48 protein-coding genes and 2 riboswitches (1 of these 50 only partly in view) are annotated in these 57,671 nt (G+C 54.5%); of the genes, 19 read left to right on the plus strand and 29 right to left on the minus strand.

Features of this window, described 5'->3' with window-relative positions; genetic code table 11:
- The 3 genes from ispD to MLD66_RS09850 all read right to left on the minus strand — a co-directional run.
- On the minus strand, nt 1-475 hold the 5' portion of the coding sequence (gene ispD / locus MLD66_RS09840) for a 2-C-methyl-D-erythritol 4-phosphate cytidylyltransferase (RefSeq protein WP_247217413.1). Its footprint begins 203 nt before the window's first position; the window shows 475 of its 678 coding nt (coding positions 1-475); it begins with the start codon at nt 473-475; its stop codon lies off the left edge, out of view.
- A gap of 22 nt (nt 476-497) precedes the next feature.
- Nucleotides 498-968 (minus strand): hypothetical protein, encoded by a 471-nt coding sequence (locus MLD66_RS09845; protein WP_247217416.1) that lies wholly within the window; start codon nt 966-968, stop codon nt 498-500.
- A gap of 144 nt (nt 969-1,112) precedes the next feature.
- The gene (locus MLD66_RS09850; RefSeq protein WP_247217418.1) at nt 1,113-2,087 is read right to left on the minus strand and encodes an ABC transporter permease; all 975 of its coding nucleotides are present in this window, start codon (nt 2,085-2,087) and stop codon (nt 1,113-1,115) included.
- 127 nt (nt 2,088-2,214) lie between these two features.
- A riboswitch (adenosylcobalamin (AdoCbl) riboswitch) is annotated at nt 2,215-2,357 on the plus strand.
- Nucleotides 2,358-2,360: 3 nt separating this feature from the next.
- On the opposite strand from MLD66_RS09850, the gene MLD66_RS09855 reads away from it, so the two are divergent.
- Nucleotides 2,361-3,335, plus strand: a complete 975-nt coding sequence (locus MLD66_RS09855) for a sirohydrochlorin chelatase (protein ID WP_247217419.1) — start codon at nt 2,361-2,363, stop codon at nt 3,333-3,335.
- Nucleotides 3,332-4,468, plus strand: a complete 1,137-nt coding sequence (locus MLD66_RS09860) for a geranylgeranyl reductase family protein (protein ID WP_339397035.1) — start codon at nt 3,332-3,334, stop codon at nt 4,466-4,468. Before MLD66_RS09855 ends, MLD66_RS09860 begins: the two co-directional genes overlap by 4 nt.
- Nucleotides 4,469-4,822: 354 nt before the next feature.
- On the opposite strand, the gene fumC is transcribed toward MLD66_RS09860, so the two are convergent.
- The 4 genes from fumC to MLD66_RS09880 form a co-directional block, all read right to left on the minus strand.
- The gene (gene fumC / locus MLD66_RS09865; protein WP_247217422.1) at nt 4,823-6,241 is read right to left on the minus strand and encodes a class II fumarate hydratase; all 1,419 of its coding nucleotides are present in this window, start codon (nt 6,239-6,241) and stop codon (nt 4,823-4,825) included.
- A 115-nt stretch (nt 6,242-6,356) separates the two neighbouring features.
- Nucleotides 6,357-7,700, minus strand: coding sequence for a heterodisulfide reductase-related iron-sulfur binding cluster (locus tag MLD66_RS09870; protein ID WP_247217424.1), 1,344 nt, complete (start codon nt 7,698-7,700; stop codon nt 6,357-6,359).
- A 56-nt stretch (nt 7,701-7,756) separates the two neighbouring features.
- Entirely contained in the window at nt 7,757-7,963 is a 207-nt protein-coding gene (locus MLD66_RS09875; RefSeq protein WP_247217426.1) for an RNA-binding protein hfq, read from the minus strand.
- Nucleotides 7,964-8,006: 43 nt separating this feature from the next.
- Entirely contained in the window at nt 8,007-8,777 is a 771-nt protein-coding gene (locus tag MLD66_RS09880; RefSeq protein ID WP_247217428.1) for a hypothetical protein, read from the minus strand.
- Nucleotides 8,778-9,032: 255 nt separating this feature from the next.
- On the opposite strand from MLD66_RS09880, the gene lnt reads away from it, so the two are divergent.
- Nucleotides 9,033-10,526 carry an apolipoprotein N-acyltransferase gene (gene lnt, locus MLD66_RS09885; RefSeq protein WP_247217430.1) on the plus strand — a complete coding sequence of 498 codons (1,494 nt, stop codon included), beginning with the start codon at nt 9,033-9,035 and terminating at the stop codon, nt 10,524-10,526.
- Between the two features lie 179 nt (nt 10,527-10,705).
- Here lnt and MLD66_RS09890 read toward each other — a convergent pair whose 3' ends face one another.
- Nucleotides 10,706-11,887 carry a bifunctional sterol desaturase/short chain dehydrogenase gene (locus MLD66_RS09890; protein WP_247217432.1) on the minus strand — a complete coding sequence of 394 codons (1,182 nt, stop codon included), beginning with the start codon at nt 11,885-11,887 and terminating at the stop codon, nt 10,706-10,708.
- 117 nt (nt 11,888-12,004) lie between these two features.
- On the opposite strand from MLD66_RS09890, the gene MLD66_RS09895 reads away from it, so the two are divergent.
- Nucleotides 12,005-12,871, plus strand: coding sequence for a 6-carboxytetrahydropterin synthase (locus tag MLD66_RS09895; RefSeq protein ID WP_247217434.1), 867 nt, complete (start codon nt 12,005-12,007; stop codon nt 12,869-12,871).
- Complete coding sequence (locus MLD66_RS09900) at nt 12,868-13,560, plus strand: GUN4 domain-containing protein (protein WP_247217436.1); 693 nt, start codon at nt 12,868-12,870, stop codon at nt 13,558-13,560. The genes MLD66_RS09895 and MLD66_RS09900 overlap by 4 nt, the downstream gene beginning before the upstream one ends.
- A 272-nt stretch (nt 13,561-13,832) precedes the next feature.
- On the opposite strand, the gene accC is transcribed toward MLD66_RS09900, so the two are convergent.
- The 8 genes from accC to MLD66_RS09940 form a co-directional block, all read right to left on the minus strand.
- Complete coding sequence (gene accC, locus MLD66_RS09905; protein ID WP_247217438.1) at nt 13,833-15,206, minus strand: acetyl-CoA carboxylase biotin carboxylase subunit; 1,374 nt, start codon at nt 15,204-15,206, stop codon at nt 13,833-13,835.
- Nucleotides 15,207-15,425: 219 nt separating this feature from the next.
- Complete coding sequence (locus MLD66_RS09910; protein ID WP_247217440.1) at nt 15,426-16,850, minus strand: FAD-binding domain-containing protein; 1,425 nt, start codon at nt 16,848-16,850, stop codon at nt 15,426-15,428.
- A complete protein-coding gene (fabZ, locus tag MLD66_RS09915; protein ID WP_247217442.1) occupies nt 16,850-17,287 on the minus strand; it encodes a 3-hydroxyacyl-ACP dehydratase FabZ in 438 nt (145 codons plus the stop codon). The genes MLD66_RS09910 and fabZ overlap by 1 nt, the downstream gene beginning before the upstream one ends.
- A gap of 29 nt (nt 17,288-17,316) precedes the next feature.
- Entirely contained in the window at nt 17,317-17,604 is a 288-nt protein-coding gene (locus MLD66_RS09920) for a hypothetical protein (RefSeq protein ID WP_247217444.1), read from the minus strand.
- A 296-nt stretch (nt 17,605-17,900) separates the two neighbouring features.
- Complete coding sequence (gene fldA / locus MLD66_RS09925; RefSeq protein WP_247217446.1) at nt 17,901-18,413, minus strand: flavodoxin FldA; 513 nt, start codon at nt 18,411-18,413, stop codon at nt 17,901-17,903.
- Between the two features lie 88 nt (nt 18,414-18,501).
- On the minus strand, nt 18,502-19,530 hold the full coding sequence (locus MLD66_RS09930; RefSeq protein WP_247217448.1) for a chlorophyll a/b binding light-harvesting protein: 1,029 nt from the start codon (nt 19,528-19,530) through the stop codon (nt 18,502-18,504).
- A gap of 223 nt (nt 19,531-19,753) precedes the next feature.
- Nucleotides 19,754-21,124: an argininosuccinate lyase gene (gene argH / locus MLD66_RS09935; protein ID WP_247217450.1), complete on the minus strand. Its 1,371-nt coding sequence runs from the start codon at nt 21,122-21,124 to the stop codon at nt 19,754-19,756.
- Nucleotides 21,121-21,450, minus strand: a complete 330-nt coding sequence (locus MLD66_RS09940) for a carbon dioxide-concentrating mechanism protein CcmK (protein ID WP_247217451.1) — start codon at nt 21,448-21,450, stop codon at nt 21,121-21,123. The genes argH and MLD66_RS09940 overlap by 4 nt, the downstream gene beginning before the upstream one ends.
- A 204-nt stretch (nt 21,451-21,654) precedes the next feature.
- On the opposite strand from MLD66_RS09940, the gene MLD66_RS09945 reads away from it, so the two are divergent.
- On the plus strand, nt 21,655-22,179 hold the full coding sequence (locus MLD66_RS09945) for a transcriptional repressor (RefSeq protein ID WP_247217453.1): 525 nt from the start codon (nt 21,655-21,657) through the stop codon (nt 22,177-22,179).
- Here the strand turns inward: MLD66_RS09945 and MLD66_RS09950 are convergent.
- From MLD66_RS09950 to MLD66_RS09965, 4 genes are read right to left on the minus strand one after another with little or no spacing between them, the layout of a single operon-like run.
- The gene (locus tag MLD66_RS09950; protein ID WP_247217455.1) at nt 22,176-22,763 is read right to left on the minus strand and encodes a VTT domain-containing protein; all 588 of its coding nucleotides are present in this window, start codon (nt 22,761-22,763) and stop codon (nt 22,176-22,178) included. The two genes, MLD66_RS09945 and MLD66_RS09950, sit on opposite strands and share 4 nt — an antisense overlap.
- A complete protein-coding gene (locus tag MLD66_RS09955; protein ID WP_247217457.1) occupies nt 22,753-24,195 on the minus strand; it encodes a type II CAAX endopeptidase family protein in 1,443 nt (480 codons plus the stop codon). Before MLD66_RS09955 ends, MLD66_RS09950 begins: the two co-directional genes overlap by 11 nt.
- Nucleotides 24,192-25,379, minus strand: coding sequence for a DegT/DnrJ/EryC1/StrS family aminotransferase (locus MLD66_RS09960; RefSeq protein ID WP_339396964.1), 1,188 nt, complete (start codon nt 25,377-25,379; stop codon nt 24,192-24,194). Before MLD66_RS09960 ends, MLD66_RS09955 begins: the two co-directional genes overlap by 4 nt.
- Nucleotides 25,316-26,053, minus strand: a complete 738-nt coding sequence (locus MLD66_RS09965) for a DUF561 domain-containing protein (protein ID WP_247217459.1) — start codon at nt 26,051-26,053, stop codon at nt 25,316-25,318. Before MLD66_RS09965 ends, MLD66_RS09960 begins: the two co-directional genes overlap by 64 nt.
- 61 nt (nt 26,054-26,114) lie before the next feature.
- On the opposite strand from MLD66_RS09965, the gene MLD66_RS09970 reads away from it, so the two are divergent.
- Nucleotides 26,115-27,869 carry an ABC transporter ATP-binding protein gene (locus tag MLD66_RS09970; protein WP_247217461.1) on the plus strand — a complete coding sequence of 585 codons (1,755 nt, stop codon included), beginning with the start codon at nt 26,115-26,117 and terminating at the stop codon, nt 27,867-27,869.
- A 140-nt stretch (nt 27,870-28,009) separates the two neighbouring features.
- Here MLD66_RS09970 and MLD66_RS09975 read toward each other — a convergent pair whose 3' ends face one another.
- The 3 genes from MLD66_RS09975 to MLD66_RS09985 are packed head-to-tail and all read right to left on the minus strand — an operon-like array spanning nt 28,010 to nt 32,709.
- Nucleotides 28,010-29,323 carry a CO2 hydration protein gene (locus tag MLD66_RS09975; RefSeq protein ID WP_247217463.1) on the minus strand — a complete coding sequence of 438 codons (1,314 nt, stop codon included), beginning with the start codon at nt 29,321-29,323 and terminating at the stop codon, nt 28,010-28,012.
- An 18-nt stretch (nt 29,324-29,341) separates the two neighbouring features.
- Entirely contained in the window at nt 29,342-30,835 is a 1,494-nt protein-coding gene (locus MLD66_RS09980; RefSeq protein WP_247217465.1) for an NADH-quinone oxidoreductase subunit M, read from the minus strand.
- A gap of 26 nt (nt 30,836-30,861) precedes the next feature.
- Complete coding sequence (locus MLD66_RS09985) at nt 30,862-32,709, minus strand: NAD(P)H-quinone oxidoreductase subunit F (RefSeq protein ID WP_247217467.1); 1,848 nt, start codon at nt 32,707-32,709, stop codon at nt 30,862-30,864.
- 216 nt (nt 32,710-32,925) lie between these two features.
- Between MLD66_RS09985 and MLD66_RS09990 the strand changes: the two genes are divergently transcribed.
- From MLD66_RS09990 to MLD66_RS10005, 4 genes are all read left to right on the plus strand, one after another.
- On the plus strand, nt 32,926-33,714 hold the full coding sequence (locus MLD66_RS09990; RefSeq protein WP_247217469.1) for a pentapeptide repeat-containing protein: 789 nt from the start codon (nt 32,926-32,928) through the stop codon (nt 33,712-33,714).
- A complete protein-coding gene (locus tag MLD66_RS09995; RefSeq protein WP_247217471.1) occupies nt 33,711-34,508 on the plus strand; it encodes a methyltransferase domain-containing protein in 798 nt (265 codons plus the stop codon). Before MLD66_RS09990 ends, MLD66_RS09995 begins: the two co-directional genes overlap by 4 nt.
- A gap of 84 nt (nt 34,509-34,592) precedes the next feature.
- Nucleotides 34,593-36,635 (plus strand): NAD-binding protein, encoded by a 2,043-nt coding sequence (locus MLD66_RS10000; RefSeq protein WP_247217472.1) that lies wholly within the window; start codon nt 34,593-34,595, stop codon nt 36,633-36,635.
- 125 nt (nt 36,636-36,760) lie between these two features.
- Nucleotides 36,761-37,243 (plus strand): transposase, encoded by a 483-nt coding sequence (locus MLD66_RS10005; protein WP_247217474.1) that lies wholly within the window; start codon nt 36,761-36,763, stop codon nt 37,241-37,243.
- 285 nt (nt 37,244-37,528) lie between these two features.
- Here MLD66_RS10005 and MLD66_RS10010 read toward each other — a convergent pair whose 3' ends face one another.
- Nucleotides 37,529-39,532, minus strand: a complete 2,004-nt coding sequence (locus MLD66_RS10010; protein ID WP_247217476.1) for an ABC transporter ATP-binding protein/permease — start codon at nt 39,530-39,532, stop codon at nt 37,529-37,531.
- A 142-nt stretch (nt 39,533-39,674) separates the two neighbouring features.
- On the opposite strand from MLD66_RS10010, the gene MLD66_RS10015 reads away from it, so the two are divergent.
- From MLD66_RS10015 to alr, 3 genes are read left to right on the plus strand one after another with little or no spacing between them, the layout of a single operon-like run.
- On the plus strand, nt 39,675-41,609 hold the full coding sequence (locus MLD66_RS10015; RefSeq protein ID WP_247217478.1) for a serine/threonine-protein kinase: 1,935 nt from the start codon (nt 39,675-39,677) through the stop codon (nt 41,607-41,609).
- Nucleotides 41,606-42,733, plus strand: coding sequence for a 7,8-didemethyl-8-hydroxy-5-deazariboflavin synthase subunit CofH (gene cofH / locus MLD66_RS10020; RefSeq protein WP_247217479.1), 1,128 nt, complete (start codon nt 41,606-41,608; stop codon nt 42,731-42,733). The genes MLD66_RS10015 and cofH overlap by 4 nt, the downstream gene beginning before the upstream one ends.
- A gap of 34 nt (nt 42,734-42,767) precedes the next feature.
- Nucleotides 42,768-43,937 carry an alanine racemase gene (gene alr, locus MLD66_RS10025; RefSeq protein ID WP_247217481.1) on the plus strand — a complete coding sequence of 390 codons (1,170 nt, stop codon included), beginning with the start codon at nt 42,768-42,770 and terminating at the stop codon, nt 43,935-43,937.
- 478 nt (nt 43,938-44,415) lie between these two features.
- Here the strand turns inward: alr and MLD66_RS10030 are convergent, their stop codons facing one another.
- Both MLD66_RS10030 and MLD66_RS10035 read right to left on the minus strand, forming a co-directional pair.
- Nucleotides 44,416-45,690, minus strand: a complete 1,275-nt coding sequence (locus MLD66_RS10030; protein WP_247217483.1) for a glycosyltransferase family 4 protein — start codon at nt 45,688-45,690, stop codon at nt 44,416-44,418.
- Nucleotides 45,691-45,771: 81 nt separating this feature from the next.
- Nucleotides 45,772-46,389 carry a methyltransferase domain-containing protein gene (locus MLD66_RS10035; protein WP_247217485.1) on the minus strand — a complete coding sequence of 206 codons (618 nt, stop codon included), beginning with the start codon at nt 46,387-46,389 and terminating at the stop codon, nt 45,772-45,774.
- 404 nt (nt 46,390-46,793) lie between these two features.
- Here MLD66_RS10035 and MLD66_RS10040 point away from each other — a divergent pair, with 404 nt between their 5' ends.
- Together MLD66_RS10040 and MLD66_RS10045 are read left to right on the plus strand one after the other, a co-directional pair.
- The gene (locus tag MLD66_RS10040; RefSeq protein WP_247217487.1) at nt 46,794-48,389 is read left to right on the plus strand and encodes a B12-binding domain-containing radical SAM protein; all 1,596 of its coding nucleotides are present in this window, start codon (nt 46,794-46,796) and stop codon (nt 48,387-48,389) included.
- A 133-nt stretch (nt 48,390-48,522) separates the two neighbouring features.
- Nucleotides 48,523-49,290, plus strand: a complete 768-nt coding sequence (locus MLD66_RS10045) for a biotin--[acetyl-CoA-carboxylase] ligase (RefSeq protein ID WP_247219059.1) — start codon at nt 48,523-48,525, stop codon at nt 49,288-49,290.
- Here MLD66_RS10045 and uca read toward each other — a convergent pair.
- The 3 genes from uca to MLD66_RS10060 are packed head-to-tail and all read right to left on the minus strand — an operon-like array spanning nt 49,270 to nt 54,349.
- Complete coding sequence (gene uca, locus MLD66_RS10050) at nt 49,270-52,860, minus strand: urea carboxylase (protein ID WP_247217489.1); 3,591 nt, start codon at nt 52,858-52,860, stop codon at nt 49,270-49,272. The genes MLD66_RS10045 and uca overlap by 21 nt on opposite strands.
- Complete coding sequence (locus MLD66_RS10055) at nt 52,860-53,519, minus strand: urea amidolyase associated protein UAAP2 (protein WP_247217491.1); 660 nt, start codon at nt 53,517-53,519, stop codon at nt 52,860-52,862. Before MLD66_RS10055 ends, uca begins: the two co-directional genes overlap by 1 nt.
- Nucleotides 53,520-53,569: 50 nt before the next feature.
- Nucleotides 53,570-54,349, minus strand: coding sequence for an urea amidolyase associated protein UAAP1 (locus MLD66_RS10060; protein WP_247217493.1), 780 nt, complete (start codon nt 54,347-54,349; stop codon nt 53,570-53,572).
- Nucleotides 54,350-54,433: 84 nt separating this feature from the next.
- Nucleotides 54,434-54,546: riboswitch (guanidine-I (ykkC/yxkD leader) on the minus strand.
- Between the two features lie 288 nt (nt 54,547-54,834).
- Between MLD66_RS10060 and MLD66_RS10065 the strand changes: the two genes are divergently transcribed.
- The 3 genes from MLD66_RS10065 to MLD66_RS10075 are packed head-to-tail and all read left to right on the plus strand — an operon-like array spanning nt 54,835 to nt 57,546.
- A complete protein-coding gene (locus MLD66_RS10065; protein WP_247217494.1) occupies nt 54,835-55,905 on the plus strand; it encodes an ABC transporter substrate-binding protein in 1,071 nt (356 codons plus the stop codon).
- The gene (locus MLD66_RS10070) at nt 55,871-56,719 is read left to right on the plus strand and encodes an ABC transporter permease (protein ID WP_247217496.1); all 849 of its coding nucleotides are present in this window, start codon (nt 55,871-55,873) and stop codon (nt 56,717-56,719) included. Before MLD66_RS10065 ends, MLD66_RS10070 begins: the two co-directional genes overlap by 35 nt.
- Before the next feature lie 32 nt (nt 56,720-56,751).
- Nucleotides 56,752-57,546 (plus strand): ABC transporter ATP-binding protein, encoded by a 795-nt coding sequence (locus tag MLD66_RS10075; protein WP_247217497.1) that lies wholly within the window; start codon nt 56,752-56,754, stop codon nt 57,544-57,546.
- The last annotated feature ends 125 nt before the right edge of the window (nt 57,547-57,671 follow it).

Below are 57,671 nucleotides of genomic sequence, written 5' to 3' on the forward strand. Positions count from 1 at the left end.
TTTGGGCCGCCCATAGATGCGCCCGCTCCGGGGTTTCGGCAATCAGGGGCGGTTCCCGCACGACCTTAATCGTATCCCGCACGGGAATGGCGGTAATCACCCCACTGGCGGTGCTGAGGGCGGCTTGACACCGATGGAACAGGGCGGGACTGGCCAGACAACGGGCCCCATCGTGGATGAGTACCGTTTCCGCCCCAGGGGGGAGGGCGCAGAGACCTTGCCAGACCGAGGCTTGCCGGGTGTCCCCCCCCGGAATGATCTGCACTGGCACGGGGGGAGCCAATTCCGTGAGCATGGCTTCGATCGCCGGCCAGTCCGCCGGTTGCGCCATCACCCCCACCCAGGTAGGCTGAGCCTGGAACACCCGGAGCAACGTCCACGCCAAAATCGGTCGCCCCTGGAGGGTCAACAGGAGTTTATTCCGGTCATGCCCCATCCGTTTGCCCTGACCGGCGGCGGCAATCAGTACATACATAGGCGCATTATCCCACACTCCCCTAATTCACAGCGGGGGCGGCAGGCACGGCAATCATCTGGTAATCCCCCTTTTGGTCAATGTAGCTGTAGAAGAGGTCGCACCACACCGCCGCCGCCACGGGTTCCCGGGGCACCCAAAATACCCAATGGCGTTGGATGTCCAGAGCCGAGCGCACTGTGGCAAAAGGTTCCCGTTTCACCTGCTCCAAAGTCCCGTAGGCTTTTGACTCTACGGTTTCCAGCCAAACCGCCACCCGTTCCGGGGTACCCCCACTGGTTTCCAATTCCAAAACCCCATGCACCCGCAACTGTTCCCACCACACCAGCGGGTCATTCATATCCAAACCCCGATGGCTCATCCGGCGGTAGGCATCCCCCATCCTGGTTTTCACCAAGTCTTGCACCTGGGGTAAGCAATCCAGTTCAAATTTTGTCCCTAAAACCTGTAGTTGGCGGGCAGTCCGACGGAACCATAACACGTGTGCAGACATGGTAACCTCCACTTTTTGGACAGCAGAATTAGCCCCGTTGGGGTTCATTCTGGTTCCAGGTAGAGGCGTTTTTCCGCCCAGCCCTAATGTAACCCAGGTGCGGTTGCCCCGTCAATTAATTGCTGGGTGCAATCAGTCCTGCCGTCAGGGTTCCGAGTGTAAACGAATACGGGGGTCTGCCCACTGCAATAAAATATCCGCCAACAAATTGCCCAGAATTAACATCACCGAACCGAGCATCAAACTCGCCATCACCAGATACAAATCCTGCGCCGTCACCGCCTGTAAAATTAAGCGACCAAGACCCGGCCAATTGAAAAAATATTCGGAAATAAAAGCACCGCTCAAGAGGGTGGCAAATTCAAATCCCAGCAGGGTAATTAAGGGGTTAATCGCATTGCGGAGGGCGTGGACATAAATCACCCGGGATTCCGGTAAACCCTTGGCACGGGCGGTACGGATATAATCTTGCCCCAGCACATCCAGTAAATTACCCCGCATCAACCGTTGCAAACCCGCAAAGCTAATAATCGTCAACGTCAAAGCCGGTAACATCAGATGCCAAAGGATGTCCAAAACCTTACCCAGGGGCGTTAAATCCACAAAATCAATGCGGGTCATGTCCCCCACCGGAAACCAACCGGTACGTTGGGCGATAAATAATAAAATTAACCCGGCGATAAAACTGGGAAACCCCTGGGCTAAATAGCTAACCCCTTGCAAAAGGTAATCCGGGCGGCGGTTTTGATAAACAGCGGCGACAATGCCCAAGGGAATCGCCAAACCCCAGGTGAGAATCAACGAAGCCACGGCTAATAATAACGTCGCTGGCACCCGTTCCCAGAGGAGTAGGGCGACGGGACGACGATAGACAAAACTTTCCCCAAAATTGCCCCGAATGGCTTGGGATAGCCACAGAAAATACTGCTCAACGGGAGATTTATCCAGCCCAAATTGTTGCCGTAGGGCTTCTATCGTTTCGGCGGAAATGGTGGGGTTTTGTTGCAGGCTATTCAAATAGTCGCCGGGTGCCAATTGAATGATGGCAAAGGACAAAGCTGATGCTAAAAATAAGGTTAAAACTGCTTGCAGAATGCGCTTGATCCAGTAACGTGCCATCGGTACCCTGGTTGCGTGGATTGCTTTTTAGAATACCTATAAGTTTACTGGAAGTTTACCAGGTAACACCACCGCTACCAAATCGGCAGGAAAAGTAACGTCTTCAGCCGGTCGGGGACATCTGCCCCTATGATATTAAAACTGACCTTTCGGGAAAATCCGGTGCGAATCCGGTGCTGTGCCGCAGCAGTGATGGGAGTTCCCTCAGCCTGAATGCCGTTGGTCGGTTTGTCCCTACATTGACCTGCGTTGCACGGGTCTAAGGAGTTGAACATGGTTGCATTTGTTTCGCATCGGGAGCCTCGGCTGGCGCCCTTGCCCCAACCCCGTCCCCTGCTGTTGATTGGTCACGGTACCCGGGATGCCCAAGGTCGGGCGGATTTTTTGAATTTTGCCCAGCAGTACGGTGCCCTCGACCCCAGTCGCCCGGTGATCCCCTGTTTTTTGGAGTTGACCGAACCCCTGATTGAGGAGGGGATTGCTCGCTGTGTGCAGGCGGGCTGGTGGGAACTGTCGGCGGTGCCCCTGTTACTCCTGGCGGCACGGCATCTGAAGTTGGACATTACCCGGGAGTTGGATCGGGCACGGGGGCAATATCCGGGGTTGACCATTCACTACGGGCGGCATTTGGGGCTGGCACCGGAAATTCTCCGCCTCTGGCAGGAACGGTTAGCCCGGGTGGATCATCCCACCATTCCCCGCAGTGAAACCGTCGTACTGCTGGTGGGGCGGGGGGCGAGTGACCCGGATGCCAATAGCGATGCGCTGAAATTGTCCCGTCTGTTGTGGGAGGGCAGTGGCTATCTGACGGTGGAAACCTGTTTTGTGGGCATTACCCATCCCCGGCTGGAGGAGGGGTGGCGGCGGGTGTGGCTCTATCAACCCAAACGGGTGATCGTCCTGCCCCATTTCCTGTTTACCGGGGTGTTGGTGCAAAAAATTCAGGCGATGGCACGGCAGATGCAGGCGGCACACCCGGAGGTGGAGGTGACGTGTCTGCCGGAATTAGGAATTACTCCGGAGCTATTTGCCCTGGTGCGCCAGCGGGAATGGGAAACCTTCGGTGCAACGATGCCCATGAACTGCGATATGTGTAAATTCCGCCAGCAGGTTCTATATGGGAATTCCCACAGCCATTCACACGACCATTCCCATCACCACCACGACCATTCCCACCATGCTCACAGTCACGGCTACGATGACCCCTACCGGGACTTGAGCCAATACCACCAGCGGATTTGGCAGTGAAGTACGATGTGATTATCGTAGGGGCGGGTCCAGGGGGGGGCAGTGCCGCCTACCATTTGGCGAAGCGGGGTCGGTCGGTGCTGTTGCTGGAGCAGGCTAGCTTACCCCGTTACAAGCCCTGTGGGGGTGGGGTGTCGCCCCAGGTGCAAGAATGGTTTGATTTTGACTTTGCTCCGGCGATTTCCTGTGTGAGTCAAGAGATTCATTACACCTGGAAGCTGGGGGAGCCGGTGGCGGTGGCGTTGACGGGTTTGGAGCCGATTTGGCTGGTGCGCCGGGATGTGTTTGACCATTTCTTGGTACAACAGGCGCAAAACCAGGGGGCGACCCTGCGGGATAGTACGGCGGTCACGGGGATTACCTGGCAGGGGGAGGCTTGGCAGGTGCAGACGGCGGGGGAATCCTACCAGGGACGGTATTTGGTGGCGGCGGACGGGGCAAAGGGGAAACTGCCCGGTTGGTTGGGGTTTCGGGAGCGTAAACGCCGGTTGGCGGGGGCATTGGAAGCGGAGGCTCCCTTGCGGGATATTCCCCCAGCCCATATTTATTTTGAATTTGGTTTGGTGAAAAATGGCTACCTCTGGAATTTCCCCAAGCGGGATGGGTTTTCCTTGGGGGTGGGGACATTTTGCGGCGGCGGCGAGACCCAGGATTTTCGCCAAATTCTCACAAACTATGCGGGACATTTTGGCGTGGATTTAGCCAGCACCAAGCAGTACGGTCACCCCCTGTGCCTCTGGGATGCGCCCCAAGCCCTGCACACCCAAAACGCCCTGTTGGTGGGGGAAGCGGCCTGTGTGGTGGACCCATTTACCGCCGAGGGGATTCGGCCTTCCCTCTGGACGGGTTGGCAGGCGGCCTTAGCCTTAGACCGGGCTTTGGCGGGGGAACTGGATGCCCTAGCTAACTATACAAAAACAGTACAAGAGACCTGGGGCAACGATATGATTTGGGCGAAGCGGTTGGCGCAGGTATTTTATCGTCTGCCGGGGTTGGCGTACCGGGTGGGGGTCAAACGTCCGGCGGCTACCCGTAAATTTGCCGAATTATTCACGGGTAAAACCCATTATCAAGCGGTTGCCCAGTTGGCTCTGCGGCGGTTGGGGCAGGTGAATCCCCTGGCGAAAATTTGACGACGCTCAATCCTGGTGCAAAACTTTTTTACAGTTTCAATGTTAGGGAAATGACCACAGCAATCCTACATTAATTAACGCCCAGAAATTCCCCAGAACCAAAGACGGGGGCGGTGCCCCTGCGACTACTTTTGTAAACTCAATGAGGATGGCTATGGGAATAGTCAGGTTACTATAGTCATTCTGTTTTAGAATGCGACACTTTTTAGGTATTAGCAATCGCTCTATTCCCTTCTAGGACAGGGTTTTCAGGTAAAAGCGGATGTTGCAAACTTGTTTGAAATGACTATAAGAACCAAAGACGGGGGCGGTGCCCCTGCGACCCCTGTTCCACGCTCATTTAGGATTGCTATATTAGCTCTGATTGGCTGATTGCGCCACATAGGGCTGAACCATTTTGGCTGGATCAACCACCCGGTCAAAGACCTCCTCGGTGACAAAGCCAAGCTGTAAGGCGGCTTCCTTTAAGGTCAGGTCATGCTCCATAGCATAATGAGCAATTTGGGAGGCTTTGTCATAGCCAATCACCGGTACCAACGCTGTCACCAGCATGAGGGAACGTTGCACATATTCCGCAATTTTCTGGCGATGGGGTTGGGTGCCTTCAATGAGAAACCTCCGAAAGTTGGTGCAACCATCGGTCAGGATCGTAATCGAATGCATGAGATTAAAAATCATCAGCGGTTTGTAAACATTCATCTCCAGATGCCCACCCGCACCCCCAAAGCTCACCGCCACATCGTTAGCCATTACCTGTACAGCGATCATGGTCAACGCTTCCGCCTGGGTCGGATTGACCTTGCCCGGCATGATGGAAGAACCAGGCTCATTGGCAGGAATGATTAGCTCGGCGAACCCCGCCCGGGGACCACAGGACAACAAACGAATGTCATTGGCAATTTTGTACAAGGACACCGCCAGGGTGCGTAACGTCCCCGAGAGTTGCACCAGGGCATCGTGGGAACCCTGAACCGTGAACTTATTGGGGGCACTGACAAAGGGCAACCCGGTGAGCCTGGCAATCTCAGCGGCGGTAGCCTCAGCAAAACCCGGTGCCGCATTGATCCCCGTCCCCACTGCTGTCCCCCCCAGAGCGAGGCGATACACCCCACCCAACGCCGACTCGATGCGTTCCAGGTCATCCGCCAACAGCCCCGCATACCCCGACCATTCCTGCCCCAGGGTCAACGGCGTGGCATCCTGCAGATGGGTGCGCCCGATTTTAACAATATCCTGCCATGCTTCGGCTTTAGCAGTAATGGCATCGTGCAGAGCTTGTACCGCTGGAATTAACCGTTGCTTGACCCCGACTGCCGCCGCAATGTACATCGCCGTGGGAAATGAATCATTGGTGGACTGCCCCATATTCACATGGTCGTTGGGGTGAACCGGCGTTTTGCTCCCCAGGGGCTTACCGGCAATCTGGCAACAACGGTTGGCGATCACCTCATTCACATTCATGTTAAATTGTGTGCCACTGCCCGACATCCACACATGGAGCGGAAACATATCCTGGTGCTGACCAGCCAGGATTTCATCACAGGCTTGAAGGATGAGACGAAAAGGTTGATCCGCCAAGCGACCACTGGTGTGATTAGCGATTGCCGCCGCTTTTTTAAGCATAGCGTAGGCAGTAATCATTTCTGGGGGAATCAGGTCTTTGCCGATACTAAAATATGCAAGCGAACGCTGGGTTTGCGCACCCCACAATTTATCCGCTGGAACCTCAACTTCGCCAAGACTATCCGTTTCTTTGCGAAAATTCGTTGCCATTGACAGCCCCCGAAACTAGGTGACTAGGGTACAGTGCCCAGAGAATTTTTGCAATACAGCCGATGCAGTGCTGAGGGGATACAGTCGCAAACCCGTTGACTGGTTGAATGGAACCTCAAACCCAATCCCTTTGCCCCGGGGGGTGGACATCCTGGAGCGGTAGGCGGCGCATGGCATGGTCGAGCAATTGCACCGGATGATACACGGGTATTTGGGAACCCTGCTGGCGTAGGTAATGTTGGATTTGCACCGTACAGCCGATGTTCGCCGAAGCAATCACCTGCGCCCCCGTGTTGAGCAAATTCCGCACCTTTTGGCGACCCAATTCCTGGGCGGTTTCCGGTTGAAGCAGGTTATACACCCCCGCACTGCCGCAACATAGCGCCGCATCCAGGGGTTCCCGCAGTTCTACCCCCGGAATCTGCCGCAAGAGTTGCCGGGGTTGCAGGCTGATTTTTTGCCCGTGGATCATGTGGCAGGCATCCTGGTACACCACGTTCAGGGGTTCGTTTGCCAACGGATACAGGGGCACCCCCAGGTCAATTTGGGCGAGAAATTCCTGTACATCTTTCACCCGCTGGCTAAATGCCTGAGCCAGTTCCCGATATTCCGCATCGTCCGCCAAAATCTGCCCGTATTCCTTCAAAGTGTGCCCGCACCCAGAGGCATTGATGAGAATGGCATCCAGGTCATAATGGCGAAAACTGTCAATCATCCAGCGGGCGAGGGTTTGCGCCTGGGCAGTTTCCCCCTGATGCTGGGGCAAAGCGGCACAACACCCCTGCTGGGGCGGAATCACCACCTCACAGCCCACCGCCCGCAGTACCCGCACCGTCGCCGCATTCACCCCTGGGTTGAACAATCGTTGCACACAGCCCAAGATCACCCCCACCCGATAGCGACGGGTTCCCTGGGCAGGCAGTACCTCCGGCCAAGGCTGGGGCAGGAGTTGGGCAAATTTCAGGGGCGGCAACATCTCGGTCATTGCCCCCAAACTGGGAGAAATTGTGCGGAATAACCCCGGCAACCATTGGGATACCCCCATTTTTTGGTAGAGCCAGAGCAGGGGAGCCAGGCACCGCAGGCGTTCCGGGTAGGGGAACAGTTGAAAGACCATCTGCCGCAGTAGCCATTCCGACCAAGGGCGGGGATAATTGCGCTGAACTTGGGCACGGGTGGCAGTGATCAACTCGTCATAGCGCACCCCGGAAGGACAGGCAGTGACGCAGGCGAGACAGCCCAAACAGCTATCAAAATGGCTGACCGTGACGGCATTCAGGGCAATGTCCCCCTGCTGGATGGCATTCATCTGGTAAATGCGCCCCCGGGGGGAGTCCATTTCTGTCCCCAAGACCCGGTAGCTGGGGCAGGTAGTCAAACAAAACCCGCAATGCACGCAGGTATCGATCACCGCCTGGGATGGGGGGTGTTGGCTATCAAAACCGGAGGCGACTGTCATGGTTCTCAGGGATACGTTCTTCCCTTGTACCGTGATTTGGGGATTCCCGCCAGGATTTACCCCTTGATGTACACCACCGTCGCCCGGTAGAGGAGGAACTGCTCCTGTTGCCCATTCACCAGGCGGAAATAGTCCGGGTCCTGCCAAACAATTTGCCCCGCCAGCACATCCCCCGTGGTCAGCTTGACCTCCACCGGTTTTTTTTCTTGAATGTAGGCTTGCACCTGCCGCACACTGGGCAAACCCGTATCTAGTTCCGCCATGCCAATTTCCCCAGGCATTACCCCCAGGTATTGTACTCCAGAATCACTGGGATTCCACCACCACCTGGAAGCCCCGGGAACGCAGATATTGCACCAACTGTTCCGCCCGCATTTGGTCCTGAAACCGCCCCACCTGCCAGAGGATTTGCCCCCGGTGGCTGGCACGAAACGCCTCCGGCATCAGTTTGAGAATTTCCTCCTGCTGGGTCGGCGTAGCCGGGCGTACCAAAACCCGTACCGTCGGCTGAGAACGGCTAGGCAGAGCGTTGCGCCGTACATTCTGCCAACTGGCAAGGTTTTCTAATGAACCGGGGTCACCACTGCGGGGCGGGTTTAACACCATCTCCATCTGGGCAGACCGCCGTGCCGTCGCCACCTGATTTTGGGCGGGACTCACCACCTGCGCCAGCAAACCCTCTTGCCGCAACCGTTCCGCCAACTGCTCCCCTTCCTGCGCCGACTGAAACACCCCCGCCTGCATCACCATCTGCCCCTGATACCGCACGGGAAACGCCTGGGGCACCATTTGCCGCAGTAGCCCCACTTGCACGGGGGACACCGCCACCACCAAGACCCGGTAGGACTGTTCCGGGTTCACCATCACCCCCGGCGCAGGCGGTAACACACTCCCCTGTCCCACCGGTGCTGACATCCCTGGTACGGGTAGGGGGCGATGACCGGGTTGGCTGGTACGCTGTTGCCGTTGATTCCAGTCCGCCGGTGCGGGTAACTGAGTTCCCAATTGTGCCCAAGCTGGCGTGGCCAGTACCGCCAAAGCTAGGGTTAAAAAACCGATGCGTTGTGTGTGTGCCATGATGGGATCAACTCCTCAGGTGTGCTGATAATATGCGTATTTTGTCTTGATTTTTTGTCGCCTGTTCCCGGATTGCCCCGTTAATTTCCCCCTGGTGGCGACCCAGACGGGCAACATCCCAAACGTTGTAATCTAACCCAAGGAGCGAAAGGAATGGAGCGGGCAAGATAACACCTAAAGGATAATCAGCCCAACCGGGGATGTCAACCGCTGATTTAATGTTTTTATTGTTTTCCTAATGGTGATCCGGTGATCATGCACGGACGCTGGTTACACCCCACCCTGCTATTGCTCGCTGGGGCACTGCTGGGTTTGACCCCCGGCGTCGCGTGGCTGTGGCTCTTGGGGTGGGTGGCGTTGGTGCCCCTGTGGTGGGGAACCTTTGGGCGCAAACGGGTATTCCGGCGGGGAATGCTCTGGGGGGCGGCCTATCACGGCGTGGCTTTATCCTGGATCGTTCACCTCCACCCTCTCACCTGGTTGGGCATCCCCTGGGCGTTGAGTCTGGTCATTGCCATCACAATATGGTTACTGGTAACCCTGTGGGGGGCAGTGCTGGTAGGAAGTTGGGCGTGGGCAACCAGCCGGGTCACCCAACCAATTCGGCGGCTATTCGCTGGGGTCGCCCTCTGGTGTACGCTGGAAACCCTGGCGAGCTTCACCCCCCTGTGGTGGACGACCCTGGCACTCACCCAAAGCCCCGGCAATCCCACCTTTTTGCACCTGGGGCAACTTTCTGGGTCAGTCACGCCAACCGCCTGGCTGATGTTGGTCAATGGGGTGCTGGCGTTGGCGGTCATTTATCCCCGAAACATTATGCTCCCCCTGGCGTTGGGGTTGTTTTTCCTAGGGCAAAGTTTGGGCTGGTTTTTCCAGGTAACGGCTGTCCGGGAGCGGGTTTTGGCGTATCTGCCGGTGGGCATCATTCAGCCGAATATCCCCAACCCCCAGCGGTTTACCCCCCTTGGTCGTACCGAGATGGAGCAACGCCTGCGCTCCGGTTATGAAGCCCTAGCCCGCCAAGGTGCAGAGGTGATCATTACGCCTGAGGGAGCCTTGGGACAGGAATTTACCGCCAATCATGCCCTGACATCATCTATACAACAGTGGCACGTTCCCTTGGTATTGGGAGCCTATGGTCGCCGGGATGGGCAACTGACTAATAGTTTGTTTTTCCTCGACGGGACTGGGGACGTGGTGAGTCGTTATGACAAAGTAAAGATCGTCCCCCTGGGGGAATTTATCCCCTTGGAGCGGTGGTTGGGGAATTGGGTGCGCCGCATTTCTGCCCTACCGGAATCTCAAGTGGCTGGCGGGATGCCCCAGTCCGTGCGTACTCCCAGCAACCCAGTGATCGCCGGAATTTGTTATGACTCTGCCTTTGCGCCGATTTTCCATGCCCAAGCCCAAGCGGGGGGGGAATGGATTATCACGGCGGCGAACAACGACCCCTATCCACCCCGGATGATGCGGCAACACCAAGCCCAGGATGTCCTACGGGCGATTGAAACCGACCGCTGGCTGGTGCGAGCGACCAACACGGGCATTTCGGGGGTAATTAGTCCTCGGGGGCACATCATGTGGCAGGCTGAACCCTATCAATACCTGACCCATTTAGCCCGCATTTATCGGCGGACAACGCAAACCCTTTATGTGCGTTATGGGGATTGGCTCACCCCAGGTTTAATGGGAATGTTCATCCTAGTTTTTGGCATCCAAAAATATGGCAATTGCCGACGATCTATGTGAATCAGCAGGGGACAGGGTTATATCGCAATCCTACTTGATTAACAAATAGCAATTCTCCAGAACCATACACCGCAGGTGCTTCTTTTACGGGGGCGGTATTCCCTGCGACCACTAACTTTGAATTGATAGAGGTGCCCAATAGTTAATTGAGTAGAGAAGCTGGTAATTTGGTGCCGTGATCATGCTATTTTTGACCCCCGACTGAAGCAACGATAGTAGAGGGAAGTTACGAACTCTTTCAACGGGAAAAAGATATAGGTTAAGGGATTAATTGTGATAATAATGTTACGAAAATCCCGTTTTGCTAGGGCAATAATTCCCTTGGCAACCCATTGGGGGGACATCACGCCATAGGGATTCAGTTGGCTCTTAAAAGGCCCTAAAATTAACTTACGAATCACACAGACATTATCCAAGCGTTTCAGGGTAATGAGATTGCCGATCAACCGTTTACTGAGTTCATAAAGGGGACTCAACGCCGGGGAAACTTCTGCTTCTGAAGTATTGATCCACAATTCCTTAGTAGCTTTCGCCTCTGCACCCGTGACCGTATCCAAAAATAATTCCATCAGTTTCAACACCGACAACGCATTTACCGATAACGCTGTTTCTATCGCCGCAAAATCCCGCCGACCATACACATTCACCCCATGATTAATGATTAAAATATCAAGGGTTTCTAACAGGGGCACTAATTCTAATTCCCGCCCAATTTGCCAACCAATGACCCGCATTGGCGATTGTGCTGTAAACCCTTCTGGATGGGTGGTCAAAGCCGTCACCTGCGCCCCCGCCCGTTGCAATTCCCCACACAGGGCTTGCCCCAACGCCCCACCTGCCCCCGTTACCCCCACTTTTTTGCCCTGCAACGACAATCCCGTGCCCAACACCTTGTCCACCAGGGGAAACACGCCACTGTAATAGGCATTCACATTATCAAAATGGTGCCGCCAATGATAGGTGCGATTCACCCACCAAGCGGTCGGGGGTTCCTGCAAGGGCCCCGGCTGATGGTTGTAATCCGTATCCGCCACCGCCCACACATACCGACGGGTCGCCCCCGCCAAAAACAAACCCGCATACCCCACCCCCACCCAAACCCCCAATGCCCCAGTAAGTAATGCAATCGTCAGTAAAACAACCAGCAAAATAATAGATTCTGTAATGTCATGGTACAGTTGGGAGCGGCGAAATGCGGCTAGGGAAACCAAGGACAAGTCCCGGCGGTAGGCGGCATGATGGCGATTGTGCCAGCGTTCCAGGGCAGGGATGTGGTGGCACAGGGCATGATAGCTATCCCGCACGATTTCCGTCAAAATTAAGGAACCACAGGCGGTTACCCCAAAAGTCAGCCAGTCCACACCCGACCCCACGCACGTCGGTACTACTCTAGGCAATTTTGCGGAAGGAATGCAAGCGCACCCTGGCAGGTTGGGCGGTCAATCGGTACAATCAAAAAGGATTTGCGAGCCATTGCCATGCGCTGTATCATCAACCGGCGGGCCCAGTTTTCAGCCAGCCATTGTTATTACGTTCCCCAGTGGTCGGAGGCAGAAAATTTCCGGCGATTTGGCAAGGGGAGCCTGTTTCCCGGTCACGGTCACAATTACGTTTTATCCGTGGCGATGGTGGGGGAAATTGATGAATGCGGCATGGTTTTGAATCTCTCGGAGGTGAAACACGTCATCCGGCGGGAGGTGACTGAACCCCTGGACAACAGTTTTTTGAATCGGGTCTGGCCGGAATTTGCCCAGACATTGCCCACGACGGAATTTATTGCCTACGCCATTTGGCAACGCCTGTCCCCCCATTTGCCGCTGGCGTGCATTCAGTTGTACGAACACCCTCAACTCTGGGCTGAATACCAAGGAGACGCTATGAACGCCTATTTAACGGTTGGAACCCATTTCAGTGCCGCCCATCGGCTCGCTCGGGTGGATTTTTCGGAGACGGAAAACTACGCCACCTATGGCAAATGCGCCCGACCCCACGGCCACGGGCATAACTACCATCTGGAGGTGACGGTGCGGGGGGACATTGACCCGGTGACGGGCATGGTCGTGGATTTGGTCGCCCTGCAAGGGGTTTTGGAGCGGGAGGTGGTTGAACCTTTAGACCATACCTTTTTGAACCAGGATATTCCCTACTTTTTGGAGGTGGTGCCGACGGCGGAACACATTGCGCTGTACATCATGCAGGTATTACAGGAGCCAGTACGGCGGTTGGGAGCCGAATTACATAAGGTGAAGTTGGTGGAAAGCCCCAACAATTCCTGCGAAATTTATGCGGACGATGTACTCACCGCAAACCCAAGCACTCCTTTAGCGGTGGCGGCCAGCCGATGAGGAATGTGGCTGATTTTTCTGCCCTGGAATCCCTACCACCCAAACAACAATGGCTCTGGCTTACGGAATGGCTCCAAGGGGGAGTCCAGCCAGGGCGGGAATTACTCGACTATTTGCAGAAACGGGCGCAGTCCCCGCAGTTTCCCCAGGTGTTGGACGGGCGAATCTACGAATTGCTCTGGCGGTCGGAAGTTCCAGAACTGGCAACCTTAGCTAGGGAGCTATTTCCCCAGGGCGTTGTACCGCTTTTGTCAGAACAAGCCCAGGACTATACCCCCTTACTGATTCATATCTTGTCCGAACAGTGGCAGGCGGCGGATCAATGGACACGTCAGCAGTTGTGCCGGTTGGTGGGGGCAGAGCAGCGGGGTTGGCTATACTTTAGCGAGGTACAGAGCATCCCGGTACTGGATTTGCAAACGATTGATAATCTCTGGCGGGTGCATTCCCTGGGGCAATTTGGCTTTCGGGTACAGCGGCGGATTTGGCTGGGGTGCGGGCGGAATTGGGAGAAATTTTGGCGGGCGATTGGCTGGTATGCGGATGGCACCTGGCCTCGTTATCCCCAGGGGTTCACTTGGAATGTGAGCGCTCCGGCGGGGCATTTACCGCTATCGGATCAAAAGCGGGGGGTACGGGTATTGGAGGCATTGCTATTACATCCGGCGTGGGCAGGGGGAGTTAATTAGATATTTTTTTAGATATTTTAGGTGTGAAATATGGCGATTGATTAAATGAGGTGCTCTAAAATATAGTAGTTTCAAATAAGTTTGCGACATTCTGCTTTACCTACACCCCCTGTCTTAAAAGGAGGGAACCTCTATTCTATTTATTTGAGCCAAGCAAAAATTTCATCGTTGGCATACCCATATTAGCCAGAACCAAGGGCGGGGGGTGCCCCCCTGCGACCGCTAACTTTGAATTGATAGAGGTGCCCCTAATTCATATTCATAGAGGTACCCTATTTTAATGAAGATTGAATATAGCCGTTTTGCATCCATTCATCCACAAAATGGGTATCAAGTTGGGCGTTAATAAAATCAGGATGGTTGAGTAACCGCTGGTGAAAATCAATCGTGGTTTTAACCCCGGTAATTGCACATTCTTGTAGCGCCCGTTTCATCCGGGCAATCGCATGATGCCGATTTTCTCCCCAGACAATAATTTTGCCAATGAGTGAATCATAATAGGGCGGAATTTCATAATCAGGATAGACGTGGGAATCCACCCGTACCCCTGGCCCGCCTGGCGGTAAATAGGCCAAGATACGACCAGGACAGGGACGAAATTGATGATCCGGGTCCTCCGCATTGATCCGACATTCAATGGCATGACCCCGCAATTGCACGTCCGATTGGGAAAAGGGCAAGGGTTCTCCCTGGGCAATACGAATTTGTAAACCGATTAAATCTAACCCGGTCACCACTTCCGTAACCGGATGTTCCACCTGAATGCGGGTATTCATTTCCATAAAGTAAAAATTCCCCTGTTCATCCACCAAAAATTCCACCGTACCCACCCCCACATAACCGATGGATTGCGCCACCCGCACCGCCTGCATTCCCATTTTTTCCCGCAATTCTGGGGTGATAATTGGGCTGGGAGCTTCCTCTAATAATTTTTGGTGACGGCGTTGAATCGAACAATCCCGTTCCCCTAGATGCACCACATGACCGTATTGATCCGCCAAAATTTGCATTTCCACATGGCGAGGTCGTTCAATCAATTTTTCCAAATACACGCCGGGATTGCCAAAAGCCGCTTCCGCTTCCCCCTGCGCCGCTAAAAAAGCCCGCCCAAAGTCCTCCGGTTGGCGCACCACCCGCATCCCCCGCCCACCGCCCCCCGCTGTCGCCTTGATGATCACCGGAAAGCCAATCTCCTGGGCAATTTTGAGCGCCGTCGCCTCGTCGGTCAACAACCCCTCACTCCCCGGAATCACCGGCACCCCCGCCTGTTGCATGGTGCGTTTGGCAGTGGATTTGTCCCCCATCGCCCGCATCGCCTGGGGGGTTGGTCCGATAAAAATCAGGTCGTGATCCGCACAAATCTCGGCAAATCGGGCATTTTCCGCCAAAAAACCATAGCCGGGGTGAATGGCAGTGGCATTGCGGGTGAGGGCGGCGGCAATGATATTCGGGATATTCAAATAACTTTTGGCACTGGGCGCTTCCCCAATACACACCGCCTCGTCCGCCAACTGGACGTGCAGACATTGTCGATCAACCGTGGAATGAACGGCTACGGTTTTAATCCCCAATTCTCCGCAGGCACGTAAAATGCGAACCGCAATTTCCCCTCGATTGGCGATAAGTAGTTTGGAAATTGCCGCCATAAGCACCCCAGCAGTCAAAAGTTAATCCTACCATGTTGCGGGAACCAGGCTAGGACGGGGAACTACGCCCCATGTTGAACCAATCAATCCGGCGAGTGCAGTACATGACCGCTGTCTCAAAATGTTATGCCCTGGTAGCCATCATGAATAAATGATAAGTAATTGACCCATTACTTCATTGATCAAACGACCGGAAATCCCTATGGTTCTGAGGGAAAATCACTCAATGGATTGGGAAATCATTTGATATTTTTGCTTAAATAATTGTTGTTGTTTTTGATGATTGACAATGGGTTGCGGATACCCTAACGCCTGTCGTTCTAAAGGTGTGATTTGATTGCTCAAAATTTGGGGCACATCCACAGAGCGCAACTCCGGCACCCAAGTGTAAATATATTCCGCTTCCGGGTCAAATTTTACTGCCTGGGTATTAGGGTTAAAAATTCGCAAAGGACGGGGATCCATGCCTACCGAAGCACTCCATTGCCAACCGCCATTGTTGGCACTCAAATCCCCATCAATCAAATGCTGCATAAAGTAGCGTTCCCCCCACCGCCAATCAATGAGTAAATCTTTAGTTAGAAAACTAGCGACAATCATTCGACAACGGTTGTGCATCCAGCCGGTTTGGTTCAACTGCCGCATCGCCGCATCCACGATGGGATAACCCGTTTCCCCCGCACACCAGGCTTGGAAATAATGTTCGTTATTCTCCCAGGGGAACCCATCAAATTGCGCCCTGTGACTGTGGGTTTCTAACCGGGGAAAGTGATACATCCCGTGTTGATAAAATTCCCGCCACGCCAATTCCTGTTGCCAAGTCACCACCGATTCATTGCCGGGAAAGTTTTGCAAACAATCCTGGGTAAATTGCCACAGGGTACGAATGCCAATCACCCCAAATTTCAGGGCGGCACTCAGACGAGAGGTTCCCGAAACCGCCGGAAAATTTCTCTGCTCCTGATAGCTGTAAATTGCCGACCGCCCAAATTCTGTGAGTAAATTTTTTGCTCCTTGGGTACCCGGTTCATAGTCCCATTGCCCTGACCAGTGAAACCCCAATTCCTGCATGGTAGGTAAGGGAATCACTCCGGCATTTTGGGCAATTTGACGCTCTGTTTCGGTGAGTTTGGTGCAATTTTCTAACTTTGGGTAAGGCGCAACTTTATTCTGCTGTGACCAATTCTTCCAAAAGGGCGTAAAAACCGTGTAGGGTTGCCCCATTTTTGTGACAATTTCATCAGGTGTGTGCAGTAATTGATCCCAAAATTGCCGATGAATAATCCCCTGCTGGTTTAACACCTGAATCACCTGCTGATCCCGTTGCCGAGCGTAGGGTTCCACATCCTGATGCCAGTACACCGCCGCTTTTAACGCCTGCGCCAAACGGGGAATGGCTACAACCGGGTCAGCCCAAAGGATCAGTAACTCACTCCCAATTTGTTCATACTGTCGCTGTAAATCTGCCAGACATTCCCGCAGATAATAGACCCGCACTGGTGCCATATCATCCCGCCGCAAAATCTGGGGATCAAAACAAAAAATACCGACCACTTTGGGGGTAGTCAAACGAGCGGTATGCAGACCCACGCTATCTTCAATTCGCAAATCCCGCCGGTGCCAAAATAGGATTAAATCAGGCATTATTCCACTAAAGAAAAGAGCAAATCCCCTTCGGCGACCAACTCCCCATTCACCATTGCCTTGCCCTGCACCTGCCCAAATCGCCCCATGCGTAAACGCACCAAAGTTGCTGTTAAAATCAGTTGATCCCCTGGGGTCACTTGGCGACGAAAACGGACTTTATCAATACCCGCAAATACGGACAAATGCCCATGCGCTTCCGGCAGTTGCATCACCACCACGCCCCCCACCTGCGCCATCGCTTCCACGATCAACACCCCCGGCATCAACGGTCGCCCCGGAAAATGCCCCTGAAAAAACGGCTCATTGACGGTGACATTTTTGATGCCCACCGCCCGTTCCCCCGGCACATACTCCACGATCCGGTCCACCAACAAAAACGGATACCGATGGGGCAATAATTTTTGAATCCCTTCCACCGTTAAAACGTCTGCCATGCCTGCCTTCCCACGTCCAATTTCTCATCCTACACCACCCCGTCCCCCTGGGATCGCCCGCAGGATTTATCGGGAGCCAACGGTCGAGGCATAGCTTGGACAAAATCGGGACAGTGCATGGCGGCTTCGGTCATGGCAATACAGGGATGAACGGCACATTTTAATTGCTGATGTCCCGTGAAATAATAACAACGGTCACAGGGGACACCATGTAACTTTTTCAATAGTTCTATACTGTCACTGAAGGCATAACAAACAGCGGCAAAAAAACCGGTCATCATCAACCAAATGATCATGGGGCAGAGAAATTGGATCATGATTTTGGGGCACTCCTACCTGTTTTTAATATCAACATGGACTGGTGTTTTCATGGCATGATTTTTGTAATCGCAAATATGCGTAGCCCTATGAATTGCAAATTGGCAGTCGCAAGGGGGCACCCCCGGTCTTGGTTCGCCATCATCCTTGTATTTTAACAATGGAATTTGCGATGGATGCCCATCAATAGAAGTACCCATATCTTTTCACATTAAAAAATAAATCCAACAGGGAAATTGCTAATTTCTTTTGTAGGGGATAAACGCTATCTTCCCATTCATCCCCTAACCATTTGTTACAAGCCAAATTCAGCTTTTAATTGTTGCGTCCAGGTTTGAATCCGTTTGGCTGTCAACTCCGGTTGATTGTCCTCATCCAAAGCCAAACCCACAAACCGGTCTCCCCGCAGGGCTTTAGAAGCATTGAACTCATAGCCTTCCGTTGACCAATAGCCCACGGTTTTACCCCCCAAAGAAGTAATCATTTCCTCCAAAATGCCAATCGCATCCTGAAAATTGTCCGCATAACCCACCTGGTCACCGCACCCAAAATAGGCGACTTTTTTGCCACTAAAATCAATCGCCTCCAATTCATCGTAAAAGCCTTGCCAATCCCCTTGCAATTCCCCGATATTCCAAGTGGGGCAACCAATGATGATGTACTCGTATTTACGGAAATCATCCACATCGGCTTCGGCAATATCAATCACATCCACCACGGCACTGCCCCCCAAGGCTTTTTGAATCTGTTCAGCTACGGTTTGAGTATTACCCGTCTGCGTCCCAAAAAACAAACCAATCTTTGCCATAATTGCGCCTCAAAAAACATGATAAAGTCCTCCTCTCTTGGCAATGGATATTTATTTTTCTGGACAGATTGCTTCTCGATGCATTGACTCACACTTGCATGGAATTTAAGGCTCGTTCCACCCGCCGAAAATCAAACCCCAATGCCCGTAAAGCGTGCCACAAATGACCTTGTAAAAAGAAAAAGGCTAGGAAAAAATGGGCATTTGCTAACCATGACCGGGATGTATAGGTACCGTAGGGCAATTTCACCGTGTCGGCAAAATAGGGCGTAATCCCCAATTTGACCTCTAAAACCGAACCATAAAATTCCGGCGGATAGGCAAACGTATTCACCGCACAAAAATAGGCGGCGACGAACCCCGCTAACGCAATGCCCCCAAGGGAATAGGACAAAATCGCTTCGCCGGAGAATAACAAAACCCTTCTTGCCCAGTTCAATGGCGGCACTAAAATATGCCAAATTCCCCCGGCAATTAACAGAATGCCGACAAAAATATGCCCCCCCACTAAATCCTCTAAATTATCCAAGCTGGCGAAGTGGGTTTGATAGCCATAAATGACCAGGGGATTGAGCGTCGGTTGGGTCACCAAACGCACGGTTTGGGTAGCGGCATCGTACAAACCACCCCACCAGCAGGCTTTTGCTACTAAGAGTAATGCCCCCATGCCCAAAAATAATAAATGATGCCCCAAAATGATGCCCAATTGTTGCGGATTCTCCCACTCAAAATGGAAGCGTTTGGCAAACCCGGTGGCATTTTTCAAGTCCTCCGGGGCTTTGAACGTGTGAAACAAGGCGCCTGCCCCCAGCACCGCCGAAGAAATCAGATGCACCGCCCCGACCACAAAGTAGGGATAGGTATCCGCAATTTGCCCGCCTTGACCAACCCCCAACCCCAAGGTGGCGAGATGGGGCAAAAGAATCAACCCCTGTTCCCCCATTGGCTGGGCGGGATTAAAGCGAGAAATTTCAAATAAGGTAAAGGCTCCCGCCCAAAAGGTAATCAACGCCGCTTGGGCAGTATGGGCGGCAATAAATAAACCGGATTTATCAGCAAAACGGGCATTTCCCGCCCACCAGCCATAGGTCACTTCCGGCTCACCATAGGTTTGCATCGCAGGTACTCCTTAGCCAAACAACAGGTCAATAACAACCGGGTTAGAGGCACCCCTAAACCCTCAAGCCTAGGCATAATCGGACTTTTCGGACTGGGTGACCTTTGGTTATTAAGATTAAATCTCAACAACAACCCAAGACCTACCCTAACACAGTTAATGAGAATTTAAGTCATTAATTTCGTTAAGTAATGTGAAGATTATGGTGAGCGGGGGATGGGATTCACGCACAGTCCGCCTGGGCTTTTGCCAGAGCCGTTCGCACCTGGGCAAATCCGGTTCCCCCCAGACTATTGCGCCGAGCCACCACCTCCTGCGGGGTAATCGCCTGGTAAATATCCTCAGCAAATTGGGGGTGAAATCCTTGCCATTCCGCCAGGGTTAAATCCTTGAGTAAACGCCCGGAATTCACGCAAAATTTTACGATTTGCCCGGTGATTTGATAGGCGGAACGGAAGGGCACGCCCTTGGTAGTTAAATAATCAGCCACATCCGTTGCGTTGCTTAAATCCGACTCCACCGCTTGCGCCAGCCGCTGCTTTTGAAAAACGATTCCCTCCTGCCAGACAATGGTCATAGCGGCTAAACAGGTTTTGAGGGTTTTTACCGTATCAAATACTGCTTCTTTGTCCTCTTGCAGGTCTTTATTGTACGCCAAGGGCAAGCCTTTTAGAATCACCAATAGGGCTTGTAAATGCCCAAAAACCCGCCCGGTTTTCCCCCGCACCAATTCCGGCACATCGGGATTTTTTTTCTGGGGCATCATGCTGGAGCCGGTGGCGCAACTGTCCCGCCATTGGATAAAACCAAATTCCTGGGAAGACCAGAGAATTAACTCTTCAGACATCCGGCTTAAATGCACCAAAATTAAACTTGCCGTCGTTAAAAATTCCACCACAAAATCCCGGTCGCTCACCGCATCCAAACTATTGGCGCATACCCCCTGAAAGCCCAACAATTCCGCCGTATATTCCCGGTCAATGGGAAAAGTGGTTCCCGCCAACGCCCCCGCTCCCAAAGGGGAAATGTTCACCCGTTGTCGGATTTCCTGGAGGCGGATTTTGTCCCGCTGAAACATTTCAAAATAAGCCAAAAGATGATGCGCTAAACTCACCGGTTGCGCCCGCTGTAAGTGGGTATAGCCGGGGATCAGGGTTTCCACGTGTGCCGCCGCCACCCCACACAAAACCTGTTGGAACCGCCGCAGTTGTTCCGTCACGTCATCAATAGCTTCCCGCAGGTACAAACGCAAATCCGTCGCCACCTGGTCGTTGCGGGAACGGGCGGTGTGGAGTTTTTTGCCCACCTCCCCCACCAATTCGGTCAGACGGCGTTCCACGGCAAAATGCACATCCTCCCCCTGGGCGGGAAAGGTGCCCTGCTCGTACTCCCGTAGAATCTGCGCCAACCCCTGCACCAACTGCTCCCCTTCCTCCGGGGTAATAATGCCCTGGCGTGCCAACATCCGGGCGTGCGCCTGGGAACCCCGCACATCCACCGGCAGGAGCGCCAAATCAAAGCCGATGCTGGCATTGAACGCCTCAATCGTCGGATGCAAGGGCGAATCAAACCGCTGACTCCAGGGCTGGCTCATACCCGGAACCGTTCCACCGCCGGGCGGTAGGCAATGGGTAACACCCGCTCCAAATTGGGATGGGGACGGGGAATGATGTGATAGGAAAGCAGGAGGGTTTTCTCCTTGGGTTGGTTGTAGGGCAGTACCTTTTTCGCCGCCTCCACCCCAGCCGCCACCGCCATTTTCACCTCGGAGACATCCCCTCGCACGATCACCGTCATGTAGGCACCGCTCACCCGTTCGCAGTACACCAGGGTCACCCGCCCCGCCTTCACCATCACGTCCGCCACCGCCAGGGTCGGGGGTGTCCCCAAAACCTCAACCATTCCCAAGGCTACCGACATAGTTCCCCAAAGCTCACTGGAGGCATTATCGCCTGGGAAGCTTAGCCAACGCAAATCCCCACGCCCTTGCCCGCCGTTGAATAGTTTACAATCATTCGCAACAAATCCAGCTTGTTGCCAATTTATATTTTTTTTAGTAAGGTATTAGGTAGGGATGACCATATCCAAAAGTCCAGTAAATCAGTAGCACAATTAGGTATTCCTATGGCACTGTATGATGCCGCTGACCTGCGCTCCGAGTTACATCAAATTGGTTGTCGTTTGACCCCCCAACGGGAAAAAATTCTCAAATTTTTCCAGAATTTACCCCAGGGCAATCATCTGAGTGCGGAAGACCTGTACCATGCCCTTGGTCAGCGGGGGGAAAATATTAGCCTGTCCACGATTTATCGCAGTTTGAAATTGATGGCACGGATGGGGTTATTGCGGGAATTGGAACTGGCGGAAGGGCATAAACATTACGAACTCAACCAGCCCTACCCGCACCATCACCACCATTTGGTCTGTGTGCAATGCAACCGCACCATTGAATTTACCAATACGTCCATTCTCAAAACCGGCATCAAACAGGCGGAAAAAGAGGGTTTACATTTACTGGATTGTCAGTTGACCATCCATGCCATTTGTCCCGAAGCCCTGCGCCGGGGCTGGCCCTCCCTGCTCCCTGCCCACTGGGTCTGCCCCCGCACCTTAAACGGCACGGTCACTGGGGTGATCACCGAAAGTTAAATCCCCACCAGCCAATTCAATATGCCACTGCCCAAGTAAATATAAAAACCCACAATTGTGAACGCACTGAAACTCAAGGCGATGGCAAAATCCCGATAGGGAATGCGGGTCAAGCCCAGGGCATAACTGACAATATCTTGTGATAAGTGCATCACCAAAAACATATAAAAAATGCTGTGGTGTGCCTGCAAATCCTGAAACCAGCGGTCGAGGGTTTCCACCTGCTGTGCCCCCACCAACCGGGTGACGAGCCGCCGCCCCCAGCACCGCCCCAGCCAAAAATTCACACTGCATCCCAACAGGGTCGCCACCACACTCAGGACAAACGCCAGATTTTGTCCAAACAATGTCCCCCCCACCACGTACAGGGAACTGCCGCTCAAGGGAGCCAGGATCAGACTGCCCGCCGAGAGGAAGATAAACACCAACCAGGAAAAGATGCCAAACTGCGCCAGCCACGCCTGCACCGGTGCCACCCCCCCCAGCCAGCGCAAGACGATGACCGCCAGGGCATAAAACCCGACGACGACCAGGAGCGCCCCAAGAATGCGGGAGCGTACCGTTACCTTTGGCTCACCCACCATGTCCCAGCACCAGCAGTGCCACCAGCGACCCCCCATTCCACAGGCTATGCAACACAATGGGTGCCCACAGCCCCCGCTGACGAGTATAAACAAAACCTAAAAGGATGCCCAGCACCGTCAGGGGCAGTAGGTCCGCCACACTCAGATGCGCCAGGGCAAACACCAACCCACTCACCACCACCGCCCCCCCCACCGGCAAATTCCGGGTTAACGAAGGCAGGAGAAACCCCCGAAAAATCGTTTCCTCAAATAGGGGTGCCAAGACCACGATCACCAAGGCAAAAATCCCCACCACCCAGGGGTCTTGGGTCTGTGCCAACAGCGGGAGCAAAGGATTGCCACCCCCCCGCCCTTGCAAGAGGGATTGATTCACCCAGGAAGCGACAAACACCAGGGGTTGCGCCACCAGATAGCCCCCCACCGCCCACACCCACGTCCGCCCCCGCACCCGGAAGTCAAACCAGTGGCTGTCCAGGGGTTGATAGCTCCGCAAATTCGCCACCAAAATCCCCATCCCGGCGGCAATCAAGGTCGTGTAATTCACCAAAACGTACACCGCCTTGCCCAAGGGCGTTTGCACCCAGCCCCACCCACCCAACAGGCGCACCAGCAGGGGCACCCCCACCTGTCCCAAACCGAAAAAAGCCACAAACCACAGCACCATGACCTGGAGTACCACCTCCAGCCCCCAGGGCACCGACCACCCCGGCGGTTCCCCCCGCCCCAAGAGCGACTGCCGCCCCCGCAGTAGCCATTGCACCCCCAACGCCAGCAGTAAAATTGTCCCCAGGGTGCCCCCCACCACCGGCAGTCCCACCAACACCACCAGGCGATTCACCGCATCCGCCGCCCACTCCTGTTGTTCCTCCAGCAGAGCCATTTCCTCCGCCTGCCGTTGTTGTAAGCGGTACAAACGCAGTAAAGCCACCTGTTCAAACCAGCCGGATAAATGCTCCGCCAACAGCACTTCCGCATTGGGGTAGATCAGTGCTGGTTCCCCCCACAACCCCTGCAACACCTGCGCCGTTTGCCCCAACGTTCCCTCCGGCTGACGTTGTACCACCTCCTGCCACGTCCTTTGCGCCTGCGCCACCTCCCCCCGTTTCACCCCCAAGCGCAGGTTCAACCCCAGCCATTGCGCCACCTGCCCCGGTTCTGTGGGGTCAAGGGCTTTTTGCCCCACCTGCTGTTGCCGCCGATAGGATTCTTCCGCCTGCACTAGGGTAGATTGGCGAAACCATTGGGGCAGTTCCCCACCGCCCTGCCAGACACTCGCCTGCAATTGTAAATCCACCGCCCGCAGTTGCAAAACATTCTGGGTCTGGGGCTGTTGCCAACTGTTCAGCAGGGACAAGCCCAGCAACGCCGTCACCAGCAGGGTCAAAAATGGCAACCACAACCGCCGCCACCGGGGGATGCCCACCTCCGTCATAACCCGACTCCCCGCCGCACCGCCACCGCCACCTGCTCCTGCTCCCCTGGGGTCAACTCCGGGAACAAGGGCAGGGATAAAACCCGCTCACTCAGGGCGACCGCCTGGGGAATAGCCGCTTTATCGTACTGTAAAAATTCATACACTGGTTGCAGGGGCAAGGGCATCGGGTAATACACGGCTGTACCAATTCCCGCCTGGTGCAATTTCGCCCGCAGGTCATCCCGCTTCAGGGTTCGATGGTTCCAAATCACCGTGTACTGGTTCCAACTATGACCGGGGCAATCTGGAGGGAGCACCAACCCCGGAATGTCCCCTAGCAATTCCTGATAATGGGCCGCCAACCGCCGCCTTCGGGTCAGCCATTGGGGTAAATAGGTCAATTTCGCCGTCAACAAAGCCGCCTGTAGGGCATCCAAACGGCTGTTCACCCCCACCGTCACCGAACAGTACCGTTCCCGTTGCCCGTGATTTTTCAATTCCCGCAACCGTTGCGCCAACTGCGGGTCGTGGGTGGTCACCGCTCCCCCATCCCCCATCGCCCCCAGGTTTTTGGTGGGATAAAAGCTAAAACAGCCCAGGGTGCCCCAACTCCCCACCGGTCGCCCCTGCCAAGTACTGCCCGTCGCCTGGGCACAGTCCTCAATGATCGCCAAACCATGCGCCTGCGCCAACTGTTGCAACGCCGTCATATCCACCGGACGACCAAACAAATGCACGGGCATCACCGCCTTGGTACGGGGGGTCAACCGTTGTTGCACCTGGGTTAAGTCTAAATTAAATGTCTCCGGCTCCACATCCACAAATACGGGCGTGGCTCCCGTCAAACTGATGGCTTCCGCCGTGGCAATGAACGAAAACGCCGAGGTAATGACCTCATCCCCTGCCCCGATGTGCAACGCCCGCAACGCCAGATACAGGGCATCCGTCCCGGAATTGCAACTGACGCAGTAGGGTACGCCAATGTAAGCCGCAAACGCCTGTTCAAACCGAGTAACGGCTTCCCCCCCGATATAGGCTCCCGTCGCCAATACTGCCTGGGCAATGGGGGTCAGCACATCCTGCAATTGTTGGTACTGGCGGGTGAGGTCAAACTGGGGGATGGCCGTTGCCACAGGCATCATACCACCGCCGTTGGCACCAGAGCTTCTACGATAGCCCGCACCGCCGCCGTCATGGCCCATTCGTCCTCCAGGCGATTGACCGCCCGGCCAATCCCGACCCCAGCCGCCCCCACCGCCTGCGCCATTGGCACTGTCACCACCGACAGCCCGGAAGCACACACCACCGGCACCGCCACCGCCCGCGCCAAAGTATAGGTAGCCGCCAAGGCCGGAGCCGCTTTTTCGATCAAGCCCAGCACCCCAGGGTTCTGCGGTTGCAGGCTGACACTCCCTTCCGTCTGCAACACATCCGCCCCCAGGGCCACCAACCCCTGTGCCAATTCCGCCTGGGCATCCAGGGGCAGGGTATGGGGTACCGTCACCGCCAGGGGAATATCCGGTAACAGTTCCCGGGTGTGGATGGTCAACGCCCGTACCCGTGCCCCATCGAAGGTTTCCCCCTGGGCATAGAAGGGGTCAAAATTGCCCAACTCCACCATGTCCGCCCCCGCCGCCACACAGGCCGGTAACCGTTCCGGGTCAATGGTGGACACACACAGGGGCAGATGGGTCAATTCCCGGGCGAAACGCACCAAATCCGGGTCAGCGGCCAGGTCCACATAGCTCGCTCCCCCCCGGGTGGCCGCCCGTACCACCCGTCCCACCACCTGCGGGTCAAACTGGGTAATGCCGCTGATAATCTTCACCGCCCGTCTCTGGGCAAATACCGACCGCCATTGGGAAGAGAGTGCCATAATCAACCCACCACAAAATCACCCCATCCATCTTAACCCGTGCGGTTGTTACACTGGCAGTATGGCCAAACCCCACCGCGGGCAACTCCGCAAACTGCTCAGCTATGTCCGACCCTACTGGCGGGCTGAACTGGTGGGCATTGGGGCGTTGGTGGTGGTCAATCTCCTGGGGGTGGGGATTCCCCTGGTACTGCGCCGAGCCATTAACCAATTGGAAACCAACCTCCAGCCGGGGGCGATTTTGGGCTATGGGTTTGGCATTATTGGCTTAGCCTCCTTGATGTGGCTGATTCGCATGGTGTCCCGCCTGGTGTTGTTTGGGGTGGGTCGCCAGGTGGAATTTGATTTGAAACAAAAACTCTTTGAGCATTTTCTGCGCTTAGACCAGCATTATTTCAGCCAACATCCGCCGGGGGAATTAATTAGCCGTGCCACCAGCGATGTGGATAATGTGCGCCGGTTGGTGGGGTTTTCGGTGCTGAGTTTGGTGAATACGGTTTTAGCCTATGGGTTCACCCTGCCGGTGATGCTGGGCATTAGTGTGCCCCTGACGTTAGCGGCTCTATCGGTTTATCCATTTTTATTTCTTTTGGTGTATGCCTTTGGGGATACCTTGCGGGCGCAACAGGCGCAGGTGCAGGAACGGTTGGCGGAATTGAGCGACCTGATCCAAGAGGACATGAGCGGCATGGCGTTGATCAAAATCTATGCCCAGGAAGCGGTGGAGCAACGGGGATTTGCCCAGCTCAACCGGGAACTCCTCCAGGATAATCTCGCCCTCGCCCGCACCCGTAGTTTTTTGTTTCCCTTGTTTGGGGGCATTGCCAGTCTGAGCTTTTTGGTACTGCTCTGGCTGGGGAGTCAGGCGATGGAAGCCCAAATCCTGACCCTGGGCGGCTTTGTGGCACTTTTACTCTATGTGGAACGGCTGATCTTTCCCACGGCGTTGCTGGGGTTTACGATTACGGCACTGCAACGGGGCCAGGTGAGTATCGAGCGGGTGGAGGCACTGCTCCGGGAGGTGCCGCAAATCCAAAATGCCCCGACCGCCCAACGCCTATCCCCAGTCCGGGGAGAATTAACCGTCCGGCATCTCACCTATACCTATCCTGGGCAAACCCAGCCCGCCTTGCGGGAGGTGAGTTTCTCCGTATCCCCAGGGGAAACCCTGGTGGTGGTCGGACCCGTGGGGGCGGGGAAAAGCACCCTCATCCAAGCCCTGTGTCGGCTACTGCCCATTGCGCCGGGGCAAGTGTTTCTCGACGGCTACGACATTACCCAGCTTGACCTGAGCGACCTGCGGCGGGGAATTGCCTACGTTCCCCAGGAAAGTTTTTTGTTTAGTGCCCCTCTGGCGGACAACATCCGTTACGGTGAACCGGAGGCGGACATGGGGCGGGTGGAAGGGGCGGCGGTTCAAGCCCAGATTCACGGGGAAATTCTCACCTTTCCGGCGCAGTACGAAACCCTGGTGGGGGAGCGGGGGATCACCCTTTCCGGCGGGCAACGGCAACGCACAGCCTTGGCACGGGGTCTGTTGGTATCCGCACCGGTACTGCTGTTGGACGATGCCCTCGCCAGCGTGGACAGCCAGACTGCCCAGGGAATCATCCAGTCGATTACCGCCCTCGACCGCACCATCATCCTGGCGACCCATCACTTGGGAATTGCCCCTTTAGCCGACCGGGTATTGGTTTTAGCCCAGGGGCGGGTGGTACAACAGGGCACCCATCGGGAACTGGTGCAACAACCGGGTTTGTATCAGGAACTCTGGCAGACCTACCAATTAGAAGAACAACAAAAACCCCTGGCCTAATTCATCCAAATTTCGCCAATAAGACGGGCAAAAAATCAAGACCGCCCCCTGTAGAACAAAGGTTTCTGGGTAATTCAACAAATTCAATTAACCTATTGGAAGTGGGATGTTCACCTACTCCACAGGTTGTTTCCACCCAACTACCGATAATCAGGGGTTTGGATATGGCGAATTCGTGTCGCATCCCGTATCCCATATTCCGGGCGACAAAAGCGATCCAGTTGGGCTTCAAAAAAGCGGCGATTGGCTAATAAATGCCGGGGATTCGGGTCATCCAAAGGATACAACAAAGCCGCCCGCAACGCCTGAAACACCGCCGAGGTCACGCAATACATGGAGCGTTGAAAACTAATCGCCAACTGTATCAACATATCCCCCTCCCCCCGACAATGTTTCCGGTAATAATCCAGCAAATAATCCGGCAAAAAGTGAAACATATCCTGCGCCAGCAACGTAGGGGGAATCCCCGCCGTCCCCACCGGAAACTTGTCCGCATAGAGCACCCCGTAATGGAAATCCTCCTGCTTGTCCGGCACCATCGCCGCTTGAGCATTGTAGGACTTCGTACCCCGGAACGGTGACGTGCGATAAAACACCGCCTCCACATAGGGCAACGCCGCCTCATACAACCACATAAAACCCTTGGATTTCGGGATAACTTCGTAGCATTCCCCCCGGATGTAAACGTGATGGTAAATCGGGCGACCGGCAATCGCAAAAATCCCATTCACAATGAAATTCATGGCATCCTTGACCGTGGCGATCTTCCCTTCCAGATATTGGTCATGGATTTCAAAAAATACCGGTGCCATGATCTCCCAAAACAGCCCCAAATTCGCATAGTAGGAAGCCTGCCGACACTGCTCCAAAAACATCTCCGGGAACAGGCGATACAGCCCCAACATCAGCGGGTTCCCCTGGAAATACGCCCGAATCGCCCGATCCGCATTTTGTTTATATTCCTCACTGTCCAAATAGGGGTCAAACTGACCGCCCATCCCCCGGTGCCAGAGCATCGCCCGCATACATTCTTCCGCAAATTCCATATTGATCCGGTCATGCCACAGGTGATGCAACCAACGGGGCAACGGACGGGTTTCCCCTTGCCGGATGAATTTCAATAACTCAGGATGCGCCGTCGCTTCCCCCCGCCAAATCCGCAAATCCGCATCATCCCCCGCATAGTGATTGTGCCGGTTCAGATATTCCTCAGAAATAAAAAACTTGCGGAACGCCAACGGGTTCAAAAACACCTGCTCGCCAATGTACAACAAATCCCGCCAATAAAAATCCATCGGCACCGCATAGGCATACCAAATCCCCACAATCTGCATCAGATTTTCCGGGGTATCGGGCACCATCGCCCCCCCCGCCTCCAACCGATGCACAATCTCCGCCAACTCATGCTGAGAAGGGGGTAATGTCGTCCGAGGTTCTAAAGTCGCCGTCGTCATGGGGTTCCTCCTAGTTAATTATTCTGGTAATAATTCCGAGATGGGGGGTGCCACCGCCACCGTCGTCAGGGACAAACCCTGAGCCGTCTGTTCACTCCACTGCACCAACCAGTGGGGTTGAATCCCCAGGAATAAAATCAAACCCGCCAGCACCAACGCCGGGATTTTCTCCGCCGCCCACACCGGGGGATAATACGCCGTGCGGTTGTCCAGCTTGCCAAAACAGGTGCGGTTGAGCAAAATCACGAAATACACCGCCGTCAACCCCGTCCCCAACACACACAGCAAGGTGAACAGGGGAAACACCTGGTAACTGCCCTGAAAGACCAGAAATTCCGCCACAAAGCCCGCCATCCCCGGAATCCCCGCACTCGCCATCCCCCCCAACACCAGCAGGGAACTCACCGTCGGCAACCCCCGCAGGGGATTCATCAGCCCATTCAACACATCCAACTCCCGGGTGCCCACCTTCGCCTCGATCACCCCCACCAGATGGAACAAAATCGCCAAAATCAACCCGTGACTCACCATCTGCCCAATCGCCCCCACCAAAGCCAAAGGGGTCGCCGTCGCACATCCCAACATGACATAGCCCATGTGCCCAATCGAACTGTACGCCACCATGCGCTTAATATCCTTTTGGGCAATCGCCGCCAACGCCCCAAACAACACCCCCACCGTGCCCCAGAGCGCCAGCCCCGGCGACCACTGCCACCACAACTCCGGAAACAACTGCACCCCGAACCGCACCAACCCGTAGGTACCCAACTTCGCCAAAATCCCCCCCAACAGAATCGCAATCGGCGGGGACGCCTCCACATAGGCATCCGGCAACCAAGTATGCAGGGGCACCAACGGCGTTTTGATCCCAAACCCCAGCAGTAGGGTCAACAACAGCGTTCCCTGCACCGCCAGCGGCAACCCCGCCACCGTCCCCCGGATATGCTCATACTCAAAATCCGCCTGCCCACTCAGCCAGCCCAGCGCCAGAATTCCCCCCAGCAACAAAATCCCCGACACCGCCGTATAGAGGAGAAATTTCAACGCCGCATACTGTTTGCGCACCCCACCCCAAATCCCAATCAAAAAATAAACAGGAATTAATTCCAATTCATAAAACAGGACAAACAACAGGGCATTCTGCGCCGCAAACGCCCCCGCCAAACCCCCGCTCACCCACAACACCAAACCGTAATACAACCGGGGACGCACCACCCCCACCGGCGTACTATAGACCACAATCCAAGTAATGATACTGTTCAACGCCAACAGGGACACACTCACGCCATCACAGCCCAGGTGATAATTCAGCCCCAAATTTGGCAACCAGGGAGTGAATTCCGGCAACTGCATTCCCGGCACTGCCACATCAAACCGAGCCAACACCACCCCCATCCAAGCCACCATCAACCCCGCCAACACCAGTGCCAAGGTTTTTGCCTGCCGTTCATCCCGCAGGAGAAAGACCGCCAAACCCGCCACAATCGGACCAAAAATCAAAACACTGAGCATGGTTGCGCCTCGCTTCCTTCAGGTAATTAATGCAAAATCGTTGTCACCGCCAATCCCACCACCAGTGCCATGCCCACCAAAATGGTGAACAAATACCACTGAAACTTCCCGGACGTACTATATTTAAGCGTTTCGCCCCCAAACACCGTCGCCACCCCCACCAAATTCACCAACCCATCCACCAAATACCGGTCCAACGCATCCGTAATCCGGGACACCCAATCCACCAACCCCACCACCGTCAGCCGGTAAAGTTTTGGCGTGTAGAGGTCGTAAGCCAACAAATCCTGGAGACTCGCCACCGGCAACCGCACCGGCTTGGGAATCCCCGGACTCAGATACACCAGCGCCGCCAAACTCCCCCCCGACAGGGTACTCAGGGTCAACAACAGTCCCCAATCCTGTTGCCAAGCGGGCAATAACCCCGTCACCGCCAGCAGATGGGGCACGTGTAACACCACCCCCGCCAACACCGTCATCGGCAGGATAAACGGCCAGTGCAGTTCCGGCGACCGTTCACTCATCGGCTGGGGACGATTGCCAAAAATCAAACACACCACCCGCACCAACCCAAAGGTCAACAACCCATTCACCAGCAGCACCACCGCCACCAGCCCCGGCGATTGCTCCGCCAAATCCGTCACCAACTGCAACCAACTCCAGAACCCTCCCAAGGGCGGGACTGCCACCACCCCAGCGATCCCCACCAACCAGCACAGCAAAGTCACGGGTCGCCGTGCCGCCAATCCCCCCAACCGCCGCACATCCTGGGTAATACTGTTCCAAACCACATTCCCCGCCGCCATCACCGGCAGTCCCATTGCCACCCCATAGGTCAACATCATCAGCAGTGCCGTTTCCGGGTGTCCCGTCCCCACCGCCACCAACACCAAACCCAGATAGGCACTCACCGGATAGGACAACGTGCGCTTCACACAAGTCTGGGCAATGGCAATCAACGCCGCCCCCAAGGCCGTCGCCACCCCTATCCCCACCGTCACCCCCATCACCCCCGGCGAAAGAGCCAAAATCGGGGTCAATTTCACCAGCACCCAACTCCCCGTCGCCACCACCACCGCATTCCGCAAAATCGTCGCCGGTAGGGGCCCCTCCATCGCCTCATCCAACCACAGATGAAACGGAAACTGGGCACATTTCCCCAACGGCCCCGCCAGCAGGGCCAGCCCCAACCAAAAAAACACCTGCGGATGCGCCTCGGCATAGGCCACCGTCTCCGGCTGCGTCGCCCATTGCGCCAACTCCGTAAAATTCCAGGTGTGGGACAAAGGCCACAACGCCAACACCCCCATCAACAAAAACAAATCCCCCACCCGTTTGGTCAAAAACGCATCCCGTGCCCCCGTCACCACCAACGGCTGATTCAGCCAAAACCCCACCAATAGATAGGTGCCCAGGGTCAACAATTCCAAAATCATGTAGCTAAAAAACAGGGAATCGCAGAGGACTAGGGCAGACATCCCCGCCTCAAAAAACGCCAACAGGGAGAAAAACCGCGCCCAGCCCCAATCCATTTCCAAATAGCCAAACGCATACACCTGCGCCAAAAAATTCACCCCAAAAATCACCACCATCGCCGCCAAGGACACCGGCGACACCACCAACGGCAACGACAAATCCAGCCCCGCCACCTGCAACCACGGCACGGTATAACTCAGAGGTTCCCGCCCCCCCATGGCGACCAACGCCAACACCGTATGCCCCAAACTCAGTAAGGTCATCAGCGTATTCACATAACCCGCCGGACGAGGACCCGTGCGCCGAATGATCCCCGGAAACCAAAGTGCCGCCACCACCGTCCCTACCAACGGATACACAGGCACCAGCCAGACCGACTCCAAAAACCAGGACACCATGACGACCTCAGATGAACACAACAGGGATCACGCAAAAGGGTAAATAAAACCAGAGTAGTACAGCCATTTGCCCACCCTGCTTTTACCATAACGACCCTTGCTCAGAAAAGGAAGGGAATCACCCCTCAAAATATGTAATCAATGCTGTTAATTTTTCTTATCAATTCTTAACTCCGCCCTACCGTCTAAACTAGAAACCAGTGAACCCCGCCCCCTATGGAACCCAGTTCCCATCGCATTCCTGAACATTTAGCCACTGCCGTCTTCACCCGGGCGGCACGTTTGCACCTGCAATCCCAGGGACGATTGGACAGCTACTCCCTCACGGAATTGCTCGAAGCCGGTCAGGCGGCGAATATCCCCCCGGAATTTATCCACCAAGCCCTGCACGAACTCCATCAACCCCAACCCAACCGCTGGCGACCCCTGGCATTGGCTTTGATCGCCATAACCTTGGGTTTCGGCACCTGGCATTACCTTGCCCGCCCGCTATCCCAGCAAGATTTAGCAACCCGCCTGCGCCAAAAAAACTGCAATCAATGTACCTTAAATGGCGTTGATTTACGGGGCAAGAATTTAAGTTCTTTCAATTTAGAAGGGGCGAATTTGCGAGGAGCCAATTTAACGGGTGCTAACCTCAGCAATGCCAATTTGCAGGGTGCTGATTTGAGTGGAGCGATCCTGGAGGATACCAATTTAGCAAATGCCAATTTAAGCGGGGCAAATTTAAGCGGGGCAAAAATCAATCGAGCCAATTTAATCGCCGCCAATTTACAAGGGGTACTCGCCAATGGCACGGAAATCCAATCCGCCAATTTAACCGGTGCCGACCTCAAAGCTACCCGATTACAAGGTAGTAATTTCACTGGTGCAGATTTGACAAAAACCACTTTTCAAGGTGCGGATTTAGCGCAAGTAAACATGAGCGGTACTGTCCTCAAAAATACGGATTTTACCCAAGCAAAAAATCTGGAAACCGTTGATTTTTCCGGGGCAAAACAATGACAGAAACAACTAAAAAGTCTTTTAGCAAAATTCGGGATGATTACGCTTTTTTTGAAAACCATACCACAGAATTTGACCAGGATTTATACCATTATCAACAAACCCTTGCCAAATTTACTCCCCCTGCGAAACCCCTCAAATTTTTAGACTTTGGCTGTGGCACCGGCGTATTTACCTCCCGATTTATCAAACTATTTCATTTGTTTCATCCCCCGGTTGAAGAATTAGAAATTACCCTGATTGAACCCGATGAATCCTATCGCCACAATGCCGTTCATCTGCTCAGTCAATATGCCCATTCTCCCATCCAAAGTTTTCCCTATCTCCCCCCCGATATTAGCGACCAATTTCATCTGATTCTCAGCAATCATGTTTTGTACTATGTACCCAATTTACGAGCCACAATTACCTGGCTACTCCAACGACGACATCCCCAGGGCATGATGTTAGTGACAATGGCAGGTAAAGATAATATCATTAGTCAGTTTTGGCGTTCTTGTTTTGATTTTTTAGGGCAAGCAATTCCCTACCATTTGGCAGAAGATTTAATCCCCATCATTCATAATTTATACCCTAGTTACCAACGGCGAACCGTGACCTATACCCTACGGTTTCCTGACACTTTGGATAATCGCTGGAAACTCCTGCGATTCATGCTGGGTGAGCATTTAGCCCAACTTCAGGCATACGATTTACCCAGTTTATTTGACCCCTATGCTTCCCAGGGACAGGTGGACATCACCACCTCCCATTACCAATTTATTTTTGCCCCCGCTGATGGGTACCGTTCCTAATCGTTTACCCAATTCCTTCCCGAATCTTCCCTTGGGGGCTAAACTAGAGGCAGTTCCTGTCACGCCTGTTCCCCTCACCCGGTTATGACCGTTTCCCGGATCACTTTTGCGCCGGAAAATACGGCGGTTCCCGATGCTTGTATCATCTGTGGCTTAGGGAGTTTGGGGCAATATTGTGTCGTTAACCTGAAAAATTTTGGTATCCGGGTGACGGGCATTGACCTGAATCGCCCCAAGCATTGGGAGGTGGGTCAGTTGGATACCCTGCTCGATGAATTGATTGAGGATGATGCCCGCAAGACGGAGGTTTTGGAACAGGCAGGGGTGACGCACGCTCGGGCGGTGTTGGCGGTGACGGAAAATGAACGGGTGAATATCCAAATTGCGTTTGCGGCTCGGTTGTTGAACCCGAAGGTACGGTTGGTGGTGCGTTCGGCGAAGCAAAATCTAACGGAATTATTGGGTCAAGAATTGCATAATTTTGTCGCCTATGAACCGACCCAACTTTCAGCGGTGCCCTTTACGTTAGCGGCATTGGGGGAGGAAATTATTGGGTTTTTTCGGGTGGAAGAACAGCTATTTCAGGTGCATCGGCGGGTGATTTCCCCGCAGGACCCCTGGGCAAATTCCCGGCGTTTGTATGAACTTTACAGCCGCAGTCGCAAGGTGTTGGCGTACCAATCCACGACCCGCCCCCCTTTGTCCGAGGAATTGTACCTGTTTCGCTGGGACCCGGAAATCCTCGCCTATCCGGGGGATACCCTGGTGACGGTGGAATTGCAGTCTTCCAGTAGTTTTAGTCCAGTGGTCACGGCGGCTCCAACCACGCCCAAACGACAGGGTTGGGACTGGCAAAAGTGGCTCCGCTGGGGGCATTGGCGGGAACGGATCAGCACTTGGTGGGAAAAGGGGGGAACCCATCGGGTAGCGTTGGTGGTGGCGGGGCTGATGCTGTTTCTGCTCCTGACCGGCACCCTGCTGTACGACCTGTATTACCCGGAGTTGAATTTCCCGGACACATTTTACACGACGATGATCCTGCTTTTGGGCGGGTATGGGGATGTGTTTGGCGGGTTACAGCGGTTTGAATTGCCCGTGCCCTGGTGGTTGCGGCTGTTGAGCCTGGGGTTGACCCTGACGGGGATCGCCTTTACTGGGGTGATTTACGCCCTACTGACGGAAAAATTACTCGCTACCCAATTCCAATTTTTGCAACGCCGTCCGCCGGTGCCCGCCCAAGGTCATGTGGTGATGGTCGGTCTCGGGCGAGTGGGTCGTCAAGTTGCCAATTTATTGCAAGAATTTCGCCAACCCCTAACGGTGATCACCTCAATGGAAGTGGGCAGTGAAGTATTGCCCCAGGTGCCCATTTTTAGCGGTGCTACGGCAACCCTCTTGCCCAAGGTGAATCTGAACACCGCCAAAAGCATCGTCACGGTTACCGATGATGAGTTGGAAAACCTGGAAATTGCCCTGATGACCCGGGGCATCAATCCCCAAAGCCAGGTGGTGATTCGTACCTTTGACCCTACCTTTAGCGAAAATGTGCGCCGGTTGTTCCCCTTTGCCCAAGTCCTATGTGCTAATGAAATTGCCGCCGAAGCCTTTGCCGCCGCCGCCTTTGGGGAAAATATCCTGGGTTTGTTTCGGCTAGAGGGGCGTACCATCCTGGTGGTGGAATACGAAATTGAGGCGGGGGACACCCTCAACGGGCTGATTTTGGCGCAGGTGAGCTACGGCTACGGGGTCGTGCCGGTGTACTACCATTCCGCCGCCGAGCAAGAGCGTAAAACCATGCCCTCGGACGATTTACGCCTGCATCCGGGGGATAAACTGGTGGTGCTGGCGACGAGTCGGGGGTTGCAACGGGTGGAACTGGGGGAACGGTTACCGCCCCGCTACCAGGTACAGGTGCAAAAAGCTCTCAACAAGGATGCTATTTTTTACGGCGGGAATGTGATTGCCCAGGTGACGGGGTTTGACCTAAAACTCTGCCGCCAGCTCATGGAGCGATTGCCCAACACCCTGCCGGAACCCATCTATCGGCATCAGGCGCAACGGTTGGTGCGGGAATTAGCCAAAGCCCAAGTGACCAGCCGTTTGATTCCACCCAGCCGGGGTTCGTGACCATCATGGAGTCATTATTAGAATTGGCTCTCCTGAGTTTATGGTGTAAATTGTACACAGTAATATAGCAATCCTACTTGATTAGTGAACAGAGATTTCCCAGAACCATACACCGCAGGTGCTTCTTGGACGGGGGCGTTGCCCCTGCGACCCCTGTTCCATTCTCATTTAGGACTGCTATAGATCAGATTCGTAGACAGGTCAGGATAACAGCCAAAGGGGTCAGATTTATACTACTCAAGAATCGAGCAGACTTGAGCGAACAAGAAGCAGTTAAATTGACTGCAATACTTGCTCATTCAAAACGCTTAAGCATCGCTTATCACTTGAAAGAAGAGTTCAGGAATATCTATGAGTTAAGTGCAACGGTTGAAGAGGGTAAAGAAAAGTTCAAACAATGGCTCCTAAAAGCCCAATCTATTTATGGAAAAGTTGTCCAAACAATCCGTACTCATCTCTTAGAAATTTGCAATTATTTTATTAATAGAACCACGAGTGGTGTTATGGCAGGAATTAATAATCGAATTAAGTTAATTAAGAGGCAAGCCTATGGCTTTTTACGTTTTGATAATTTCCGGGCGAGAACTTTGGCTGGATTCTCTGATTAGAGAAACTTATCACCTCAAGGACAGGAGAGCCGGGCTTAGTGATCCTCAAACTCTATGCTTTACCTTCCCTATATCGGCAAGGACAATTTGACCGAGCCAGTCTTTACGAAACTGATATTTTACAGCTCGTTTACCATCACCAGGTCAGTTTAGAGAGAGCCATTATACAAGTTGAGCCTCATCTCATTTCTAGTGATTGTGCAGAAATCCGCAATATCGCTCAAGAAATTCAACAGAAAATGATTAGGATGGGTTCCCGTTTTCAGTCTGAACCAGAAATGTAGCTCACCCCACCATCTGCGCCAATTTAGCCCGATACTCCGCCACCGTCAAGAGTTGCCATCCCCCCCCGCCGGTGAGTTCCAAGACCTTTTGATGATAATCCACCAAGGTCGGTCGGTGCCCCACGCTTAAATAGACCACCGCCGTATGTTGCAATTCCTGATACAAATGCCGTTCATTGGTCACATCCAAAGCACTGGTCGCCTCATCTAAAATGGCGTAACGGGGTTGGGTTAAAAAGATGCGGGCAAATGCCAACCGTTGCTGTTCCCCCAGGGATAAAACCATAGACCAATCCAGAATTTCATCCCAATTAAAACGGTCTGTTAAATAGGCTAAATTCACCCGCTCTAATACCTTTGCCAGTTGCTCATTGCTAATGGTTTCATCATTTTTGGGATAAAGTAATTGCTCCCGTAATGTTCCCAATAACATATAGGGTCGCTGGGGCAGAAAGAGCATTTCGCTAATATCCGGGCGGACAACAATACCACTACCATTTGTCCACAAACCTGCCACCGCCCGCAGAATCGAACTTTTGCCTGCCCCACTCGCCCCCACAATCAACAACCGTTCATCCGGGGCTAAATTCACCGTCAAATCCCGCACCAACTCCTGCTCCGAATTAGGCGTGAATAACGTCATTCTTTGGATGCTCAATTGCTGGGCAGTTTGGATTTGAATTTGCTGTTCCGGGTGCTTTACTGGTAAGCCCTGTCGGGACAACACTTCCTCAAACGCCCCCAAGCGATTCACCCCAGCGGCAAAACTGGAAATTTGTTGAATCTGATTGGTCACCAACGACAATGCCCCCAACACCTGACTAAAGGCAATATACGCCTGGGTGATTGTCCCCAAATCCGTCTGCCCCGAAAAATACAAAGGAGCCACAATCACATAGGGAACCACCCGGGTAAAATAGTTATATCCATACTGAAATAAATCAATCAACGCCTGCCAAATAATCAACAGATTAAAGTTGTCAACAACCCGACCAAAACGGCGACCGACCTGCCGCAATTCCTGGGGTTCTCCCCGATAAAAAGCGATGGATTCCGCATTATCTCGCACATGCACGAGACCATAACGAAAATCAGCTTCCAACCGTAATTGGTCGTAATTAATTTTGATCAAGCGGCGACCCGCCACCAGGGCAATCACCGTACCCAAGGTGGCATACACCAACAGCCCATAGGTCAAAGGTTTAGAAATCGTATAGAGAATGGCTGTAAATGAAATCAGCGTTAATATTGTATCCAAAACATCCAACAAAAATGATAACGTCACCGAAGTAAACGAACGAATATCCTCGGTAATCCGTTGGTCAGGATTGTCAATTTCCGTATGGGAAGAATTGGAATCTAATTCATAATAAGAACGATCCTTAAAGTAGTCATTCAAAAAACTCTTGGTCAACCATTCTCGCCAGTAAAGCCCCAGCTTCAAACGGGTAAAACGATAGCCTACTAGAATGGGAATTGCGGCAATAATCAAGCCCCCATAGAGGGTTAAATTCAGCCAAAATGTGGGCTGGTCTTTTTGCCCCAAAGCCGTATCAATAAACCGGAAAATATAACTCAAGGAGACGTTGGCACCATTGACCGCAAAGGAGAGAAATAAAAGCAATCCCAGCAAACTCCATTGTTTCCAACGGGGTGCCACCGCCCGCCGGGTCAGCCCAAACGCCAGGGCACTTAGAACCAATCCTCCCACTGCCCAAAAAATTGCCGGTGAAGCGACTAAGGCTTTGACCTGTTTCACCAAACCACCAGCATATTTATTCACAAAATTAGGTGCCAAGGATTCCCCCAACAGGGTACCCCCCACCACCACAAAAAAGGCAACGCACACCACCGCCACCAATAACACCACAAGCAGGGCAGTAAACACCCAAAAATTCAACCGATTTTCCTGGGGATAAAAATAGGGTTGGGCAATCTTGGTAAACCGGCGCCATAACTGGCGGTCAAAGTTAAATTGGGGCGTTGCAGGTACACCACTGGTCACGGCAATTGATCCACACCAACGAAAGGAATCCCGTTGAGTATAGCGTAAAATAAGGTATCTCCAAACTGCCTGGGCGTTTAGAAGCCACCCTATCTTTGGTTAACATAAGGTAAAATCACCCCCAGCCTGACCCTCGCCGACCATGAGCTATTGCCTCAACCCCGACTGCCCCCGACCTGGGCAAAATCCCCCAGAGGCTTTGGCTTGTCAAGCCTGTGGCAGTGGTTTAGTATTACAAAATCGGTACAGACCCCTGCGACCTTTGGGACAGGGGGGCTTTGGGCGCACCTTTTTGGCGGTGGATGAGGACAAACCCTCCAAACCCAAGTGCGTGGTCAAGCAGTTTTTGCCGATGGAAATGGATGCCCAGTCCTATGCCAAGGCTTCGGAACTCTTCCAGCGGGAGGCACTGCGGTTGGATGAACTGGGGCACCATGAGCAAATTCCCAAGCTGTATGCCTACTTTGAGCAGGAACAACGGCAGTACATTATCCAGGAATTTATTGATGGGAACAATTTGGCGCGGGAGTTGCAACTGTACGGTCCATACAACGAGGCGAAGGCACTGCAATTGCTCCGGGATTTGGTGCCGGTTTTGGAATTTGTGCACAACCATCATGTGATCCACCGGGATGTGAAACCGGAAAATGTGATCCGCAGTGGGGTGAATGGCAAGCTCTATTTGGTGGACTTTGGGGCGGCTAAGTTTGCCCCGAGTACCTCCATGTCCAATTTACGCACGATTATCAGCAGTGCCGGGTTTACCGCCCCGGAACAGATGGTGGGCAAGGCGGAATTTGTCAGTGATTTGTACAGCTTGGGGGTGACCTGTGTGCATCTGATGACCGGTCGTCCGCCCCTGGAACTTTACGATATGTCCCAGGATGGCTGGGTCTGGCAGGACTACGTGGCAGAGCCGGTGAGTCCAGGGTTGGCGCAGATTTTGAACCGCTTGTTGGAACGGGCGACCCGCAAACGCTACCAATCGGCAACCGAGGTGCGCCAGGATTTGGAAGCCCTCAACCAGGGCAGTCGCCTGGGAACCCCTTCCCGATTACAGCCAGCGAGCGCACCGACTCCTTCTAAGTTGGTTTTGAATTTTCCCCAACGGCAAAAAAATACCACTGCCAGCCAAGTCAGAACGCCCACCTGGGAATGTGTGTGTACCCTGGGACCCTACAGCAACTGGATTACGGCGGTGGCGAGTGTGGAAGCCTTGGGCGGGGGAACTCTGATTGCGGCGGCGGGAAAAGATGGGATTTTGCGGGTCTGGCAGTTGAGCGGGCAGGAGCATTTGACCGTCACCACCCTCTGGTCCCACACCTACACGGCACCGATCATGGCGTTGCAATTCACCCCGGATGGGCAGTCCGTGGTCGCTGGGTGTGAAGACCGCACCCTGCGGCTCTGGGATGTGAGCAAAGGAAAAATTACCCAAACCCTGGGGGGGATGTTTGCCAAACACAGCAGTCCCATCTGTGCGATTGCCGTCAGCCCCAACGGGCGGTTGGTGGCGAGTGGGAGCGAGGATAAAACCATTCGGATTTGGGAATTGGGGAGCGGCAAATGTCTGTGTACCCTCACCGGGCATAGCAGTCATGTGCGGGGGTTGAGTTTTACCCCGGATGGGTTTTTGTTGGTCAGTGGCGGCTGGGACAATACCTTGGTGATTTGGGAAGCGGGGAATGGGCGTTCCCTGCGGACGATTGCCGAGCCGTTTCGGTTTGGGGACAATGGCTTCAATGCGGTGGTGGTCAGCCCCGATAGCCAGTGGATCGCCACCGGCAATGAAAACCGCTTGATTCACCTGTGGGATTTTAACAAAGGGGAGCGGGTGCATTCCTTCCCGGAGCAAAAAACCGCCGTGAGTGCCCTCGCCTTTGCGCCCCGGGGCAACATTTTGGTCAGCGGCAACCAGGATGGTTTGATCCAGACCTGGGATATGGTACTGCGCCAACAGCGGGATACCCTCAAGGGGCACAGCAAGCAGGTCACCAGTTTAGCCTTCACCCCCGATGGCAACTTTCTCATTTCTGGGAGCCGGGACAATTCGATTCGGATTTGGCGACACCCATGATCCTGGGAATTTTAGACCGTGCCGTTGCGGGAAACAGCATCACCCCGGCGGAAGGGTACCTGCTTTTAACCGAACCCTACCCACAGGCATGGCTCCAGCAGGCTGCCGATGAACTGCGCCGCACCTTGGTGGGGGAGCCGGTCAGCTATGTGGTCAACCGGAATGTGAATTTCACCAATATCTGTGAACAACACTGCGGGTTCTGTGCCTTTCGCCGGGATGGGGGGCAACCGGGGAGTTTTTGGTTGACGATGGCACAGGTGACGGCTAAAGTCCGGGAGGCGGTGACCCAAGGGGCAACGGAAATCTGCCTGCAAGGGGGACTTAATCCCCACGCCCAACGCCAGGGCAGTACCCTTGCCTACTATCGGGAGTTGGTGACGGCGATCAAAACCACCGCCCCTGGGATCCATCTCCACGCCTTTTCCCCCCAGGAAATCCAATTCATCAGCCGCCAGGATGGGATCAGTATTGCTCATGTACTTAAATCACTCCAGGAGGCGGGGGTGGACTCCCTACCCGGTACGGCGGCGGAAGTGCTGGACGACCGGGTACGGCGGGTGATTTGCCCGGAAAAAATTGACACCGCCACCTGGCTGGGGATTGTCACCCAAGCCCACCAGATGGGAATTCCCACCACCAGTACCATGCTCTGCGGTCATGTGGAAACCCCTGCCCAGCAAATTCAGCACTTGCACCACCTGCGGGAACTGCAACAACGCACGGGTGGGTTGACCGAATTTATCCTGCTCCCGTTTGTGGGGGCACAGGCACCAGCGATGCTCCGGCGACGGGTGGGGCGACTGCAACCGGACATGACAGCCACCTTGCGGTTAACGGCGGTGGCACGGCTCTTTTTGGGGCGGTGGGTCAAGCATCATCAGCCCAGTTGGGTGAAATTGGGGCTAGGGGGGGCGGTGCAGGCTTTACAATGGGGTTGTGATGACATTGGCGGTACATTGATGGAAGAGCATATTACCACGATGGCGGGGGCACAAGGGGGCACAAGCAAAACGGTTGCGGAACTCCAGGCGGCGATTGCCAGTATTGGTCGTCCCCATTGGCAACGCACCACCCTGTACCAGCCTTGTCAGCCGGCGCCAGAACTGGTAACGTATGGCTAATGTGTGAGCGAATGAACGGATGTCTGGGGAATGCTTGCCTGATCCGCAGGCGAGGGCTTGGGTAGAGATTGACCCGGTGGCGTTGGCGCAAAATACCAGGGCAATTCGCAGTTATTTAGGGGCGCAGACCGAGTTACTGGCGGTGATCAAAGCCGATGCCTACGGGCACGGGGCGGTGGCAGTGGCGGAGGTGGTTTTGGCGCAGGGGGCGACCTGGTTGGGGGTGGCGACCCTGGGGGAGGCGATTCAACTGCGGCGGGCGGGGATTGGGGCACCGATTTTGCTCCTGGGGGGGGTGGACACGGCGCAACAGGTGCAGGCGTTGCTCTACTGGCGGGTGGAACCGACCCTGGCGACCTGGGAACACCTGCGGCTATTTACCCAAGTGGCGCAAACGGCAGGCACGATTTTGCCGGTGCATCTGGATGTGGATACGGGGATGTCCCGGTTTGGGGTACCTTGGCATGAAGCGATACCGCTGATCCAAGCCGTGTGGCATAGCCCTGGCGTGCGTTTAGCGAGTCTTTATTCCCATTTGGCGACGGCGGATGACCCCGACCCCCAGGGGGTGTATTTACAACAGCAACGGTTTCGCCAGGTACTCCAGGAGGTGCAACGGCTGGGCATTCCCTGTCCCAAAGTGCATCTTGCCAATTCCGCCGGAATGCTTTTGGATAGACATCTGCATTACGATATGGTGCGGGTGGGCTTGGCTCTGTACGGGTATGCACCAGCGCCACACCTGGAGGGGATTCTGCCTCTGCACCCGGTGATGGGGGTACGGGCACGGATTACCCAAATCAAGGAAATTGCGCCGGGGACGGGGGTGAGCTATGGGCATCGGTTTGTGGCGACGCAACCCATGCGTTTGGCGACGGTGGGCATCGGTTATGCGGACGGGGTGCCCCGGGGGTTATCCAATCGGATGACGGCTTTGGTGAGGGGGCGTCGGGTGCGGCAAGTGGGCATGATCACGATGGATCAACTGATGTTGGATGTGACGGCGGTGCCAGAGGTGCAGGTGGGGCAAATCGTCACCCTAATTGGGCGGGAGGGCAATCACCAAATCACGGCGCAGGATTGGGCAAACGATTTAGACACTATCACCTGGGAAATTTTGTGTGGCTTTAAGCACCGTTTACCCCGGATATTGAGTGCATCCCCAGTCCCGGTCAGTCTTGGGGCAATTGCATCGGAATCGTGAGCGAAAATTTTGTGCTTATAGCAATTTCAAACAGGTTTGCGACATTCGCTTTTACTTAAAAAAACCTTTCTCAGAAGGGGATAAAGGGATTACAAATGCTCATAGCGTAGCGTGGTGAAGCCATCAAAGTATTGCACTTGCTTCTGAAATTATCCCTAATGGTGACTAAATTGTTAGCAAAACTGAGATGACCTATGTGGAAAGGTATAGCTAAGCATACAAAGGTTGACATGATATGGGTCGCTGGGCGTAGCCCCACATTGGTTCCCCAGAATCTTAAGGCGACAACCTTAACCTACCTAGCTATAGAATACCAGGCTAAGTCCTTATCCTGCTACTTTTTATCGTAAGATTTTTTGTAGTTTTATCAGGGCACTTCTATAAATTCAAAGTTAGCGGTCGCAAGCGCCCTTGGTTCTGGGTAATAGGGGCATTCCCACGATGGGATTGATGATTGGTTCAAATAAAGCAGTACCGTCTATGCTTTGACACTCTTTACCAGTCCTTCCACCCACGCCAGTTGCTTGGGCAGGCACACGGTTTTGAGGTCATAGTTCGCCTGAGCAAAGGCTCGTGCGTTCACCCCCAACCGTTGTCGTTCCGCCGGGTCGCCGAGGAGGGTGCAGACCTCATTGGCTAGCCCAGCCACATCGAAGAAATCAACCAGCCGCCCCGTTTCCCCGTGATGGATGGCTTCGTGGAGGGGTGGGGTGTCACTGGCAACGATGGCACAGCCCGCACTCATGGCTTCCAGCAGGCTCCAACTCAAGACAAATGGATAGGTGAGATAGACGTGCACGGTGGAAAGTTGCAAAAGCGGTATGAAGTACTTATAGGGCACTTTACCTAGAAAATGTACCCGTGCCCAATCAGCCGCTGGGATTTGCGGTTGGACTTCATCGCAAAAAATCTGCCGCCAGGGGCGTTGCCCGTAGCGTTGGGGGTCAGGGGGGGCACCATAGCTCACTTCACTGCCGCCCACGATCAGCACCCGGGCGTTGGGGCGACGGCGGAGGATTTCTGGCAATGCCCGCATAAAGATGTGGTAACCCCGGTAAGGCTCCAGGTTGCGGTTGACGAAGGTGATCACCTCATCCTGGCGGGTGAGCGTGAACTGCTGATTGCCCTGGGTGGAAAGGGTGAGGGAGACCTGCGGGTTAGGGGCAACCGCTTCGGTGTCAATGCCGTCGTGGACTACGGTGATCCTCGAGCGAAAGGGTTCAGGAAACGTGCTGGCCTGCCAGTGGGTAGGGGAGATGCCTGCATCAGCAATCTCGAAGTGCAACAGGTTGTTCAGGTTTTTCAGGTGTACCCGACAGGCATCGCCGACGTCATAGTTGCTAAACTCCGGGTCAAAGCCCGCATCGGCTCCCTGCACGTGGTAGAAGAACTCGCAGTAGATGCCGAGTTTTGCCTGTGGCCACACCTCTTTGATAAACAGGCTCTCCCCCCAGCCAGGGTGGGCAATCACCGCATCAGGCACAAAGCCCTGGGCTTTTAGTTTCAGGGCGGCACGAAAACAGGCTTCCCCACGGATCACCTTGGTTTCAAAGTCACTCACCCAGGGGTGTACGCCGGGGGTAGTACCACGGTTTACCCCATAGGGAACGAGCTTGACCCCTTGCCACTGCTCAACCGCCACCTTCTGCATGGTCATGCCCACCACCGTATGCCCCTGGGCGGCCACCGCCGGTGCCAGAAATTTGAACTGGCCCGGGAAGTTTTGGTGGACAAAAAGCAGGTTCATGTGCATCCGTTCACAATACCCCCATTTTCACCCGTCGTACCCGCTGTCGTAGTCCGAATGCCGTTATTTCTCCAGTGCGAGCAGGCATCATGGACGAGCACCCGCCAGGGGCAGATGTTGAACCGCCAGCGCCCGCAGTGCCGTCTCCTCCATCGGGCTTTTGGTCGCCAGCGCCCAGAGGTCGTAGGAGGGGTGACCACGGCGGGTGGCCGCCACCTGAGCAAAACCGGCGGCGTACAGCGTGCCCGTGAGGACTTTTTGGGTGAACCCACAGCGGTGCGCCATATAGAGGTTGCCACGAGCTAACGCCGGACGGTAACCGTAGAGGATGTCCAGCGGCGCAATGGGGCCAACCGGGGCGGTGTAGGCTGGCTCGGTCAGCTTGTCTGCGGCCACCAGAGCACAGACACTCTGCAAATCGGGGCAGGTGATCACCGCAAAACCCTGGGGATTCAGGACACGCAGAAATTCTTTGAGTGCCACCGGTACCTCGTGCGGGTAGAGGTGCTCGATGTTGTGGCTAGAGAAAATTGAATCCACCGATTCGCTGGCCACCGCACTCATGTCGGTCATGGTGCCAACAATATCGGGTGATACCGCCGGGTCAATATCCAGCCGTAACTCATGCCACTCTGGCGTGTTGAAGCCCCGAGTTGTCTGGTTTTTCCGTTTGGAGCCGCAGCCCACGTGTAACAAAATAGGCACTGTTTCATCCACACGATAAGGTCGAAATTGTCCCAGGTTGGGTCTGGATGGGTAGCACATCTCGCCTGAGCATGACCTACCCGGATAATTTTTAGTCAGTCGGCAAAATCATATCATACTGACACCGCCCATCTCAAAAAATGATCTAAAAATCCCGCTATCTCTAGCGTTATAGGGGAATTGCCGGTACACTAAAAAGGTACTTTTGCTTAAATCACCCATGTCTCGCCAACCAACCGTGCTTTGGGCAGTGTAAATATGGTTCATTGTGCAAAATTTTCGGCAGGGCGGCACAAAAAATAAATATGGATAGATTCCTATCCCAAGTTTTTTTTCGCCATCACCCCATGCCGCTGTTTGATGAGCGTTTTCCTCAAAAAAAAATTACCCAAAGGTGAGGCAGTATGCGTGTTTTATTGATTTATCCCCAATTTCCACCCAGTTTTTGGTCATTTGAAAATACCCTGAAGTTAATTAATCTCAAAGCCCAACTCCCCCCCTTGGGGATGCTGACGGTGGCGGCACTTCTGCCCCAAACCTGGGAATTTAAGCTGGTGGATCGCAACGTGCGGGAGGTGACCGCATCCGAATGGGACTGGGCGGAATTGGTGATCCTTTCGGCCATGATTGTGCAAAAAGAGGATTTTGCCAGACAAATTCAACGGGCCAAACAACGGGGCAAATTGGTGGCGGTGGGGGGGCCCTATGCTACGGCATTACCCGCAGAAGCGCAGGCCGCAGGCGCCGATTTTTTGGTCTTAGATGAGGGGGAAATTACCCTGCCCATGCTGGTGAACGCCTTGGCACGGGGGGAAACCCAGGGTATTTTTCGGGCGAACGGGGAAAAACCAGCGGTGACGGAAACGCCGGTGCCTCGGTTTGATTTATTGCAGATGTCTGCCTATGCGGAAATGTCCGTGCAATTTTCCCGGGGTTGTCCCTTTCAATGCGAATTTTGCGACATTATCGTCCTCTATGGGCGCAAACCCCGCACCAAAACCCCGGCGCAATTATTAGCAGAATTGCAGTGTTTATATGACCTAGGGTGGCGCAAAAGTATTTTTGTAGTGGATGATAATTTCATTGGCAATAAACGCAACGTCAAACTCTTTTTACAGGCACTCAAACCCTGGTTAGAAGAACGGAATTATCCTTTCTCCTTTGGGACGGAAGCCTCGGTGAATTTAGCAGAAGACCAGGAGTTGATGGATTTGATGGTATCCTGCAATTTTGGCACGGTCTTTTTAGGGATTGAAACCCCGGATGCGGACAGTTTAGAACGCACCCGCAAATTCCAAAATAATCGGGACCCATTGCGGGAATCAGTACTCACGATTGCCCGGTCAGGGTTACGCATTATGGCGGGTTTTATCATTGGTTTTGATGGGGAAAAAGCGGGGGCAGGGCAACGGATTGTGGAATTTGTTGAGGATACGGCGATTCCCACCGCAATGTTGAGTATGTTGCAGGCGTTACCGGATACAGCCCTATGGCATCGGCTGCAAAAAGAAGGGCGGTTACTCAATGGTAAAGGGGATATTCACCAGGCGACTTTAATGAACTTTGTCCCCACCCGTCCCCTCGGGGAAGTCACCCGGGAATTTGTGGATGCTTTTTGGAATTTGTATGAACCCCAAGCGATGCTCAAACGCACGTATCAACATTATTTAATCCTTGGGAAAGCCCGTCGCCAACGCTATCAAAAACGGTCAAAATCCCAGGAAAAAGCACCCATCAATTGGGTCTATGTGCGGGCTTTATTGATTCTCTGTTGGCGGCAAGGGGTAAAGCGTTCCACTCGCTGGCAATTTTGGCTTTATTTAGCGCATATTCTCTGGCAATATCCCCAGGTAGTAAGTAGTTACCTTTCCGTGTGTGCCCAGGCGGAACATTTCTTGGAATATCGGCAAATTGTGCGGCGCCATATCGAAATGCAATTAGAGGAAGTTTTAGCACCAAATGAAAATAACCCTATACCTGTACCAGTAACTTCTGGGTAGTTTATTCATTGATTTCCAGATGCTTCTGTGAGCTAATTACTACTAGCAATATGGAGAAAAAAAATGGGTCAAAGCAATGAGATAGAAGTGCCCTTTATACTCTTTGGGTATTGCTGAATTTTTTGTGCCGGTTATGTGCTTGCCCCCTTGGTTGCACTGGCTCGATGAATGTCCCAGTACCAACACTTGGGCATTACAATCGCTGGACAGATTAGCCCAGGGCGATGTGGTCTTTACCCCCCGACAGACGGCAGGACGGGGACAACAGGAACGCCCTTGGTATGCGCCACCGGGAGTTTTAACCGCTTCGTTTATTTTAGAACCGCTGGCTCCCCCCGAATTGCCCTGGTTGAGTTTGGCGGCGGGGTTGGCGGTGATCCATGCGGTCGAGGATTTACTGCCCTTGCCTGCCCTGGCGTTGGGGATCAAATGGCCGAACGATGTCCTGCTCTGGGGGCGGAAGGTGGCGGGGGTGCTGTGCGAAGCCCGGTTGCCCAAAGCGGTGGTCGGGGTGGGGCTGAATCGGCAGGTGGATTGGCCAAGGGTTTTGGCAGGGGGCACGATGGATGTATCCCCGGCTCAGGTGGCGAGTCTTTCGGAGGTGAGCGATACGCCGCCGGAGGTACTGCCTTTGTTAACACAATTGCGAGATTACTTTTTGCAGGCTCATGGGGTAATTCGGCAGAAGGGCTTGACCGGGCTTTTGCCCCAACTGCGCCAGCGGGATGTGCTGTATAGTTGTCCGCTGGTTGTCCATACATCGGACGGGATGCTTAGCGGGGTGGGGGCGGGGATTGACGCTTGGGGGCGGTTACAGGTGCAACGGGCCGATGGAACAGTGCAAGCCTTGTCCGCCGGTCGGGTGGTGCGCTGGGAGCCTTCACGCCGCTGGGATGAGTAAAAGCACGATTTGTCCCGCTGTCACGGCTTGTCCGGGTTGACAGAGGATTTGGGCAACGGTAGCGTCTAGGGGGCTAAGCACCGCAATTTCGGTTTTCATGGCTTCGATAATCATCAACTTTTCCCCGGCATGAACCACTGCTTGCGGGGTGACCACCACCTGCCAAACCGTGCCACTGACTTCCGCCCGCACCGCCACCTGCCCTGGGGGGATGGGAATTTCCGTCGCCTCTAGCGGAGCAGTTGCCGCTTCCGTGTCCGGTCGGTCAAATTCCCCAGCCGCTACCCACCGTTCCCGTTCGGCATCAAAGGCGTTTTGTTGTTGAGTTTTGAAAGCCTGAATGGATGCGGCATGGTCTTGCAGAAATTGCTGATAGTCCCCCAGATGAAACGTTTCCTCGTGAATGTCTAATTTCACCCGCCCATAGGTCACATCCTCCCGGTAGCGCTGGAGTTCCGCCCCGGTGACTGGGAAAAAGCGAATTTGGTCAAAAAACCGCAACAGCCAGGGCTGGGTAAAATCGGCAGTCCGGTAATAGCGATTCCACACGGGCACCGTGCGCCCCACCAACTGATACCCCCCCGGTCCTTCCATGCCGTAAATGCACAGATACGCCCCGCCAATTCCCACCGCATTCTCCGGCGTCCAGGTGCGGGCAGGGTTGTATTTGGTTGTGACCAGCCGATGCCGGGGGTCAAGCGGGGTTGCCACCGGTGCCCCCAGATACACATCCCCCAACCCCAGCACCAAATAACTCGCTCCAAACACAATGTCATACACCTGCTGGACATCCGCCAAGCCATTCACCCGCCGGATAAATTCCAAATTGCTCGGACACCAAGGCGCATCCGGTCGCACCGACTGCATATATTTAGTGATGGCAAGCTGGATCGATTCATCATTCCAGGACAGGGGCAAATGCACGATGCGGGTGGGCACGGTCATCTGCGCCACGTCAGGTAATTCGGCTTCCGCCGTTGCTAATATATCCAAAAGTTCAGAACGGGGCAGTCGCTGGTTATCGTAATGCACTTGTAATGAGCGAATACCGGGGGTCAGGTCAATAATGCCGGGAATCTTTTGCGCTTGCAACCAGGTCATCAGCCCATGCACCCGGAACCGCAGGGTCAAATCCAAAGTTAACGGCCCGTATTCGATCAATATATATTTGTCCCCCGCCTGCCGATAGGTCACCCCCACCGGATGGGGAGCCGTCATCTGCTTGAGTACTGGTTCCGTAGCCACTGGTACGGCGGGGATAGGCGGTAGGGGCGCCAGGCGAGCCAGTTCTTCTTCCTGTCGCTGTTCCCAGGCGCAGGCGGTCGGTTCATCCATCGGGAAAAATCGCACCCGGTCCCCCGGTCTCAACTGCCCGATTTTCCACAGTTCCGCCTGCACAATCGTCGCCGGACAGACAAACCCCCCCAAACTCGGCCCGTCGTACCCCAAAATGATCGGCATATCCCCGGTAAAGTCAATCGTGCCGATGGCATAGGCGTTGTCGTGGATGTTGGAAGGGTGCAGACCCGCTTCCCCCCCATCCGGTCTGGCCCAGGTGGGCGCCGGGCCAATCAGCCTTATCCCCGTGCGGGCCGAATTGTGATGCACCACCCAGGCGTGGCTCAACAGCAGTTCCATATCCTGCGGGGTAAAAAAATCCGGTGCCCCGTGGGGACCCACCATCACAGCGATTTCCCAGGCATCCGTGTATTGGGGAATTAAGTCCGGGGGCAAAACTGCCGGTTGGTCCTGCCCATCCCAGGGTGTCAGCGGCAACCCATCCCCCGCCCGCAGGACTCTGCCGCCATGTCCGCCAAATTGCCCCAGGGTAAAGGTCGCCCGACTGCCCAAATACTCCGGCACCGACACCCCCCCCTGCACCGTAATATAGGTGCGATACCCCGCCCCCTGCACCGCCTTCAGGGTCAACACACTCCCGGCTTGCACCGTCACCGTCTGCCAGTAGGGAACCGGTTGCCCGTCCAGAGTCGCAGGCATCATCGCCCCAGTCAGGCAAATGCGGGTCGGTGCATTAAAGCGCAGGGTCGGCCCCGCCATCGTACATTCCAGCCCAGCCGCCCCCAGGGGATTGCCCAGCAGACGATTGCCCCAGCGAAAGGCTAGGTGATCCATCGGACCCGACGGCGGCACCCCCACATCCCAATACCCCAACCGCCCCGGATAGTCCTGCACGGTAGTAAAGGTACCGGGAGCCAATACGTCAATCGTCTGGGGCTGATAGGTGAATTGGGAGAGCCACTGGGTACTCACTTCGCCCCGCTGAAACTCCGGGGTCGCCACCACCTGTTGCAGGTATTCCAGATTGGTCGCAATCCCTGCCAGAGTGGTGTGCGCCAACACCGTTTGCAACTTTTGGAGCGCCGCCGCCCGGTTTTCCCCATGCACCATCGCTTTCGCCAACAGGGGGTCGTAGAAGGGGGTTACCTCGGTCCCACTGCGAATCCAGGCATCCCACCGGGCACCCTCCGCCAATGCCACATGGGTCAGCACCCCGGCGCTGGGCTGGTGGTTTTTGTGGGGGTCTTCGGCATAAATCCGGACTTGGATGGCATGACCCTGGGGCTGGTGATGATAACGGTCGAAAAAATCCCGTTCCCCGGCAGCCAAACGCACCATCCATTCCACTAAGTCAATACCGCAGACCAACTCGGTGACCCCGTGTTCCACCTGCAACCGGGTATTGACCTCCAGGAAATAAAATTCGCCCGTTGTCCCGTCCACAATAAATTCCACCGTGCCCGCCGACTGGTACTGCACCGCTTCCCCCAACCGTTGCGCCGCTTGGTAGAGTCCCTGCCGCACCGATTCTGGCAACCCTGGCGCTGGCGTTTCCTCGATCACCTTTTGATTGCGCCGCTGGCTGGAACAATCCCGCTCCCCCAGGGTGAGAACCCGCCCCTGCCCATCCCCAAAAATCTGCACCTCCACATGGCGAGCCACAGGAATGTATTTCTCCAGGAACACCCCACTATCCCGGAAATTAGCCTGGCTCAACCGTTGCACCTGCTCATAGGCTACCGCCAATTCCGCCGCATCTTCACACCGACGCATCCCAATTCCCCCGCCCCCCGCCGTACTTTTGAGCATCACCGGATAGCCGATCTGCGCTGCTGCCGCCTGCGCCTCGGTGAGATTATTTAATAAAGAAGTACCAGGAACCAGGGGAATCCCCTGACGGGCCGCCAGATCACGGGCAAGGTGCTTGCGACCAAACTGGCGAATGTGTTCCGGCTTGGGTCCAATAAACACCAGCCCCCGTTGGGCACAGGCACTAGCAAAATCCCCATTTTCGCTGAGAAACCCGTACCCCGGATGGATCGCCGCCGCCCCCACCTGCACCGCCAGGTCCAACACCCGCTCCCCTTGCAGATAACTCTCGCTGGCCAGGGTTCCCCCCAACGCTAACGCTTCCGTCGCCTCCTCTACATGGGGACTGTGCCGATCCGGTTCCGAATAAACCGCCACACTGGCAATCCCCAGCCGGTTTAAGGTGCGGATAATCCGCAGGGCAATTTCCCCCCGATTGGCGACCAGGACTTTGGCGAACATCAGCCCGCCGCATCCCAAATTAGCAACCGCACCGGCGTCGGGTGGTAGGCATTACAGGGATTGTTAATTTGGGGACAGTTGGAAATCAACACCAGCACATCCATTTCCGCCCGCAAATCCACATATTTCCCCGCCTCGGAAATCCCGTCCACAATTTCCAGCGTGCCATCCGCCGCCACCGGCACATTCATAAAGAAATTGATATTGCTCACCAAATCCCGCTTGTTCATCCCGTACTGGCTCAATTCCAGCAGGTAATTTTCCACACAGGCGTGCAGATGCTTCTTGTGCAGACCATAGCGCACCGAATTGCTCTCCATACTGCACGCACCCCCCAGGGTATCGTGACGACCACAGGTATCGTTCAGCACCGTCATCAGTACATTGCCCGCATTGGACAGCAATTGCGTCCCCGCCGTGATAAAGATATTCCCCTGGCGCACCACTGTATCCGGCGCACTGTAGCGCTCCGAGGTATCGGCGGCATTGTAAATCAGGGTGTCCACCGCCTGATTCCCCTCCACATCCACAATCCGTAAAATTTGCCCCTTGTGCACCACCTTCGACCAGGGCTGGCGGGCAGGCAATTCGTAGTCGTAAATCGCCTGGGTGGGGTCAAGGGTGGGGGTCGCCATCGTCATCGTCGCCATCGTTTTCATGCCTCCTGAAAAAAAGTTACTGCAAACATTAGTACAAAAAATTACATTCCCTAGAGGGCGTAATGGGGAGCCAGCGGTCGTTGCCGCCACCAGGTATCCGTGTTGATAAATCCCCGCACCACCTCCTCGTTCGCCGTGCGACAGGGGTCATCAGCCGCCGGTTCCGGGGAACGCCACACCGTCAGTTGGATGGGTTGCGGTCGGTACACCGTATCCGGGTGCAGGACATGGGGACAGTTGGCAATCACCACCAGCACATTCATTTCCGCCCGCAAATCCACATAAGCACCGGGTTTAGCCGCCCCGGCATCGTACTGCAAATCCCCCGTCGGTGTCACCGTCACCCGGCTAAAGAAATTCACATTCGGCATCAAATCCCGGCGGGACATCCCCCACTTGCCCAACGCCCGCAGAAACTGATCCTGGGCACTGTGAAAATCCTGGCGACCCTGAATCTCCGTGCCCGTTCCCCCATGCCCGTACTTGGCTCGATTGGTCGCCGCCGTACTGCAACCGCAGATCAGGTCATGACCGTTGGACGTATCCGCCGTGATGGAAAACAAAATCCGCCCCATGTCCGAGTACAGCACCATCCCCTGGCGCAAAAAGGCGTTGAACTGGATTTTGGCTGTATCCGCCACATTCAAGCGCTCCATCGGGCGGTCAGCGTTATAGCCAATCATCGCCACTCCCTGCGACCCCCCCAAATCCGTAATCCGCAGGGTCTGCCAGCGGGGAATCACCCCATGCCAATAGCCTCCCCCCGGCACCTTCTCCGACCAAACCACCAATTCCGGGCGAATGTCCGTTTCTGCCACCGTTGCCACCATGACACCTACCTCCTTGACTGGGTTACTCAACGACGAAGCCCCGGAGATAACGCAACTTAGCCTGTCTCCCAGACTAATCGCACAACCTCCCGGGCTTTTATCCCGCCGTGTAACCGCACCCACCAAGGCAACGGTCTGCTTCTCTCGGACCAGCCACAGTAGTCAACGCCACTGCCGGAACCCTAGAAGCTCTCCTAATTGGCTTATGACCCTATCCTAATCCTCCCCCTGTAAAAAACAGTTGCTTTTGCTACTTTTTACAAAAATTTACAATCTTTTTCTTGGGGATTGTTCCTATGTATGCCCACAGATTTCCGCCTCAAAAAGTGTATCTCAAGATACTGTTTTCCCTGATTTGCTTTGGGGATGCTTAAGGCGATACAGGGAGCGTTGACGTTGGGGGTGAAATCATCACGATTTCCCACTCCCTTCACTGGTGATGAACAGTTGGGTTCTAGTTCGTTTTTCGGGAGTTTACGGGTGGCATGAAATGGAAATCTCACGCTTGGAATGGGTTGTTGTTTGTGTTGGCAATGATGCTAGCCGTCAGTTGTGTTCCTCCGAAGGTGCAAAGTGAAAGTCCGGTGGTGCGCCTGGGTTTTAGTGCCTGGCCGGGCTGGTTTCCCTGGCAAGTCGCCCAGGAAAAAGCGATTTTTACCACCAAAAATGTGCAGGTAGATTTGAAGTGGTTTGATAGCTATTTGGACTCAATTAATGCCCTCACAGCCCAACAATTGGAAGCGAATTCCCAGACCCTTAATGACACGATTAGCGCCGTAGCCGGTGGTGCGGATCAGGTGATTGTTTTGGTGAATGATAATTCGACGGGAAATGACAAAATCATCGTCCGGGAAGGCATTAATACCATTGCGGATTTGAAGGGGAAAAAAGTAGCCGCCGAAGAGGGAACAGTGGATCATTTTCTCCTGCTTTTGGGGATGGAAAAAGCGGGATTAAAACCCTCGGATATTACGTTTGTGCCCTTGGAAACCGGGAAAGCCGCCACCGCCTTTGTCGCCGGACAGGTGGATGCGGTGGGGGTGTTTGCGCCGTTTACCACCCAAGCCTTGAAACGTCCGGGCAGTAAGGAATTATTTAGTTCCAAGGATTTTCCGGGGGCGATTTCTGACCATTTGGTGTTTACCCGGAGCTTTGTGAATGAGCATCCCGAACAGGTGCAGGCGCTGGTGGATGCCTGGTTTGCGACGACGAAATTTTTGGAAACTAATCCCGAAGAAGCCATTGCCATTATGGCGAAAAAAGCCAATGTTTCGGTGGAGGAATACAAACAATATGCGGCGGGTACCCGGATTTTTACGGTGCAGGAAAATATCGCCGCTTTTCAACCTGGTAATGATATGTCCTCGTTGCCTTTTGCGGCTCAGAAAATCAGTGCCTTTTTAACCCAAGTCGGTTTAGCGAAAACCCAACCGGATTTGAGCAAATTGTTTGACGACCGGTTTGTGAAAGCCTATGCCGCCCGTGCCCAAGCCCAAATGTCCCCCGTTCCAGTGACTTCCCATGACCGATCCCCAACGTTCCCAGCCCCTGCGTGACCAGTTACAGCCCCGGCAGTTGCGCCCGTCGGTGTTTTGGCGGATTGCTGAGGACATTCCCCGCCGGTTGTACTGGCGGTTGGTCACCCTCTCCATCTTGTTTCCCCTGGTGGCGTGGGGCTTGGTGACCTGGATCAAAGCCGTTGACCCGACGTTTTTGCCCTCGCCGGGACAGGTGGTGCAGGCGGCGGTTCGCCTGGGGCGTTCGGGGGAGTTGTGGCGGGATACCTGGGCAAGTGTGGGGCGGGTGGGGGTGGGGTTTGCGCTCTCGGCGTTGGTGGCGATTCCGGTGGGACTGCTGATGGGAAGTTTTGCCAGTATCCGGGCGTTGTTGGAACCCCTGTTTGGGTTGATGCGCTATATGCCGGCGCCAGCGTTTATTCCCCTGTTGATTTTGTATCAGGGGGTGGGGGAAGAACCAAAGGTGACGCTGATTTTTATTGGTACGTTTTTTTTCAATGCGTTGATGGTGATGGATACGGTGAAATTTGTGCCGAAGGAGTTAATTGAAACCACGTTTATGCTGGGAGGAAATCGGATGGCGACGGTGATGCAGGTGATTTTTCCCCATGTCCTGCCGGGGGTTTTGGATGCCTGTCGGATCAATTTGGCGGCGGCTTGGCAGTTGGTGATTGTGGCGGAATTGGTAGCGGCGACGGAGGGGTTGGGGCGACGGATTAGTTTGGCGGGCAGATTTTTGCGGACGGATGAAATTTTTGTAGGGATTATCGTGATTGGATTGATCGGGTTGGGGTTGGATTTGTTGTTTCAATATCTGGTGCGGTTGACCAGTCCTTGGGCGGATGCGAAATGAGTTGTTTCTATGACCAATTGGGAGGTGCATTCATGTTTTTACAGGTGCGACAGTTGACGAAACATTTCCCGACTAAGCGGGGGACGTTGGTGGCGTTGGAGGATATTAATTTCTCGATGACCGCCGGGGAGTTTGTCTGTGCGGTGGGGGCTTCCGGTTCTGGTAAATCTACTCTCCTGCGGCAGATTGCGGGGTTGGATCAGCCGACCCGTGGGGGGGTGTGGATTGATGGACAGAGGGTGACGGGACCGGGGGCGGACCGGGGGATCGTCTTTCAGCATTACTCCCTGTACCCCTGGATGACGGTGCAGGAGAATGTGGAATTTGGGTTGAAATTGCACGGGATTCCCCCCCGGGTGCGGCGGGAACAGGCGCAGTACTACCTGGAGGTGGTGGGATTGACGGCGTTTGCCCAGGCGTTGCCCCGGCAGTTGTCTGGGGGGATGAAACAGCGGGTGGCGATTGCCCGGGCGTTGGCGGCGGAACCCCGGATTTTGTTGCTGGATGAACCGTTTGGGGCGTTGGATTTGCACACCCGGGAAACCATGCACGAATTTATGGTGCAACTGTGGCAGCGCACCCGTCTCACGGTGTTTATGATCACCCACGATGTGGAGGAGGCGGTGTTTTTGGCGAATCGGATTTTGGCGTTGAGTGCTCACCCGGGGCGCATCTGTCGGGAGATGCAGGTGGAATTGCCGGATCGGAGTTTGGGGGTGATGGCAATCAAACGCCATCCGGCTTTTCATGACTACCGGGATGAATTGGTGCGGCTGTTGCGGCAACAGGGACGGGCGGATGCGCCTACCCCAGCGTTGGTGGCTTAGGGTAATCCTGCCAGGTTAGAAGTGTTGAATCCTGCAACAAAGGTTCGTAAATTTGGGGCAGGTAAAACGCTTTATGATGACAAATCTTTTCGTTATCAATGAGAATCTGGCTCTCAAATGGTAAT

Source organism: Synechococcus sp. C9, from assembly GCF_022984075.1.
GTDB lineage: Bacteria > Cyanobacteriota > Cyanobacteriia > Gloeomargaritales > Gloeomargaritaceae > Gloeomargarita.

Coding starts and splice junctions, on each gene's coding strand:
- MLD66_RS09845 (WP_247217416.1), bottom strand. CDS start 968: ATGTCTGCACACGTGTTATGGTTCCGTCGGACTGCCCGCCAACTACAG.
- MLD66_RS09850 (WP_247217418.1), bottom strand. CDS start 2,087: ATGGCACGTTACTGGATCAAGCGCATTCTGCAAGCAGTTTTAACCTTA.
- MLD66_RS09855 (WP_247217419.1), top strand. CDS start 2,361: ATGGTTGCATTTGTTTCGCATCGGGAGCCTCGGCTGGCGCCCTTGCCC.
- fumC (WP_247217422.1), bottom strand. CDS start 6,241: ATGGCAACGAATTTTCGCAAAGAAACGGATAGTCTTGGCGAAGTTGAG.
- MLD66_RS09870 (WP_247217424.1), bottom strand. CDS start 7,700: ATGACAGTCGCCTCCGGTTTTGATAGCCAACACCCCCCATCCCAGGCG.
- MLD66_RS09875 (WP_247217426.1), bottom strand. CDS start 7,963: ATGGCGGAACTAGATACGGGTTTGCCCAGTGTGCGGCAGGTGCAAGCC.
- MLD66_RS09880 (WP_247217428.1), bottom strand. CDS start 8,777: ATGGCACACACACAACGCATCGGTTTTTTAACCCTAGCTTTGGCGGTA.
- lnt (WP_247217430.1), top strand. CDS start 9,033: ATGCACGGACGCTGGTTACACCCCACCCTGCTATTGCTCGCTGGGGCA.
- MLD66_RS09895 (WP_247217434.1), top strand. CDS start 12,005: ATGCGCTGTATCATCAACCGGCGGGCCCAGTTTTCAGCCAGCCATTGT.
- MLD66_RS09900 (WP_247217436.1), top strand. CDS start 12,868: ATGAGGAATGTGGCTGATTTTTCTGCCCTGGAATCCCTACCACCCAAA.
- accC (WP_247217438.1), bottom strand. CDS start 15,206: ATGGCGGCAATTTCCAAACTACTTATCGCCAATCGAGGGGAAATTGCG.
- MLD66_RS09910 (WP_247217440.1), bottom strand. CDS start 16,850: ATGCCTGATTTAATCCTATTTTGGCACCGGCGGGATTTGCGAATTGAA.
- fabZ (WP_247217442.1), bottom strand. CDS start 17,287: ATGGCAGACGTTTTAACGGTGGAAGGGATTCAAAAATTATTGCCCCAT.
- MLD66_RS09920 (WP_247217444.1), bottom strand. CDS start 17,604: ATGATCCAATTTCTCTGCCCCATGATCATTTGGTTGATGATGACCGGT.
- fldA (WP_247217446.1), bottom strand. CDS start 18,413: ATGGCAAAGATTGGTTTGTTTTTTGGGACGCAGACGGGTAATACTCAA.
- MLD66_RS09930 (WP_247217448.1), bottom strand. CDS start 19,530: ATGCAAACCTATGGTGAGCCGGAAGTGACCTATGGCTGGTGGGCGGGA.
- argH (WP_247217450.1), bottom strand. CDS start 21,124: ATGAGCCAGCCCTGGAGTCAGCGGTTTGATTCGCCCTTGCATCCGACG.
- MLD66_RS09940 (WP_247217451.1), bottom strand. CDS start 21,450: ATGTCGGTAGCCTTGGGAATGGTTGAGGTTTTGGGGACACCCCCGACC.
- MLD66_RS09945 (WP_247217453.1), top strand. CDS start 21,655: ATGGCACTGTATGATGCCGCTGACCTGCGCTCCGAGTTACATCAAATT.
- MLD66_RS09950 (WP_247217455.1), bottom strand. CDS start 22,763: ATGGTGGGTGAGCCAAAGGTAACGGTACGCTCCCGCATTCTTGGGGCG.
- MLD66_RS09955 (WP_247217457.1), bottom strand. CDS start 24,195: ATGACGGAGGTGGGCATCCCCCGGTGGCGGCGGTTGTGGTTGCCATTT.
- MLD66_RS09960 (WP_339396964.1), bottom strand. CDS start 25,379: ATGGGCCATGACGGCGGCGGTGCGGGCTATCGTAGAAGCTCTGGTGCC.
- MLD66_RS09965 (WP_247217459.1), bottom strand. CDS start 26,053: ATGGCACTCTCTTCCCAATGGCGGTCGGTATTTGCCCAGAGACGGGCG.
- MLD66_RS09970 (WP_247217461.1), top strand. CDS start 26,115: ATGGCCAAACCCCACCGCGGGCAACTCCGCAAACTGCTCAGCTATGTC.
- MLD66_RS09975 (WP_247217463.1), bottom strand. CDS start 29,323: ATGACGACGGCGACTTTAGAACCTCGGACGACATTACCCCCTTCTCAG.
- MLD66_RS09980 (WP_247217465.1), bottom strand. CDS start 30,835: ATGCTCAGTGTTTTGATTTTTGGTCCGATTGTGGCGGGTTTGGCGGTC.
- MLD66_RS09985 (WP_247217467.1), bottom strand. CDS start 32,709: ATGGTGTCCTGGTTTTTGGAGTCGGTCTGGCTGGTGCCTGTGTATCCG.
- MLD66_RS09990 (WP_247217469.1), top strand. CDS start 32,926: ATGGAACCCAGTTCCCATCGCATTCCTGAACATTTAGCCACTGCCGTC.
- MLD66_RS09995 (WP_247217471.1), top strand. CDS start 33,711: ATGACAGAAACAACTAAAAAGTCTTTTAGCAAAATTCGGGATGATTAC.
- MLD66_RS10000 (WP_247217472.1), top strand. CDS start 34,593: ATGACCGTTTCCCGGATCACTTTTGCGCCGGAAAATACGGCGGTTCCC.
- MLD66_RS10015 (WP_247217478.1), top strand. CDS start 39,675: ATGAGCTATTGCCTCAACCCCGACTGCCCCCGACCTGGGCAAAATCCC.
- cofH (WP_247217479.1), top strand. CDS start 41,606: ATGATCCTGGGAATTTTAGACCGTGCCGTTGCGGGAAACAGCATCACC.
- MLD66_RS10030 (WP_247217483.1), bottom strand. CDS start 45,690: ATGCACATGAACCTGCTTTTTGTCCACCAAAACTTCCCGGGCCAGTTC.
- MLD66_RS10040 (WP_247217487.1), top strand. CDS start 46,794: ATGCGTGTTTTATTGATTTATCCCCAATTTCCACCCAGTTTTTGGTCA.
- MLD66_RS10045 (WP_247219059.1), top strand. CDS start 48,523: ATGTGCTTGCCCCCTTGGTTGCACTGGCTCGATGAATGTCCCAGTACC.
- uca (WP_247217489.1), bottom strand. CDS start 52,860: ATGTTCGCCAAAGTCCTGGTCGCCAATCGGGGGGAAATTGCCCTGCGG.
- MLD66_RS10055 (WP_247217491.1), bottom strand. CDS start 53,519: ATGAAAACGATGGCGACGATGACGATGGCGACCCCCACCCTTGACCCC.
- MLD66_RS10060 (WP_247217493.1), bottom strand. CDS start 54,349: ATGGTGGCAACGGTGGCAGAAACGGACATTCGCCCGGAATTGGTGGTT.
- MLD66_RS10065 (WP_247217494.1), top strand. CDS start 54,835: ATGAAATGGAAATCTCACGCTTGGAATGGGTTGTTGTTTGTGTTGGCA.
- MLD66_RS10070 (WP_247217496.1), top strand. CDS start 55,871: ATGACCGATCCCCAACGTTCCCAGCCCCTGCGTGACCAGTTACAGCCC.
- MLD66_RS10075 (WP_247217497.1), top strand. CDS start 56,752: ATGTTTTTACAGGTGCGACAGTTGACGAAACATTTCCCGACTAAGCGG.